This is a genomic window from Nocardia beijingensis NBRC 16342 (assembly GCF_001612785.1).
Taxonomy (GTDB): domain Bacteria; phylum Actinomycetota; class Actinomycetes; order Mycobacteriales; family Mycobacteriaceae; genus Nocardia; species Nocardia beijingensis.
The window spans coordinates 1-56988 of the sequence record NZ_BDBC01000001.1; the positions used below are offsets into that span (position 1 = coordinate 1).

Consider the following 56988-nt stretch of genomic DNA (forward strand, 5'->3'; position numbering starts at 1 on the left):
ACGCGGACGCTGCTCGGGATCAGCGATCACCAACACCGCCGTCCGCAACTCGACCGGAGCCGCCGCGACAGCCTCACGGACAGCACCGGTCGGTTGCATCTCCGAGCCGCGTACGGCGATCGACCGCAGCCACCAGAACGCCGACGCGCCGGTGCACATACCGCTGGCGAGCATGACCGTTCCCGCGACACTCATCAGAACCCCCCACCTTCCCGGCCACGCTCCAACTCGCAGAACAACCGGCACCCCTCCGGCACCGGAGAAGCCGGAACCATCTCGAACTCCGACCGACCCGGCGCGGAGTCCTCGCAGAACATCACGCACCCACGAGGAGCCACAGCCGGAGCCGGGCTGGCGGGCGCTACCGCCGAGGAAGACGCAGCGGCCGGGACAACCGAGGCCGGAGCATCCGAAGGCCGGTCCACCAGCACCCCGACACCGGCCAACACAGTGACCAGCGCGGACACGCCCGTGGCCACAGCAGGAACAAAAGCAGTCATCACAGACCCCCAACAGGAACAGCGATCGGCAGCATGGTTTGCTGCGGTCGCGAAGAACGAACAGGAATGTGGACCGGCGCATCAGGCACCGGGCGAAGCTCAGCCACCCGCACCGGGTCAGGCACCGGCACCACAGGCACGGGATCGGACTTTGGATCGGGGACCGACACCGGTTCCGCCTCACGCTCGGGCTCGGCCGGGACCTGCTCGACGGCAGGCTCGACCACGGGCGGAGCGGGTTCGGGTGCCGAATCTCGTTGTGCCGCACGGATCAACAGCGCCAACCCGTGCGTGTCGGCCAGCAGGGAAATCGGGGCGATCGCAGCCACCAGCGCCGACGCCCACCACGGCAACTCCCGCCCGGCCGCGACCGCGTGCAGCGAGTTACCCGCCACCGACACCACCGAGCCGATGACCAGAACGGTGACGAAGAACCGGCGCTCCGGAGCATTGGCGAGCACCAGCACTCCGAAGGTGGCGAGCAGGATGGTGCCGTCCACGATCAGCGGGAACAGCCACGCATCCGACGCCGGAATGTGCGCCAGGACCGCGAGATCCTTCAGCGTGGCGAACGACAACCGGAACGCCGCCGCCCCGACCGCGATGATGATGACCACGGCGGACCAGCGCGCAAGACGCATCCCCGCCGACCGATCCGCCGTATTCATCGTCAGGCCGCCTTGTCCGACGACGCCGCAGCCTCGACCGCATCGTGCTCGGCCAACACCACGGGCAACTGAGCCAGCAGCGACCGGGCATCGGCGATGCTCAAGCTCAAATACCCATTCGCATTCAACAACTCGATGAACACCGTCGCCGGGAGCACACCGCCGCTGTATGCGGCCTCACGCTCGGCGTGGTACTCGGCGGTGATCCCGTCATGACCGGAAACGGAGGTGTTGAAGAACGACATGATCACGCCGCCTTCGCAGCCGACTTGGCACCGGAGTTGTCGCCCTTGATCCCGGTCGCGCGGATCGTCCAGCCGATCGACTTGAACTCACCCTGACCAGCGATCTTCGGCTTGACCTGCAACCCCTCCAGCTCCACCGGACGCATACCCCGCGCGATCTCCGGAGCCACCGGAACCGGCTGCACATCCGCGACGAACACCACGTCGAAACTCGCCTGCTTCGCGTTCGCCGCGGCCGGGTCGGTGACCGTGCCCTTCCACAGCCGCTTGCCCGTGCCGTTGCCTTCCGCGTCCAAGTCCAGCCGCTGACGCTTCGGCGCGTTGCGGTCGGAGCTGAACTCCGTCACCGGCGCAATCTCCCCCAACAGGAACAAACCCATCGGGAACGCGTCCTCGAACGCCGGGGTGAACCAAACATCCTTCAGTGCCATTGCTCAATCTCCTTGCTGCTGCGTACTTCCCAGCTGACTCGACTCGCACAACCTTTGTGCATACACAACAGCGTATACACAGCTGCGTATACGCACAAGGGTTTTGTGTATACGCAGTTGCAAGGCAGGTTGACAACTCAAGTCGTCACAACGCGGACCGGTGCGTATACGCAGTTGCGTATCATCAGCACAGACCGCGACGAAGAGGAGTGAGCACATGAGTGAGCCCGCGTACGTTTCCATCGCAGGGGAGATCGCACGGGACATCCGCAGTGGCGCCCTGCCTGCCCGGACGCAGCTACCGAGCTACTCCGAACTGGCGAAACAACACAGCGTGTCCGAGATTGTCATCCGGAAGGTCATCGACCTGTTGTTGCGCCAGGGACTCGTCTACACCATCGAACGCCGAGGAACTTTCGTCGCGGCCCGCCCGACACTGGTGCGCGTTTCTCCGGAACGGCAGATGGAAGACCCCGAGGTCACCTTCGGCAACGAGGCAGCAGGAAGCGAGGAAGAGGTGCGGATCGAACGCGAATCATCGACGGCGCCCGCGGACGAAGAACTCGCCGCGCTGCTCGGGATCACCCCAGGCGACGATGTTGAGCACGTCATCACGATGGCGTCGGAGAAAGGACGGCCCATCTCGATCTCCGACAGCTACCAACGGCCGGGCACGGACGTAGCCGCCGCCGCCATCCTTGAGGAGACTCTTGCCGACCGGCCGCCGGTGCCGACACACGCCGTATGGCTCGAGGTGCCGTCAGGCGAACTCGTTAAGTCGGTCCATCAGCGCTTCCTTGCGGCCGATGGTGAAGTACTGATGATCTCGGAGGTTTCATACCCACGAGACCGCTACGACTCGTTCGTCTTCCGGATGGTGCTCGACACGCAGTCCTAACTCAACGCAATGCAAGCGTGGCCCGATCGCACCATCGATCGGGCCACACTTCGTTCCGAACCCAACTAACCGCGGCGGACCCAACCCTGCGCCACGTCAGCGAGGTTCCACCAGGAGACAAACTCTGTGTCCCACGAGTCCAACGTCCAGCGATCCGACAGCCGGTCGAAGAAGGCGTCGTCACCAGTCTTGCCGCCCTTCGGTTCGCCCACGTAGATCAGGCGGCTACCTCCGCGTGCCTCGAACAGTTCCAACGCTTCCGACGCCATCGGGTTACCCCAACCGGGCGGCCAGCACAGGAAGAGCACTGAATCACCATTCAGCTCAGTGCTGAATTCTTCGAGGCCGCCGACTGGATACCAGGCGTCGCGTTGACCTTCCGACGTCGGAAATGACGGATTCGACGCCTTGTCCGGCGGTTCGGAGTCGAAGGCACGTACGTCTACCTCACCATTGGCGAGCAGTCGTGCCCAGTAGCCACGGCCTGCCCCCAGCTCGACAACCGTATGCCCTACGCTGAAGGTCTTCACCCACTTGAGAGTCTCCGGTGACGGGATCGCATAGGCGTAGACGCTCTGCAAGATCGTCTGGACGAAGCCCAGTCGGACGCTTCCCTTCGCACTTCCACCGTTGACGACTCGCCGTTCCCCGTCCACTCCGACCGAAGGACCCACGATGTCCCAGTACGGGTTGCCCGAAGACTGCCCGCCGGTCATGTAGTGCACGAACCTCAGGTCGAACGCTGCATCAGCCTCCGCATCACCGGTTCCCGACAGCATCGGCGCAGTGTCCAAGTACTCAGCCACCCGTGGATACTCGGCCTTCAGCCGCGACTCGTTGCCGAGCAGTTCGGCCAGTTCCGTTCGACGCTCCGGCGTCAGCGCGAGACCAGTCATACGCTCGATTCTCCTGACGCGCCTTGGCTTTTGCGAGTCGTTGCCGAATTTCGCCATACAGCAACAAGAGCGCCCCGGCGGCGCTTCGCGCCGCCGCCGCGCTGCGACACGCAGCGCGGCTGATGGGGCGTCGCTCGCGGCGCGTCGAGCGCGTCGGCGCCACTCGGCCGCCGGGGCGCACCGGAGTTCCTGTCTGGTCACTTTCTGCATCAATCGAAGCAGTGCTGGGCACGCCGGGAGCCGTACCCGACTTACCTCCCGCAGCCGAGCACGAATCGGCCGGCACTCTGCCCGGTCCACCGGCTGTGGTCACCACCAGGAACTCGGCGGAGTCGAAATCGGTCGCGGACGGTCACCAGCAGAAGTGGCCGTGGCCGAAGTCGCCGTGGCTGAGTTGCCGCCGATGTCACGTCCGTAGATGGTCTGTGCCGCCGATCCAGTCTCGGCCGCCAGCGTCCTTCCGGGTCGAGGCGGTCTGGCTTATCCGAGGACTATCACTGCCCTGATGGGCATCAAGGGCGCCTACGGCGTCACTCCGTGATGGCTACCGCCACCCTTGACACCCACCAGGGCAGTGATCGAGGCGTCCTCAGCCAGACCACCACGACCCGGAAGGACTCACCCCATGGCTAAGAACTGGACCGGCGGCACACACCACTACTCCTGCGACATCTGCTTCGACGCGGCCACCGTTCTCGACTCCGACCACGGCCACTTCTGCCAGCGGTGCGCCGACAGCTACGACTTCAACTCCGCCGAGTTCCTGGAACTGCTCGACCGCATCGACAACTACTGCTGACCAGCCGGGGGCTTCGGCCCCCCTCTCCCAATTGCCGAACTACTGAGCGTCCTTCGGCCGCTTGGCCCTGCTGTGTGGTGGCCTGCATTGTGTTCACGCGCCCCTCCAGCGTCAAGAGCGCCTACGGCGTCACTACGTGATCGGCATCCGCCGACTCTTGACCCCGGAGCCTCTACGCGCGAAAGGCAGGCCGATAAGGGGCAGGCGCAGCCAGCCCGCCTCTGGGTGCAACCCACCACCCAACAGGGCCATAAGCCGCGACCGGCGCAAGATCGTCAGGCCAGGTGTACAGCTAGCCAGGCCGCAATATCATCCACTCCGAAGTGACAAACGACGAGAGCCTCTACGAAATCCGCGGCCTCGTTCTCCGGTATCTCTTGCAGCCGTGAATTGAACGCGTTCAGGTAGATGTTGCACGAGAGCCAAGCGGTCCGCTTGTTCGCATCTATGAACGCATGGGCCGCAGCCAAGCCTCCAAGCAGGGCAGCACCGCGTTGGAGAGCTGTGGGATAGAGCGGTTGCCCGAACCCAGTTGCGAGCGGCCGGGCCAGTGCGCTCTCCAGCTTGCCTCGGTCGATGACGTTGTAGGAAGTCCCGGTAAGTCGCCGATTGGTGGCGATGACACCATCAACCGGAAGGGCAAATGGTGTCACCGCTCAGCCAGCAGCCGAAGCGTTGCCTCCCATCGAGCGATCTCCGCGTCCACAGCCTTCTCATACTCCGGAGAGTCGAGGACCCCGGCGGGCTGGATGTTGGGTTGAGCAGGAATGTCCTTCTCCCCTCTGAGAACCTTCGCCGTGTACCAGCGCTTCATGTCACTCTCGGACAGCTCGTTGCTGCACTTTGCACCACTTGGAAGGTCCCCTCGGGCGCGCTGCCAAGGAAGCTCATGGCTCAGCTCCACCAAAGCGTCTTTCCCGAGGCGGGCGTAGTGCTCAAGCACGGCATCAACGATAACTCTCGTTGCGGGCGACAGAGCATCAGGATTGGCACCGGGCAGCACAGTGGAGCCCCAGTCGGAGCGCTCATACTTGTTCACCTGGTACACCGTCGGTTGCACAGGACCGTCCGGCCACGCCTGAAACTTGTCCTCAAACAGAGGCCGACCGTCCCAGGTCAAGTGCCATGCCTGTGCGAAGTAGATCAGCTTCTCCAGCTTCCAGGCGTCTACCCATCCCCGCTGCCGGTAGACGTATCCGGCAACGTCCAGAGCGGTAACCATCGAGCGCTCCCTTCCGCTACCTATCCCCAGGATACCAGGAGTTATCCACACTTATTTCACAACGTACTCAACATGGTATAAAATAGCCGGTTCGCTTCGTTACATGTGGTGATTCCAGTTACAAGGTGAGTCGCCCTCGCAGCAGTCCGTTATCAGAGCTTCCTCGACCACTACGCCCGAGCCGTCGTCGGGAGCACCGACCGCAGGAAGCGGAAAGGTAGCGGACGACCCGATCTCCGTCGGAACTGGACGAGACTTGACGGCATATCAGAGCAGCTCACTGACACTGTTCGATCGCCCCGAGGACATGGGAGCAACGTTCGGGACGAAGAGGTCGCCGACACCGCTGCTGACGACAAGGCTGACGACAACGACGACGACAGCCACGGCCTAGAACCACATCGTCAACAGAGGAACCCATCTGCGGCCCGCCTAGTCCCGGTGGCAGCCTGTGCCTCGTAATGAAAAGGTCGGGGGTTCGATTCCCCCAGGCGGCTCAAAGACCATCAGCCGTACCGGTCACACCGCGACCCTGACCGCTCGTCGCGGGCTCCATCGAACTGGGGCTCATGGACCTGCGTGCGCGTCGGAGAGCTCGGTAGCTAGGCGGCGATCAGCTCGGCGGGCATGGAGCGGTAGGCGTGCAGATTTCGCAGGGGATGGGGGGTCGGCGGGCCGTCCAGGCGAAGCTTCGGATAGCGCTCGAAGAGGATTCGCAGCCCGACGGCGCCCTCCAGCCGGGCCAGCCTGGCCCCTAGGCACCCGTGGATCCCGCTGCTGAACGCGAGATGTTCCGCGGCGTTTTCCCTGGTCACATCGAATCTTTGGGGATCGGGGAAGACCGTGGGGTCGTTGTTGGCGCCCGCCAACGACAGCAGGACCAGGGAACCCGATTTGATGTGCTGGCCATCGATGTCGACGTCACACCTCGCGACCCGGCCGGTCATCCGCACGGGACCGTCGTAGCGGAGGATTTCCTCCACCGCGTTCGGCCATAGCTCCGGCTGCGCGGCCAGCAGCTCCAACTGGTCCGGATGGCTTGTCAGGAGGACGATTCCGTTGCCGAGCATGTTCACTGTCGTCAAGAATCCGGCGTCCAGTAACAGGGCCGCGTTGGCCACCTGCTCGCGGCGGGTGAGCTCGCCACCTGTCACCAGCATGCTGAGTACGCGGTTGTCCGGTTCGGCGGTGAGCCGGTCGAAGTAGTGGTCGAAGTACTGTTCGACCTCGACCAGGTCTTCCATGGCGTGGCGGTAGGTGGTCCAGGCCAGGCCGCGCTCGAGCAGTGGCGCGCCGGTGTCTCCCCATCTCAGCAAGGTCGAATGCATGTCGGCGGGCAACCCGAGCATTTCGGCGATGATCGTTACGGGCAGTTGTGCGGAGAAGTCGTTGATCAGATCCGGGCGAGGCTTCGATTCCATGCGGTGGAGCAGGTCTTCGGTGACTTCGGTTACCCGCTCCTCCAGCACGGCGATGGCTTTCGGGCCGAATGCCTGCCGGACCGAGCGTCGGTACCGAGTGTGATCCGGCGGATCGGCCACCAGCATCGAGGGCGGTTCCGCGAGGTTGGGAAGTCCCAGATCCGTCTTTCCCATCATCCAGCGGATCGGCTTCGGCAGCGCTGGATGGATCGGCGTGACCACACCGAAGCGCCGGTCTCGGAGGATGAGTCGGCACAGTTCGTGGTCCGCCGTCACGTGTACGCCCGACATACCGGGAATGCGCCCCCGCCGCCGGATCTCCTCGATGTACGGCGAGGAGCCGAGCAACCGATCCTGACCGATGGCGATTTGCCCGAGAGGATCGCCCCGACGCGCCGCCCACTGGAGATAGGTTCGTAGCACGCCATGAGTGAGTAGCCACCGGATCCACGCGCGAGTCAACATCGACATCTCCTCACTCCCGACCCACTGCTCATAATAGGAGTAGCTGCGACATAGCGCTGCTGTTGGTTCTGTCGACTTTCGCCCCCATGATGCGGTGGTCTACCGGGACGGGAAGGTAGTACGCATGGTTGTCACGTTTGGTTGCTGGAGGTGACGGCACGACGGTTGGATCGGGCCGGAGGCCCAATGGACCGGCGTCGTTTCGTCAAGAGTGCCGCGACGATGCTGAGTCTGGCGGGTGTAGGTACGGCCGCGTCCGCGGCATGGGCGGACAACTACATCCCGAGCCCGAGAACGGCGATGTATCGCATGCTGGTGCCGGAGATCTTCGCCCCGCTGCCGGATCCGGCCGACCATGTTCCTGCCATCGTCGTCGGATCGGGCTTCGGGGCATCGGTCACCGCGCTGCGCCTGGCGCAGTCGGGGATCGAGGTCGCGGTGCTCGAGCGCGGGTCCCGATGGCCGAATGATCCATGGCGTGACATCTTCGCCACCGATACGATCCCGGATGGCCGCGGTTTCTGGTACCGCACCACCTTCACCGGGGTGAACCGGATCCCGCTGGCGATCGATCCGTTCGGCGGGGTCCTCGATGTCACGAGTTACCCGGGCATGGACGTGTGGCGCGGTGCGTGTGTGGGCGGTGGCTCGGTGGTGTTCACCGGGGTGATGATCGAGCCGGAGCAGCGGTTCTTCGAGCATGTTTTCCGCGGCGTGGTCGACTACCACGAGATGCACGACGTCTACTACCCCAAGGTACGGAATGTCCTGCGCCCCAGTGTTATTCCGGAGGACATCTACAGCTCTTTCGCGTTCGCGCACTCGCGGGCCTGGGACGAACAGGTTCGTGTGGCAGGCTACGCGCCGCAGCGTATCGACGGCACATGGAACTGGGACGTCATCCGCGATGAGCTGGCTTTGCGATCGAGGCCGTCGGCGACGGTCGGCAATTCGAACCTCGGCAATTCCAACGGCGCGAAGTTCGACCTCAACCAGAACTACCTCCGCTATGCCGAGCAGACCGGCCGCGCCCGGATCTATCCCGGCCATCGCGTGGACGCCATCGCGAAGGAACCGGGAGCGTCGGGCCGCTATACCGTCGACGTGACCAAACTCGCCCCGACCGGTGATGTGCTGCGCACTCGGACGTTGACCTGCGACATGCTGTTCCTGGGCGCGGGCTCCATCGGCACCTCCGAGTTGTTGGTGCGTGCGCGGGAGACCGGTGCGCTGCCGAACCTGAACGAGCACGTCGGCGAAGGCTGGGGCAGCAACGGCGATGTGGCCTTGGCCCGGCCGCTCAGCACGTTCCAGGTGGGCACGCAGGGCACGCCGTCCGCGAGCCGGATCCTCGACGAGGCGGGCGTACCCGTGGCGCTGGAGAGCTGGTATATCCCCGGCACGACGCCGTTCGACGTCACCCTTCTCGCGTCGTTGGGCATCGTGCTCGACGACACCCGTGGCCGGTTCGTCTGTGACCCGTCCGACGGGCGCGTGGTCCTGGACTGGCCGGACGGCGGCGCCGCGGGCTATCTCGAGCGAGCGCGGGAAGTGAACGACAACGCGGCCTGCAACTGTCGGCCCATCTCCAGGCCTGCCGTCGACGCGGATGCCTCGTTCACCTCCCATCCGCTGGGCGGCGCGGTGCTCGGGCTCGCGACCGACGGCTACGGCCGGGTGCGTGGTTACCGAAACCTCTACGTCATGGACGGGGCGGCAGTGCCAGGTAGCACCGGAACGGTGAACCCCTCACTGACGATCAGCGCGCTGGCCGAGCGCAATATCGAACAGATCATCCGAGAACTATGAACGGGAATCCGGCCACGAATCGTGGACGGTCGCTCGCCGAACGGCTGGCGATCCGGCTGATGTATCCGACGTTTCAGCCCACCGAGGAATCATTGCGCGCGGCTGTCGCAGGCAAGGTGGTGCTGGTGACCGGAGCCTCGCACGGTATCGGCAAGGCCAGTGCCAGAAAGCTGGCCGGGGCGGGGGCGGTGGTGGCGCTGGTCGCCCGTTCCCATCCTGAACTGGAACAGCTGGCCGCCGACATCGCCGCCGAGGGCGGCGCAGCCCACGCCTACCCGACCGACCTGACCGACATGGATGCCGTCGACCTGCTCGGCCGGACGCTGCTGGCCGAGTACGGGCACATCGATGTCGTGATCAGCAACGCGGGAAAGTCGATCCGGCGGCCCATTGCCGAGTCCTACGACCGCTTCCACGATTTCACCCGCACCATCGACGTCAATTATCTGGGCCCGGTGCGGTTGCTGCTCGATCTGTTACCCAATATGCGTGCGCGCAAGCAGGGACATATCGTCAACGTCTCCACCTGGGGCGTGCTCATGCCGCCGGGTCCGCGCTGGTCGGCTTACTTCGCCTCGAAAGCGGCCTTCGATGTCTGGCTGCGCAGCGTCGCCCTCGAGATCGCCTGCGACGATGTCACCACCACCTCCGTCTACATGCCACTGGTCCACACCAGAATGAGCGCCCCGACCGACTTCAGCCGCATCCCCGGTCTGACCGTCGACGAAGCCTCCGACCTCATCTCGCACGCGGTCACCGTCAAACCCCGTGACATCGCCCCATGGTGGGCGGTCCGGGTGCAAGCCTGGTCCTCCGTCCACCGCGACCGAGCCCGGCGAATCCTGGAGCGTAGGTACCGTCGTTGATCCTGGGCCGCGGAGCGATCAAGGGTGGGCGTTCGCGGGATCTTCTGCGAAGTTCGTGACTTCACCGTCGTCCTGTTCGACGACGTGGGCGCGGGCGCTCGGATCTCTCGGGATGTACCCCTCCCCGTATTCCGGGATGGACGGTTACGTCGAGGATGTGCTGGCGCTGCTGCTGGGGCCGGTGGTCTTCGTGGGCACTCGCTCAGCGCGACGATGGCCGTGCTCGCCGCCGTGCTGGGGTGTCGACGTCCTTTACGCGGCGACGCCCAGACCCAGCGCGATCGCGACCGGGATCAGGTACAGCATCGGAAACGCCACGGTCTTGTACGAGCGGGCCCGCAGCACGATGATCACCGCGCCCGCGAAGTACAGGATCAGGCCGATGGCCGCGGCGACTCCGATCGCGGGAACGAAGAGGCCGACGATCAGCCCGAGCGCTCCAGCGGCCTTGGCCAACCCCAGTGGAGTCCACCAGGATTGCGGCACACCGTATTCCACCAGTGGCTCCACGACGAACGCTGCCCGCCGCAGCAGCGAGAACGCCGAGAAGCCGACCCAGGCGGCAGCGGCGATGGTGACGACGACATATGCGGTGCTCATGGCGATTCCCGATTTCTCTGGTGATTCGGATGGGTTCGCCTCGATGACGACGCAGCACGTCGGGGTGTGACATCGAACGGTCGATGATCTCGGCTCAGATGGGCCGGAATCCGGCGCCTATGTCGTTGCGAGCGTCGATGTCGCTGAGGATGGCGTTGATGTCGGTTCCCACTTCGGGTCCGAGACAACCCATGCCCAAGTAGGCGTTGACCATCCCGACCAGGGTCGAACCGATCACCACCGGCGCGCCGGAGTCGCCTTTGAGCACACACATCTGGGTCCAGGTGTCCCGGCTGTCGCCCATCATGTCGCCCCAGGCGACACCGCAGGTCTGGCCGGTGGTCCGGCCCTTCTTGCAGACGATGTCGGGGAACTGCGCGGGAGCGCCGAGATTCTCGATGCGGAACCCACCGACGTCCCGGGCCGGAGCCACCCGTGTGGCGTCGAAGTCGATGACCGCGTAGTCCAGTTCGTGATCGGCGTAGACGAACCGCCCGAGCACCCCGTAGCTGGGATAGGTGACAGACGTGACGCGCGCTCCAGGTTCACCGCAATGGCCCGCGGTCAGACCTACCAATCGGCCTGCCGCGTCGTAGCCGATGGTGGTGAGTGTGCATTCGGCTTCGTCATCGATCGCGATTCCCGATCCACCGCCTATCGGCGGCGGCGGTAACTGCGGAACACCGGCCGCCGTGCCTGCACCCACCGAGAGCGGGCCGCAAGCCAGGGCCGCCGCGGCGACAACCTTCATCCACGCACCAGCCATCGTTCCTCCCATCGGGTCGAGCCCAGTTCCGGCGACACGACTCCAGCCGTACCGGACGAACTCGGCACCGCATTGTCATCGATCGCGAAACTCCGGCGGCAACAAGGGGTTCCGCGCGTCGCTTGTTCGGGCTACCCACGCCTACGAAAGGGAAACCGGGGGCCGATGAGAAAGCCGTCGGCAGCCGAACCGAAGGGGTCGTGCGGCGATATCACTGGGAGGGGAGGATTTTCGACGTCGCCGAGATCGCCGCGCCCAGCAACACTGTCGCCGCGGCGGCGGTTCCGGCGGAGCCGGTGAGGACGGTGATGCCAACGGAGAGGACCAAGCAGGTGAACAGGGCCAGGACTGCGGTACCCCACTCCGCCCCTGCGATTCGGGTTGGCCGGTTTCGCATCGCTGTCATAACTGACAGCTACCCGCCAGCATCCATCTGAAACCGGCGCGGGCCGTCACCGTGGCAGGTTGTTCCGGCCCGGTCGGATAAGTCGCAGCGGTTATCGCTCGAGTTGGGACAGGCTGAACGCGGTGAGGAATCCCGCCACCGTGATCAGTCCGACCCACAGATGGGCGTTTTCGAATGCTTCGGGGATCATGGTGTCGGCGATCATGGACAGGATCGCGCCGCCGGCCAGGGCGGTGATCGCGGCAAGCACGGCAGGCTGGGCGCCGCCGAGCAGTCCGTAACCCGACATCGCCGCCACTGCGCTGATGATCGCGATCCCACTCCAGAGCGTGAACACGTAGCGGCGGGAGCGGCCTCCTCGGCGCATTCCCGCCGCGCTGGACAGGCCTTCGGGGATATTGCTGATGAACACCGCGGCTACGGTCACCATGCTGACGGCTCCGCCGCCGAGCAGGCTGGTGCCGATGACGATGGACTCGGGGACGCCGTCGAGCAACGCGCCCAAGGCGATGGCCGTCCCGGAGCCGGATTGTTCGGATTCGCTGGGCTGCTGATCTCCGGAGCGTTTGCGGTGCCTGGCGCCGCGGTGCGCCAAAGCGAGGTTCGCCAGGGTGTAGCTCACCGCGCCGGTCACCGCGCCGAGTGCCGTAGGTGCCAGTCCGGCGCGTTCGTGAGCTTCGGCTATCAGTTCGAACGACACCGCCGACAACAGCACTCCGCTACCGAAACCCATGATGCTGGCGATGATCTTCGTCGGGATGCGCGCGAAATAGCCGACCAAAGCTCCTGCCAGCAAGGCGGATCCGGCCAGAAGCCCCCATCCACCCGCAGCCCACAACCCTGACACCGAAGATCCCTCTCCTCTGCCGCCCAACACCCAACCGATGCCGACGAGCGCGCTGTTACCTCTGTCGGAGCTACCCGCACCGGCGAGTCGGAAACGAGACGCCGATCCAGGCTCTGGTGTACACGGCGGCCCGATGAACGAGGACTCGGGGAGGATGGGCTGCGCTGGAGTTTGTCTCTCGAGGTGGGGTTCAATTCGTCGCGGCGAAGCCACTTCTCGGCGTCATGTGTCGAATCACGACTGGCAGCGCCGGGCCGGGACAGCCAGCGGATGCGCCGATCTGATGCGTTCCCCCCCTTGGACGAGCCGACAAGCGGTCTCATCCGCAGTGCGCCGGATGAGACGACACGAGTCTCAGGCAAATCGCTGGAGTGTGCGTCGGCCACTTCCAGCCGTCCGCTGTCGCGGGTGGGCGCATGCCTGTGGCCGGGCGTCTCAGTTCCGTCGGCAAACCTCGAGGCATGTCGGCGGGTGCCCGGTGTGACGCCGGGTAGGTAGCGGCTCTCGGTGCAACGGCCTCGGCATCTGTTGTCACCGGAGGCTCCGCGTCGATGGCGCTCGCCGGGCGGAGCTGCCCGGGGTGGGCGTTCGGGCGAATTTTCTGCGAAGGTGTCTGTGTGGACGTATTGAGCAGGAACCATGTGAGCGTGCGAGGCAAGATCGGCGCGCCTGTGGTCGTGCTCGCCCACGGATTCGGCTGTGACCAGCACATGTGGCGGCTGGTCGTGCCGGTACTGGAGCGTGACTTCACCGTCGTCCTGTTCGACCACGTGGGCGCGGGCCGCTCGGATCTCTCGGCGTGGAGCCCGTCCCGGTATTCCAGTATGGACGGTTACGTCGAGGATGTGCTGGCGCTGCTGCACGGGCTGGAGCTAGGGCCGGTGGTCTTCGTGGGGCACTCGGTCAGCGCGACGATGGCCGTGCTCGCCGCCGCACGCGAACCCGCGGCATTCGCCGGACTGGTCCTGGTCACGCCCTCGCCGTGCTTCATCGATGATCCGGTGACCGGGTACCGGGGCGGTTTCAGCGCCGCCGACATCGAGGAGCTCCTCGAAGCGCTCGACGCGAACTATCTGGGCTGGTCGGGTGCGATGGCGCCGGTCATCATGGGCAACCCGGACCGTCCCGAGCTGGGCGAGGAACTCACCAATAGTTTCTGTCGCACCGACCCGGAGATCGCGCGCGTGTTCGCCCGCGTCACGTTCCTGTCCGACAACCGGGACGATCTGGACGCGGTGGGCGTACCCACGCTGATCTTGCAATGCTCCGCCGACGCCATCGCCCCACCCGAAGTCGGGGCGTTCGTCCACGAACGGATCAGGGGCAGCAGGCTGGTCACGCTCACCGCGACCGGACACTGTCCCCAGCTCAGTTCTCCCGCCGAGACCGCCGCCGCCATCGCCGCCTTCGCCGCCGAGACCGGATGACGGACGAGGCGGGCGACCGAGAGGGCGGCAGTGCTCTCGGAGCGGGGACGGATGACGAGGCGGTGTTCGCCGCGTTACTGGAGGACAGCCCCGAGGACCTCTACGAAAACGCTCCCTGCGGATATCTCTCCACCTCGTTGGACGGCCGCATCGCCAAAGTGAACGCCACGCTGCTGGACTGGCTCGGCTGGCGGCGCGACGAACTGGTCGGCCGCAAATACTTCTCCGACCTGCTCACCGTGGGTGGTCGCCTCTATCACGAAACTCATTTCGCCCCCCTGCTCCGGATGCAGGGCGACATCAGTGGCATCGCCCTGGAGATGAAGACCGCCGACGGTCGCCGACTACCCGTACTGGTCAGCTCGCACGTCAAAACCGGCGGGGAGGGGCAACCGCTACTGATCCGCACCACCGTCTTCGACGCCCGCGAGCGCCGCGCCTATGAGACGGAGCTGCTGCGGGCACGGCACGAAGCCGAGCGGGAGCGCGAACGCCTCCAGCGTCTGAACGCCACTTTGCAGACCACTCTGCTGCCGCCCGAGCTGCCCGAGGTTCCCGGCCTCGAGGTCGCCGCGTACTACCACATCGCCTCAGCCGACGAGGTCGGCGGCGACTTCTACGATCTGTTCCCCATCGCTACCGACAGCTGGGGAATGTTCCTCGGCGACGTGTGCGGCAAGGGAGCTCCGGCCGCCGCACTCACTTCACTGGCCCGGTACACACTGCGTACGGCCACCGCCTACACCCACGACCCGGCCGCGATACTCGACATGCTCAACACCACGCTCACCGAGCGATACCACGGGCACAGACCCCGTTTCTGCACGATCATCTTCGGACTCATCCGGCCAACAGCCGATCGAGGAGGTTGTGACATCACCTTGGCCGGCGGCGGGCACCCGCCCGCACTGCTCCTGCGTGCCGACGGCGACGTGGAGGAGATGCACACGTGGGGTGGTCAGCTGATCGGGGCCATCCCGCACGCCAACATCGTCACCAGGAGTTTCCGGCTCGAAGCCGGGGACACGCTGCTCCTCTATAGCGACGGGCTCACCGAAGCTCGCGTCACGGAGAACGGCGGCCGTTACGGCGACCAGGCTCTCGCCGAATTCGCTCGTGCATTGGCGCCCGTCACGGCCTCCGGCGGCATCGAAGCCCTTCGGGAATTGCTCGACTCCTTCGGGCCGGGAGTGGAGGACGACACCGCCCTTCTGGCCCTGCACGCGCTACCTCCGCCCGGAGGCGCGACGCGCTGACCCGCGGCGAGCGAAGCGGCCGTGCCAGAATGACGGGCCAGTCATCACCGACCGAAGGAGTTTTCTCGGGTGGAGCTGCCCGTCGAACTCGTCGAGGCCCTCGACCGGGCCTGCGCGGGCGTTCCTCAACGGCAGCTCGCCGCCTCGGTCGAACGGCTGATCTCGCGCTACCGGGACCCGCGCCCGGCAGCGTCGCCGATTCTCGCTTCGACCGCCGACGTCACCGCCTACGCCGCTTATCGCATGCCCGCGACGTGGGCCGCTGTGCACAGCGCGCTAGAGCGGTTCGCCGACCGGGCGCCCGGCTTTCGACCCGGGACGATGCTCGACATCGGCGGTGGCACCGGCGCGGCGCTGTGGGCCGCGGCCGAACTGTTCCCCTCCTTGGCGGAGGTGACCATTTTCGATCAAGTAGAGGAAGCGTTGCGGCTCGGGCGCGAACTCGCGGCCGGCGCTACCGCCGCGGCGATGCGGTCCGCCGCGTGGCGGCGTACCTCGTTCGCCGCTCGGGAACCATTCGGCGCGGCGGATCTCGTCACCGTCTCTTACGTGCTGAGCGAACTTTCCGCGGCAGACCAAGCCGACCTGGTAGCCCGGTCGGCCGAGGGGGCGGAAGTGGTCGCGATCATCGAGCCGGGGACTCCGGACGGTCACCGCAGAATCCTGGCCGCCCGCGACGTCTTGATCGAGGCCGGTCTGACTGTCGTGGCCCCCTGTCCGCATCAGCACGTGTGCCCGCTGGCCGCGGGGACGGACTGGTGCCATTTCAGCACGCGAATCAACCGGACCTCCCTGCACCGGCGGTTGAAGGGCGGCGAACTCGGCCATGAGGACGAGAAGTTCTGCTACGTGATCGCGTCCCGGACCGCCCATGCCCCCGCGCCGGGCCGCATCCTGCGGCATCCGCTCAAACGCAAGGGCTTGGTCACGCTGCAGGTCTGCACGGCCGACGACGGCATGCGGCAAGCTCTCGTCTCCAAACGACAGGGCGAGGCGTATCGCGGGGCAAGGGACGTGGCATGGGGCGACGCCTGGAACTGGACCGGGCTGCCGCCAGAAGACCACAGGCCGCACTGATCCGGCGCCGGCCTCGGCGGCTGTCGAGGTCCCGACGCCCGATCGCCATGGCATTCAACGTGTTCCGCGTGGTGTCAACAGTGGGAAGACTGACGTCGGACTTTAATGAGCCGCCAGTTAGTGGCACAATTCACAACGATCCAATATCTATGTAAATCGGGCGTAACCATGGTCGGCTCAGGCCGTTGAGGAGCGATACCAGTGCGGATGTCGAGAGGCGATTGCGGCTCACGACGGCGCTGTGCTGGGGTTTCCGCGTCCCGGGCGCAGGGTTCGGCCCCATTGGTCGAGGTCGCGATGGGGCGAGGTGATGCCCGGCTGCGTTCGGCCGGGGGTGTCGCGCAGGTTCCGCGGCGGTCCGGCCTTCTTCTGAAATCGAGGTGATCCGTCAAGTGCTGGAAACACAAACCAAGGTCGTGCGAAGTCTGGTTCCCGCCCGGATGGACCGGCTTCCGTGGACCAAGTTCCACTGGCTCATCGTCGTCGGGCTGGGAGTCTCCTGGATCCTGGACGGAATCGAGATCCAGATCGTCAGCAGCATGGGCGGGCCGCTGCAAGACGTCGAGGCGCTGCATCTGACGTCCGGGCAGGTCGGTGCGATGGCGTCGTGGTATCTGGCCGGTCAGGTCGTCGGCGCACTGGTGTTCGGCAGGCTCACCGACCGGCTCGGTCGCAAGAAGCTGTTCATCCTGACCCTGGCGATCTACCTGATCGGCAGCGGATTGGCCGGTTTCTCGTGGAACGCGTGGTCGTTGTATCTGTTCCGCTTCATCGCGGGCACCGGAATCGGTGGCGAATACACGGCGATCAATTCGGCGATCGACGAGATCATGCCGTCCAGATATCGGGGCAGGGTGGATATCGCGATCAACGGCACCTACTGGGGCGGCGCGGCATTGGGGGCGGCGGCGAGCCTGATCTTGTTCAACGAGAATTTCGTCCCGACCGGCTGGGGATGGCGGATCGGATTCTTCATCGGGCCCGTCCTCGGCCTCATCATCATCTTCCTGCGCAGGCACATCCCGGAGAGCCCGCGCTGGCTGCTCACCCACGGGCGGGCCGAGGAAGCGGAGCGGACCGTCGATGAGATCGAAGCGCAGGTGCGCGGGCAAGGAATCGAACTTCCTCCGGTCGACGAGAGCAAAGCTCTGGACATCGTGGACGCGGATCGGCTGTCCTACCTGCAGATGGCCCGGATCTTCTTCGGCCGGTACCCATCGCGTTCGTTCCTCGGCTTCACGATGATGGCCACGCAAGCATTTCTCTACAACGCCATATTTTTCACCGTCGGCTTGGTGCTGATCAATTTCTATCACGTGCCGTCGGATCACACCGGATACTATTTCTTCCCGTTCGCCGTCGGTAATCTGATCGGTCCTTTGGTGCTCGGCCCGCTCTTCGACAGCATCGGCCGCCGTAAAATGATCTGCGCTACCTATCTCGGCTCGGGTCTCCTGCTTTTCGTTTCGGCATGGGCGTTCAACGCGGGCATTCTCAACGCCGCCACCCAGACGCTCTTCTGGTGTGTCATCTTCTTCTTCGCCTCCGCGGGGGCATCGTCTGCCTATCTCACGGTGAGCGAGATCTTCCCGCTGGAATTGCGTGGTCAAGCCATCTCGTTCTTCTTCGCCATCGCGCAGGGCGCGGGCGGGGTCGTCGCACCGTTCCTCTTCGGCCACCTGGTCGGCGGCGCCGACAATCCGAGTCCCGACCGGTTCCCGCTCACGGTGGGGTACCTCATCGGCGCCGGGTTCATGATCTTCGGTGGCCTGGTCGCCTGGTTCTTCGGAGTGAATGCCGAAGGTCAGTCCCTGGAAGACATCGCGGATCCGCTGTCGGTGGCGAAACCACCGGCGACGACTCCCGGCGTGGCCGTCGACGGCACCGCTTACCGGCCACCGGCCGCACCGCAGCCCGCCTCCGTAGGTAGCGAGCCGTTGTCTGACGGCACACCATGTACCGATCTGGTCAAGGGGGACTAGCGAGATGGTGCAGCCAACTCCTTGGCGAGCGAGTCGCGACCGGCAGCAACAGACAGCCTCGACGAGCCGCTCGCCGGGCGATACTCGAAAACGCCGGATCGAGGTCGCCGCACTCCGGGCGCGGCTGCCGAAATTGCGGGCCGGGATGCCGCGACTCCGCGCCAAGGCGCCGCACCTCCGGACGGTGCTGCGACCGCTGGCTCTACTGCTCCGGGACAACTGGGGTTATCTGGGGGCAGCGGTCGGGAGCGTCATCACGTTCACCCTCCTGTTCAAACCGTGGCTCGCCACCGGAGGGCCGGACGGCACCATCTGGAGCAATGCCTTCGGGCAAACCCATATCACCACGACGCTCGTCGGCCTCTGGTCGAAGAACCCACCTGCTCACTCCAATCTGAGCGGCAAGTGGGCCGTTCTCGCCACGATCGCGATCTTCTTGACCGTCCTGGCCGCGTTGGCCAATCTCTGGGCCCGCACCGAGGCGCTGGCTCGGTTGACGACCGGTTCGGCGGTGGCGGTGGCGCTCTTCGTCGCTTTCACGCTGATCTATCTCAACGGGGCCGGGCCGGAGTTGCGCTCCATGATCGGCTCCGGCCCGCCCACCGACCTGGGGACTCAGGTCGGCTACGTGATCCGATGGGCCTCGGGTAACGGGCAATACCCGCTGCCAGGTCTGCGAAAGGTCGAATTCTCGACCGCCAAACTCACCGGCACCGCGCTGCTGGCGGGAGCGACGGCGATGTTCTCGGCGGTCGCGGCCCTCGCGCAGTGGGTCCGGAGCATGAAAGCGCGCCGCACTGCGGGACCGGCAGCGTCAGGCGGCCCAGGGGCCGATGCCGCCGACCTGGTCGATCCGAATCCGAGTGCGTAACCAGGCGGGGCATTCACAGGCGCAGAGACTCAGAGTCGGCCCAGGTCTTGCCGAGTTTCGTGAGCACGTCGGTCGGACAGCGACGCGTACCCGGGGCGCGGACCGCGGTCTACGTCGCGACGAAGACTCCCTTTCCTGGAACGTGGGGGGAGTCGGTCGCGATCAGAACTTCCACGCGGCCCAGACCGGAGGGGATGGACACCGGCACCCACGCGCCCGCGACGTTCTCCTCCACCGGTGTGTTGTCATCGAGCCGGATCGGCGGCATGGTGCCGAACACCCCGGTGTCGGAATTCCGCCAGGAGACCGTGACCGTCACGCCGCAGGAGCCGCCGGGCCGGTCGGGCGCGAAGACGAATTCCGGGCGGATCCACAGCGTGGGGTCGCCGGAGTAGTTGCGGTCGGGGTCGTAGTAGGCGGCGATCATGCCGATGCCCGTGCCGCCACCGGCGCAGAGCGTTCGCGCCGGGGGGACCCCGAGGGGAAGCGCGGATGCCGCCGGGGCGGTCACACCGAGTGCTCCGATGGACAGAGCTAGGACCGCCATACCATGCCGGACATTCACCCGCTGCTCCCTTCGTCGGACCGAAACTGTCTGTCTGCTGTGTCGACAGAAGTTCGCCAAGTGTTAACGGGAGCCTATGGAGAGTTGCGGTGAGCGGCCCTGATCCGGCATCGGCGCGCCCGGAAACTCGAGGCGCGGTTTCGGTGACGGAGCGGGAAGGGGATCGCCGATCGCGCTCGAAAAACGCTGCTCCTGGCTGGTTGTCGCCCCAGGAGCAGCGTCTGTGGAATCAGCCTGCGGCGGCGTCGCGCAGGTGCGCGCTCTCGGCGATGGCGGCCAATTCCGCGTTGAAGCGATCGGCGGCTTCGATGTTGCCCAAGTGGCCGGTGGGCCAGACATGGTAGGCGGCCAGGTGACCGGTTTCCGCCAGCGCATCGGCGATGCGGCGCGACATGCGTTCGGGCAGCAAGCGGTCGTGGGCGCCGGCGATCACCGTGGTGGGCACGGTGAGGGAGGCGGCGGCTTCGGCGAGATCCATGTCGGCGAGTGCGGCGGCGTGCCTGCCGCGGGTGAGCGGCCTACACGAGCGCACGATGCCGAGGGCGAACTCCACCTGGTCCGCGGTCGCGTGCGGCGTCATCACCCGCGCTTTGAGCAGCGCGCTGGTCGGCCAGCCGCCCGGCAGCGGGACCGGGGCGGTGAGCAACGTCTCGGCGAAAATCATGGGCATCCGCACGCTGGCGCCGAAGAGGGTGAGCGGGCGGTCGGCCAACGTCAACGGCTTGTTGAGCAGCGGAAGCAGATCCGTGTCGTAGCGGATGTTGCCCGACGTGCTGTTCAGCAGGACGGCGGCCGCGGCCCGCTTGCGGACCTGCTCCGGATAGCGAGCGGCCCACGCCTGCACGGTGATACCGCCCATGCTGTGGCCCACCAGCACGGCCCGCTGTCCGGGACGCAGCGTCGCGTCCAGCACGGCCGAGAGGTCGTCGGCCAGCGACTCTTTGCTGGGCAGGGACTTGCCCGGCTCGCTCGCGCCGTGGCCGCGCTGGTCGTAGCAGACCACCCGGTACCGGTCGGCGAACGCGTTGATCTGCGGGTTCCAGTACTCGATGCTGCAGCTCCAGCCGTGGATCAGCACGATGACATCGCCATCGGCCGGACCGTACGCGTGCACCCGCAGGCGAGCGCCGTCTTTGGTGGTGACCGGAATGACCGCGTGGCGGGCGGTGGGTGCGTTCAACGACGCGGTCCGGAAGGTGCGGGACCGCAGTCCGGCACGGTAGTCGGCGGTGAGCGCACCGTTGTACGCGTCCGCCAGCGTCTTCATCGACTTCACCAGCATCAGGCACTCCTTTGTGTCCACCGTCACCGTACAGTGCAAGCAACGGTGCTTGCTAGTGTTAGCGCTGCACGCCGGTGTACGTGGTGTATATCGGGGAGTACCCCCGGATCCGTACGGCAAAAGATCATTTCGGCAGAAAAAGTCGTGCGTGCTTTTTCCGAGGTTGTCGGACCTCGATGCCAAGATCGCGGCATGGCCGCCATCGAGTTCGCCGCCCCCATACCCGTCCTGCGTATGTTCGATGTCGCGCGGACCTATGAGTTCTACCGGGACTACCTGGGCTTCACGGTGGACTGGGAGCACCGGTTCGGCTCCGAGTTCCCCCTCTACGCGCAGGTCTCTCGGGCCGAGGCGACGCTTCATCTCAGCGAGCACCACGGGGACGGCACTCCGGGCAGCGTCGTGTGGATCGCCGTCGGCGACGTGTTCGCCTGGCATGGCGAACTCGCCGCGAAGAGTTATCGCTACGCCGTACCCGGTCGTCCGGCGGACGGTCCGGCCGGGCCGGGATTCCAGCTCGCCGACCCCTCGGGCAATGTGCTCCGGTTCGCGCAGCCGGAGTCGGCGCCGTAGCGGCGCACGTCACCGCCCGGTTACCGTTGACTCGTGGACATCGCGCATTCCCCGGTGACGGACGAGGGCACCGAGCCGAAGACCGGGTGGCGCGGGGCGGCGCTCCCGCTGCTGGTCGCGGGGGTCGGCGTGGGCGTCGCCGTGCTGCTGCACGTGCGCGATCCGCACGTCGAAGGCTCCTACGGCACCTGTCCGGTCTACGCGCTCACCGGCTGGTATTGCCCCGGCTGCGGCGGCATGCGCGCGGTGCACAACCTCACCGACGGGCATGTCATCGATGCGCTGCACAGCAACCTGCTCGCGCTGCCGCTGGTTCTCGCGTTCACGGTCTGGGTGCTGGACTGGACGGCGCAAGCGTGGCGTGGCCGGAAGATGCGGCTGCCGTCGATCAGCCGGACCACCATGTGGACCTTCTTCGCATTACTGGCGATCTACACCGTCCTACGCAATACACCCTGGGGAACCCTGTTCACACCCGTGTAACACGCGCGGGCGCGGGCAGCCCCCAGATATGAACGATTCGCTGAAGACCCGGGTGCGGGAGAAGTTGCTGCGCCAGCTCATCGAGGATCCGCGGGACGGCGAGCGCGACGACCCACGCCAGATCGCCGTGGCGACCGACCTGGACGCACTGGCCAACGTGCCGGAGGACCATCCACTGGTCGAGGAACTCGCCGCGCGATATCTGGTGTTCTGATCAGGCCGTCGAAGCGCCGCCGTAGGGCGGCAGCTGCGGTAGTCGCTCGGCGAGCAGCCAGCTGTCCCAGAGTGGGCGCAGCGACACCAGGCTGTAGTGCCCGGCCAGGTCGGTGAATTCCTCCGTGGTCACCGACGAGTGACGGTAGCGAATGGTCCATTCCCGGAGCAGGTCGAAGAAGGTCGAGTCGCCGAATTCCAGGCGCAGCGCGTGCAGGGTGAGCGCACCCCGTTTGTAGACGCGATCGTCGAACATGCGTTGCGGTCCCGGATCGCCGATGACGATGTCCTGGGGCTCGCGTGCCAGGTTGTGCCGCGCGGCGCGGGCCAGCTGGTCGGCGGTCGGCCCGCCCGCCGCCTCCGACCAGATCCATTCCGCGTAGCAGGCGAAGCCTTCGTGCAGCCAGATGTCCCGCCACTGCCGGATGGTCAGGCTGTTGCCGAACCACTGGTGCGCGAGCTCGTGGGCGACCAGCCGTTCCGCGCCGCGTCGGCCGTCGCAGTGGTTGGCGCCGAAGATGGAGATGCCCTGGGCTTCGATCGGGATCTCCAGCTCGTCGTCGGTGACGACCACGGTGTAGTCGGCGAACGGGTAGGGACCGAATTTCTCGCTGAAGACTTCGAGCATCCTCGGCTGACGAGCGAAGTCGTGATCGAAGTCGGCGCGCAGCCGCGGCGGCAGGATCGCGTGCATCGGCACCGGGGAGTGCGAAGAACCGATGCGGTGCTTGCGATAGTGACCGATCTGGATGGTGGCCAGGTAGCTCGACATCGGCTCGACCTGCTCGTACACCCAGGTGGTCTGGCTGGACTTGGTCTGCTTGCGCAGCAGGATCCCGTTGGCCACCGCGTAGTACGGCGAATCGGTCGTGATCGAGATCCGGTAGCTGGCTTTGGAACTCGGGTGATCGTCACACGGGAACCAGGACGCGGCGCCGTTGGGCTGGCTGGCCACGATCGCGCCTTCGGTGAGCTCTTCCCAGCCCACCTCGCCCCAGGGCCCGCGCACCGGTCTCGGCGTGCCGCCGTACTGCACCACGAGCGCGAGCACGCCGCCGGCCGGAATCCGCTGTGCCGGCGTGACGACGAGCTTGCCGTGCTGGTGGGCGAACTTCGCGGCCTTGATCCCGTTGACCGACACTTTCGACACGCTCAGCGCCTGGCCGAGATCGAGCGCGAACCGGGTGCGCGCCTCGGTGGTCACGGCGGTGATCGCGGCGCGCCCGGTGAGCCGGTTGGCGGACACCCGGTAGGTCAGCTCCAGTTCGTACCGGGAAACCCGGTACCCCCGGTTGCCGTTCTGCGGGAGGTACTCGTCGATGGGGGCTTCGTAGAACTTGCCCGCCATCAGCGCGCCCCGGGATCGCCCGTGAACCAAGGCGCGATCGGGTTGCCCCACCAGCGCGTCGAGGCCGGCACCGCGTCACCGCGCATCACCAGGGAAGCCGGGCCGATGGTCGCGCCGTCGCCGAGCGTCGACGCGGGCAAGGCCACGCAGTGCGGACCGAGGGTGGCGCCCGCGCCGAGGGTGACGGTGTCCATGGCCATGATCCGGTCGTGGAACAGGTGGGTCTGCACCACACACCCGCGTTCCACGGTCGCGCCGTCGCCGAGAGTCACCAGATCCGCCTCCGGTAGCCAGTAGGACTCGCACCATACCCCGCTGCCGATCTCGGCGCCGAGCCCGCGAAGCCAGAGGTTCAGCACGGGCGTCCCGGTCGCCGCGCGTGCGAACCACGGCGCGGCAACCGTTTCCACGAAGGTGTCGGAGACCTCGTTGCGCCAGACGAACGAACTCCACAGCGGATGCTCCTCGGCGCGGATGCGGCCGACCAGCAACCATTTGGCGGCCACCGAACTCGCCCCCGCTACGGCGCCGGCCGCCAGCAGCACCAGCCCACTGAGCAGCGCGGCGGCCAGGTGGCCGAAGGTTTGCGCGAGCCAGGCGAGGACGCACAGCACACCGAGACCGATCGCGAAGGTCACCAGAACGGGGATCAAGCGGCAGGTCTCAACGACGCCGCGGGCGACGCGCAGGCGGGCGGGCGGATCGAAGGTGCGCGCCGTGTCGGCGTTCTCCGCGGCGCGGCGCAGCCGGACCGGCGGGCTGCCAAGCCAGGACGAACCCGGCTTCGCTTTGGACGGCGCCGCCGACAACACCGCGACCAACCCGTTCTTCGGCACCCGCCGCCCGGGGGCGGTCATACCGGAGTTGCCGAGGAAGGCGCGCTTGCCGACCTTCGCCGCACCGATGTGCAGCCAGCCGCCGCCGAGTTCGTAGCCGGCGATCATGGTGTCGTCGGCCAGGAACGCACCGTCGGCGACGGTGGTGAACTTCGGCAGCAGCAGCACCGTGGACGCCTCGACGCTCTTGCCGACCTTCGCGCCGAGCAAACGCAGCCACACCGGGGTGAGCAGGCTGGCGTACAGCGGGAACAGGAAGGTCCGCGCGGAATCCAGCAGGCGCTCGGTGGCCCATGCCTGCCAGCCGACCCGGCTGCGCACCGGATGGTAACCCTCGGTCAGGCCGATGCTCAGCAGCCGGACCGCGACGATGGTCGCCGCGGCGTAGACGCCGAGACTCAGCAGGGTCGCGAAGGGAAGTACGGCGAACCCCCGCGCGACGCCGTCCGCGAGCGTGCCGGTGTCGCGAACGCACCAGGCGAGGAACGCGCCACCGGCGCCGATACCGAGAATCGGCATGGCGGCCAGAGCCATCGACGTGATGCCGAATACGCCGACCCAGCGCCGGGCTCTCGCTGGCGTGTGCGCGGGCCAGCGGTGCTGGGCTTTGCCCACCTTCACCGCGGGCGAACCGGCCCACTCCTGCTCCGCTTTCACCTTGCCCGCCACCGCCGAGCCGGGCGCCACCTCGGCGTTCCTGCCGATCCTCGTGCCGGGCATGAGGATCGAGCGCGATCCGACCACCGCGCCGGGGCCGATGCTGATCGGGCCGACATGCACCACGTCGCCGTCGATCCAGTAGCCGGACAGATCGACCTCCGGCTCGACGCTGCACCCGTCGCCGAGTTCGAGCATGCCCGTGACCGGCGGGAGGCTGTGCAGGTCGACGCCCTTGCCGATCTTCGCGCCGAGCGCGCGGGCGAACGGCACCATCCACGGGGCGCCGGACAGGTTCTCCGCGCCGCTGGCCTCGGACAGGCGCACGGCCGCCCACAACCGCAGATGCACCGAGCCGCCGCGGGGGTAGCGCCCCGGACGGACGCCGCGCAGCAGCAACCGCGCGCCCGCCACGCAGATCGCCATGCGGCCGAGCGGCGAGATGAACAGCAGGAACGCGACCAGCGTCCACCACCAGGACAGCCGAGGCAGCCACGGCAGCGAGCCGGACCAAGCCGCGATATTGCCGACGATCGCCAGCCAGGTGAACCACTGCAGTCCGGTGAGCGTGGTGAGCGGGATGGTGGCGAGCACCTGCGCGGCTTGCGCGAGCCGCGGCGTCGGCCGCACCGTCCGGTCGGCGACGGCCACGGCGGGCGTGGTCTGCTCCAGCAGTTCGGCGAGCGCGCCGAGGCGGGGGTGATCGTAGACGTCGGCGACGGCGATCTGCGGATACCGTTCGCGCAGTGCGGTGACCAACTGCGCCGCCGCGAGCGAGCCACCGCCCAGGTCGAAGAAATCCGCGTCGAGATCGCCGACCTCGGCGCCGAGGATGGCATCCCAGAGCCCGGCGATCCACAGGGCCGTGCCGGTCAGCTCGTTGTCGTCGTCGTCATCGGCGGCGTTGGGCAGCGGCCATGGCAGCGCGTCGCGGTCGACTTTGCCGGAGGTGCGGGTGGGCAACTCACCGACCACGGCGAGCCGGGGCACCAGCGGCGCGGGAAGCCGACCGGCGAGGACGGCGCGCGCGGCCTTGGCGTCGAAATCCGGTCCAGGCCCGGTCAGATAGCCGACCAGAAGCTTGTTGCCCGCTTTGGTGGTCCGGATGGCCGCCGCGGCGCCGGTGACGCCGGGCAGGTGCTGCAGAGCGTTGTCGATCTCGCCGAGTTCGATGCGCCGCCCGCCCAGCTTGATCTGATCGTCGGCGCGGCCGAGGAAGACCAGACCGGCGCTGTCGTTGCGCACCAGGTCGCCGCTGCGGTACGCGCGCTCCCAGCCGACGGAGGCCAGCGGCGCGTACTTCTGCGCGTCCTTGACCGGATCGAGGTAGCGGGCGAGTCCGACGCCGCCGATCACCAATTCGCCGGATTCCCCCTCGGCCACCGGGTTACCCGCCGCGTCCACGACGACCAGGTCCCAGCCGTTGAGCGGCAATCCGATTCGGATCGGCCATCGACCGTCCAAGCGCGCGGCGCACGCGACGACGGTGGCTTCGGTGGGGCCGTAGGTGTTCCACACCTCACGCGTCGCATCGCTGTTTCCGGCGAGCCGCTCGGCGAGTTCCGGCGGAACGGCCTCACCGCCGAAGATGAGCAGGCGCACCGCCTCCAGCGCCTCGACCGGCCAGGTCGCCGCCAGCGTCGGGACGGTCGAGACCACGGTGATCCGCCGCCGCACCAGCCAGGGGCCGAGATCGGCGCCGGTGCGCACCAGCTCGCGCGGCGCCGGCACCAGGCAGGCTCCGTTGCGCCAGGCCAGCCACATCTCCTCGCAGGACGCGTCGAAGGCGACCGACAGACCGGCGAGCACCCGGTCGCCGGGACCGAGCGGGGCGTCCTGGCAGAACAGCTCGGCTTCCGCGTCGACGAAGGCGGCCGCGTTGCGGTGAGTGACGGCAACGCCTTTCGGCGTTCCGGTGGAGCCGGAGGTGAAGATGATCCAGGCGTCGTCGCCGGGAGTGGGCAGCGTCGACCAGCTTTCCGCACGCTCCCGCTCCGCCGCGCGGATGCCCGCGGCCGTGGTCTCGATGCCGTCCGCGGTCACGATCGCGGTGACCTGCGCCTCGCCGAAGACCAGTCGAGCGCGCTCGTCGGGATCGTCGGCGTCGACCGGAACGTAGGCTGCCCCGGAGTACAGGACGGCGAGAATGGTCACGTAGAGCCCGCGGGTGCCCGACGGGATGCGCACGCCGACCCGATCGCCCGGCCGCACACCCGCGGTGGCGAGACGGGCCATGGTCTTCTCGATCTCGACGACCAGCTCCAGGTAGGACAGCACCACGTGGCCGTCGTCGATGGCGGGAGCTTCGGGATGGGCGAGCGCCGTCGCGGTCAGGATGTCGACCAGCGTCCTGGCCTGCGGCGCGCGGTCGCCGCGTGACAGCGGGCGCGCCTGCGCGTCGACGTCTGTCTCGAGCATGGTGCTCCGCGCACCTCCCATCGACTTGCCCCACACTTTCGCGTTGTTTGTGTCATAGCTGGGTTACCAAAGGGCAAACGCCGCGATGGCCAATCGTCCACGGTACCCGGGCTTGTCGTCGTCCGTTGTTCACCTGACCCGACGACGGACCGACCGGCGCGGTGCGCGTTGTTGCAGGTGGGACGGATATTCGCCGTCGCGGCACGGCAATTGCTGGTCGGCGGGACGCCGTTCGGTTCGCCGGAAGATCGCTGTTTCGGGGATGTGATTCCGCTCATCGAAGCGGTGCGGATCCGCGATGGGCACGCCGGACCGAGGATCGCTCCGGTCCGCCATGGCCGCGGCAGGCCGACGCGGTTCGCGACGACGCTCGAGGCCGGACGGCAGGCCGGTGCGGGGGACATTCGGGAAGCGATATCCGCGTGAAAGCTGGTGCGGTACAGAATCGCCTTCGACTCCCTCCGGCCTGCCGGTAACCGCCGAGCGAACCGCGGAGGACCGGTCGCGTCGCGGGGCCGCGGCCGCGCGCGCCAGTTGCGGAGGGACCTGCGGAAACCCCGAGGTGGACGCGGCTCGCGTGTTGTCGTGGGGGTGCTTGTAATGGCTCGCGTGCGGTGGTTATCTCCACGCGGTGCTCGTGGGGACTCGGGGTCGAGCGTGGTTGACAGCGCCGGGGCGCTTCTGCCACCCTCGGGTCAGGTCATGAGTGCCAGCGCGAAGCCCCGGCTTGCTGGCCGGCAACCCTCCTCCGCGGTGGGGTGCTCCGGGTGACGACCCGGCCGCCGCCCATCCGGGCGCGGCAAGCGCGGACTCGACGAATCATTTCGATTGCGGGTCCCTGAGCCGACGGGATTCACGTGATGACTACGACTGTCGACAACACCTGTGCCGCTCTCGCCCGGGTCTCCGGCGACGAACTGCGTGTGCCGCTGGTGCAAGGCGGAACGGCCACCTACGCCAACTTCGACTACGCGGCGAGCGCTCCGGCATTGGCCCAGGTCACCGACCGGGTGCAGCAGTTGCTGCCGTACTACGCGAGCGTGCACCGAGGTGCGGGCTACGCCTCGCGGATCTCCACCGAGTGCTACGAGGCCGCCCGCGGTTCGGTCGCCCGGTTCCTCGACGCCGCCGACGACCAGGTGGTGGTGTTCACCCGCAACACCACCGACTCGCTGAACCTGCTCGCGTCCTGCGTCCCGGGTGACACCGTGGTGCTCGACATCGAGCACCACGCCAACTTCCTGCCGTGGACCAGGCGGGGCAGGCGCGTCGTGCGGGCCGCCGGCACGGTCGAGGAGACCATCGGCAGGCTGGTCGCCGAACTGTGCAGCAGGCCGGCGGCATTGCTCGCGGTGACCGGCGCGTCGAACGTGACCGGGGAGGTGCTGCCGCTGGAGCGGCTGGCCACCGTCGCGCATCAGTGCGGTGCCCGGATCCTGGTAGATGCGGCCCAGCTGGCTCCGCACCGGCGAATCAGCTTGCGGGCGTGCGGTATCGACTACCTGGCGTTCTCCGGGCACAAGCTCTACGCGCCGTTCGGCGCTGGTGTGCTCGTCGGCAGGCGGGATTGGCTCGACGCGGCCGGGCCCTACCTCGCCGGCGGCGGCGCGGTGCGTGAAGTGAGCACCGACGCGGCCGAGTGGGCGCCCGCTCCGCAGCGGCACGAAGCCGGGTCGCCGAACGTGCTCGGCGCCGCCGCGCTGGCCGCCGCCTGTGACGCGCTCTGTGCCATCGACGCCGAAACCCTTGCCGCGCACGAACACCGGCTCGCCGACCGTCTCCGCGACGGCTTGGCCGCGATTCCCGGCGTCCGGCTGGTGCGCATCTGGACCGACAGTCCCGACGCCGTCGGCATCGTCGCCTTCACCCTGGACGATTTCGCCCCCGGCCAGGTCGCCTCCTATCTCTCCGCCGAACACGGCATCGGCGTGCGCGACGGACGCTTCTGCGCCCACCCGCTGCTCACCCGGCTCGGCTTGGACGGCGCACTGCGCGCCAGCATCGGCCTCGGCACCACTTCCACCGATGTGGACCGCCTGATCGACGCGATCGCCGCCCTGGTCGAAACCGGCCCTGCCTGGAACTACACCGCCGAGAACGGCGTGTGGAACCCCACCCCCGAAACCCGCCCCTTCACCTCGACCGCCCCCACCGGCGCGGCCCCCTGCCTCGTCGGCTGAAGCCGCGTTTGCCCCTCGGATTCATCGAAGAGGGCACTTCAGCTGCCACGCGTTATAGCATTCATGCTATGGGCTGGGGTATTGTGGAGTTGGAACCGGAGGTACGCGATTGGGTGGAAAGGCTCCCCGCGGTCGCATTCGCCCGGGTGGCTTTCTACATCGATTTGCTCGAGGACAAGGGACCGTTGCTCGGCGAGCCGTATACCCGGCAGCTAGACGGTAAGCTGCGGGAACTGCGGTTCTTTTGGACAGTTTCGCGGTTCGGCTCACCTACTGGATTGCGCCTGGGCGTCGGATCGTGATGCTGACCGTATTCGTCAAGACGAGGATGCGGGAGCATGCCGAGGTCGAGCGAGCGCGACGAGCGCTCGACCGCTGCATCGCGGAGCGGCATACGGCCGAGGAGGATGAGATCAATGGCTGAGCGTGGTGATTGGGCGGAAATCAGGAACCGCCGCATGAAGGAGCCCGGCGCCGCGGAAGCATACGAGGCGGCTCGGTTGGCTTATGAACTGGGGCGGACGATCCGGCGGCTGCGCGAGGAACGAGGCTGGAGTCAGACCGGACTGGCCGACGCCGCGGGTATGACCCAGTCCGCGGTCGCCAGGTTCGAGGCGGGTGGGACGGTGCCCAGCCTTCCTGTGCTGGAGCGGCTGGCTCGTGCGCTCGACGCCGAGTTGGTGGTGCAGGTGCGGCCGAGAGTGGCGTAGCGGAACTCCGGGTCAGTCGCCGAGCGGGGTCGGTCGGTAGTAGCGCCCGTTGTAGTACAGCAGTGGTGCGGCCGACGGCTTCTCGTCGGTGTCGTCGTGGACTCGGGTGACCAGCCCGACGACGAAGGTGTGGTCGCCGATGGGGATCAGTTGGTGCACCGTGGCGCGCAGCCAGATGGGGGTGCCGTGCAGGACCGGTTCGCCGGTCTCGAGGGTGGTCCACAGGGATCGGTCGCTGAAGCGCTCCTGCGCGGTGCGGGAGAACCGGTGGGCCAGGTGCTGCTGGTGTTCGCCGAGGAAGTGGATGACGACGGACTCGGCGTCCAGCATGCCGGCCAGGCTGGAGGAGGTGTGCGCGATGTTGAACGACACCAGCGGCGGGTCCAGCGACAGCGAGGCGAAGGAGGTCGCGGTGAAGCCAACCGGCCCCTGCGGCGATCGCAGCGTGACGACGGTGACGCCGGCCGGATAGTGGCGCATGGACGCGCGATATTGCTCCGCGGTGATGCCGCTCAGATCATCCGGGACTCGTAGGTCCGTTTCCGGCCGTGGTGCGTCGGTCACCACACGAAACTACGCCCAGTTTCCCCGCCCACGACGGTGGCGTGCGTCGCACCCGGCCGGTGACCTGGGCGCCCCGGCGGCGTGACGTGCGCTTTTCGAGACGCTCGCACCGGTCAATCGACGTCGATCGGCAGCCCCGCGGTGATCCGCAGCAGTTCCGGGAACGACGTGCGGAAGACGGTGTTCGGATGCCCGCCCGCGGCCCACAGCTCGCGATGGCGAGCCAGCGCGTTGTCCACCCAGGTGGGCAGGTTGGTCGGGTGGCCGACCGGTGCGACGCCGCCGATGGGCTGGCCGGTCACCTCGCGCACCATGGTCGCGGGGGCGCGGGTCAGCGTTCCTTCCAGGCGCGCGCCGGTCTTCGCCAGATCGACCTGGTGCGCCCCCGAGACCAGCAGGAGCACCGGGTCGTCGTCGAGCAGGAACACCAGCGACTTCGTGATCGCGCCCACGTCGACGCCCAGTGCCCGCGCGGCGTCGGCGGCGGTGTGGGTCGGCTCCGGCTGGGCGACGATGAGACCGTGATGGCCGCGGGAGATGAGGGTGTCGGCGACCCGGCAGGCGACCGGTGGCAATGACGACCTGCGCATCCCATCAGGGTAGAGCGATAGCGGACCAGACGCCGGGCAAGTCGCGCTGTCGGTTCAGTATTCCGGGTAGCCCTCGGCCGGACCGAGCATCCCGTCGATCCGCGCGCGGGTGATCCGCGCCAGCTCGGTCACGTCGTGCGCCGAGACCGGCTCGTGCGCAACTCCTTCGAAGGCGCGCTCCACATCCTGCTGCGAGAGCGCGAGCAGTTCGAGATCGGCCTTGCTCAGCAACGCGTTCCGGTCGGGATAGGGACGGGCGTCGGCCAGTGTCGCCGCCCACGTGACGTTGCAGCAGCACTCGTACAGCGCGTGCACCGCGCGGCCGCGGGGCAGTTCGTTGAAGCGGTCGAGACCGATCCCGCGATGCATCAGCATGAGATCCTCCGAAGCCGGTGAACGAGGTTTGCTGACTTGCTCATGATCCGCTGTTCTTGGCACCGGCACCCAGTACACCATCGCGAATTAGCACAGGCTTTACACGCGGCGGTTCCGCTTTCCGAGTCGCGTGGCACCGGGTCGGGACACGGGCGTCGATTTGTCTCGATACGCTGTACAAATGACAGATTGGCAGGCTTTCACCGTCGAAACCAAGGATCACGTCGCGCAGGTGACGTTGATCGGCCCCGGCAAGGGGAACGCGATGGGTCCCGACTTCTGGCGCGAGCTGCCGGAAGTGTTCCAGGCGCTGGACGCCGATCCGGACGTGCGCGCGATCGTGCTGACCGGCTCCGGCAAACACTTCTCCTACGGTCTGGACCTGCCCGCCATGAGCGGCACGTTCGGACCGTTGCTGGCCGATCGCGCGCTGGCCGCGCCGCGCACCGACTTCCTCGTCGACGTGCGCAGGCTGCAGGCCGCGATCACGGCCGTGGCGGATTGCCGCAAGCCGGTGATCGCGGCGGTGTCCGGTTGGTGCATCGGCGGCGGGCTGGATCTCATCGCGGCGGCCGACATCCGCTATGCCAGCGCGGAGGCCAAGTTCAGCCTGCGGGAGGCCAAGGTCGCGATCGTCGCCGACGTGGGCTCGCTGCAGCGGCTGCCCGGCATCATCGGTGAGGGCCACCTGCGCGAACTCGCCTACACCGCAAAGGACATCGACGCCGCGCGCGCGGAGAAGATCGGCCTGGTGAACGACGTCTTCCCGGACCAGGAGGCGGTCCTGGACGCGGCGCACGCCACCGCCCGCGAGATCGCCGCGAACCCGCCGCTGGTGGTGCAGGGCGTCAAAGACGTGCTCGAGCAGCGGCGCAAGGACGAAATCGCCGCCGGCCTGCGTTACGTCTCCGCGTGGAACGCCGCGTTCCTGCCCTCGGAGGACCTCACCGAGGCGGTCAAGGCCGTCTTCGAGAAGCGCGCGCCCGAATTCCGCGGCCAGTGAGGCCTGCGGCGCGCTCGCACCGCGGGCGGGCGCGCCGTTGCCGGACCCCAAGGGTGGGTATCAAGGGTGGGCAAGGTGATTCGCCTCAGGGTTGCGTTGCCCTCACCCTAGGGGTGGCTGTGCGAGGTGCCGATCGCCCATATCGTTTGAGGCGTCGAAAATTTCATCTCGCATTCAGGAGCAACAACAATGCGTATCAAGTCCTTCTTCGCCGCTGGTCTGCTGGCCACCGCCGCCGTCGCCGGGGTGTCGACGGCCGCTTCGGCCTCGGCCGCACCGGTTTACCAGGAGGTCGCCTACGGCGGCACCTACGTCGGCACGTACGCCACGCTGAGCGCGTGCCGGGCCGACGGCGAGTCGCCGAGCACCGGCGGCTACTACTGGGAGTGCATCGAGACCTGGGACGGCTACGACCTGTACATCTACTACTGAGCCACCTGTCACAGAGAAGGGGCATCCGGAATCCGGATGTCCCTTTTCGCTTTTCGTGACGACGGACACGAAAGCGGGGAGCCCGTCACCGGACTCCCCGCTTTCGTTGTGCCCGAGGGCTCAGTGGCCGCCCTGGTCCTTCAGCCGCTGGATGGACGCCTGCACCTCGGCCTCGGCCTCGGCCCGTCCGACCCACTCCGAGCCCTTGACGAACTTGCCCGGCTCCAGATCCTTGTAGCGCTCGAAAAAGTGCTTGATCGCGGACAGTTCGAACTCGGGGACGTCCTTCAGATCCTGGATGTGGTCCCAGCGCGGATCGCCCGCGGGCACGCACAGGATCTTGTCGTCGCCGCCTGCCTCGTCGGTCATCTTGTACATCGCGACCGGCCTGGCCTCGACGATCACGCCGGGGAACACCGAATCGGGGAGCAGGACCAGCGCGTCCAGCGGGTCACCGTCCTCGCCGAGGGTGTTCTCGATGTAGCCGTAGTCGGCGGGATAGACCATGGACGTGTACAGGAACCGGTCGAGCCGGACCCGGCCGGTCTCGTGATCGACCTCGTACTTGTTCCGGGAACCCTTGGGGATCTCAATGGTGACGTCGAACTCCACGCCATCTCCTTCGTGCATCGGTGCCGAGCACGGACGACTCGGCTTCTTTTCGGCGACTGCCGACTCGGCCGCTGCGGAGTGCGCCGACTCGCCAGGTTGTTCAGGGGAACGGTTGCGCAACGAGGATAGTGTGGTCGTCGGGGACATGGGTGCGGCAGGCGGCTGCTGCGGGAATCGGTCAGGAGAGCGGCGGCGACGTGTTTGGTGGGAACGAGAACATCGGTGGGCTGGCCGCCCGGCGGCGCCGCAACAGATGGCTGTTGATCTCGGCCGTGCTGGTCGTGCTCGTCGTGGCCGCCGCGGTGGCACTGCTCGCGGTGCGGCCGTGGACCGACGAGTTCCGGCACGGTGGCCTGACCATCGCCGCCCCGCCCGCGCCGGTCGAGCCGTCTCCCCAGGTCGGCCCGGCCCGGCCCACCGGATCCGCGCCGAGTCCCGCAGGGGTCGCCGCCGCGCTGGCCCCGGTGATCGCCAATCCGGACCTCGGCGCGTTCGCGGGCCAGGTGACCGACGCCGACAGCGGGACGGTGCTGTGGAGCGGCGACGCGAACCGGCCGATGATCCCGTCGTCCACCGCGAAGATCCTCACCACCGCGGCCGCGCTGCTCACGCTGCCCGCCGAGCACCGGGTGATCACGAAGGTGGTCGCCGGTGCGTCGCCGAACGAATTGGTGCTGGTCGGCGGCGGCGATCCGACGCTCACCGCGCAGCAGGACGGCAAGGGGTACTACCCGAACGGGCCGCGTCTGTCCGAGCTGGTCACCCAGATCAAGGCGGCGGGCCGCGCGGTGGACACGATCGTCGTCGACCTCTCCGCCTACACCGGCCCGACGATGGCCCAGGGCTGGGACCCGATCGACATTCCCGAGGGTTCCATCGCCCCGATCGAGCCGGTGATGATCGACGGCGGCCGGTTGCAGCCGCTGGTCGAGTACTCGCCGCGCACCACGACGCCCGCTCTGGACGCGGGACGGCGGCTGGCCACCGAACTCGGCCTCGACCCCGCGCGGGTGCGGGCCGGCGTCGCGCCCGCGGGCGCGACCGAGGTCGCCTCCGTGCGTTCGGCGCCGCTGCGCGACCGGCTGCGCGACATGATGGTCTACTCCGACAACGTGCTCGCCGAGGCGATCGGACGGGAGATCGCGACGGCCACCGGCGGCGAGGCCTCGTTCACCGGCGGGGTCACCGCGGTGCGCACGGCGCTGAGCAAGGCCGGTTTCGATCTGTCCGGCCTGGATATGCACGACAGCAGCGGGCTTTCGGTGGACGACCGGATTCCCGCGCGATTGCTCGACCGGGTCGTGGCGACCGCGGCCGAACCCACGGCCGCCACGGCGGTGCAGCCCGCGGGCGCCAAAGCCAAATCCGAGAACGGGCGGGTGGCGGCCACCTTGGCGCCGATGCTGGACGACCTGCCGGTCGCGGGCGCGACGGGCTCACTGACCAGCCGCTACGTCACCCGGGATCGTCAGGCCGCCGGCTGGGTGCGAGCCAAGACCGGAACTCTGTCGGTCTCCAGCGCGTTGGTCGGGTATGTGCTCGACGCCGATGGGCGGGTGCTGACCTTCGCGCTGATGTCGAACGATCGACCGCCGGAGGTGAGCAGGCCCGCGTTGGACGCGATCGCAGGCACGCTGCGAAACTGTGGATGCTCGTGACGGGTGGTTGATCATGACCCAGCAAGGTTCCGAGACAGCCGGACTCGGCTCCGCCGGTACGGTCGAGCGGCGCAAGCTCCGCTCGGGCCTGTCGGGCGTGGTCGATTGGCGCCTGGCCGCGCGGACCGGCTCCGCCCTGGTGCCCGCCGGTCCGCGCACGTCGCGCTATTCGGCCGAGCAGGTGGTCGCCGAACTCGCCGATTCCTCCGTGCGGGCCGAGGCGCCGGTGCGCGAGGTCAGCGGATTGCTGGACGACCGGCCGGTCCCGGCGGCCAGGATCGTCGACCGGCCGGGGTGGATCACGGCCGCCGCCGACTCGATGGCCCAGCTCACCGGGGCGGGTGAGGCGCAGGCCGACCGCAAGTTCCTCGCGGGCAAACCCGCGGGGGTCCAGGCAGGAGCCATGCTCGCCTTCCTGTCCACCGCGATCCTCGGTCAATACGACCCGTTCACGGGCGCGGATGGCACCTTGCTGCTGGTCGCGCCGAACATCGTCGCGGTCGAGCGGGCGCTCGGGGTGTCGCCGAGCGATTTCCGGCTGTGGGTGTGCCTGCACGAGGTGACCCACCGTGTGCAGTTCTCCTCCGCGCCCTGGCTCGGCGAATACATGCGCGCGAACGTCGAGGTGCTCGGCGAGGTCGGTGACGAGCCGATGAGCGAGATGCTGTCCCGGCTGGTGGAAGAGGTGCGCGACCGTCGGCGCGGCGGCGCTCCCGATGATCCGGCCGCGCGCGGTGTGGTCAGCCTGCTGCGCGCTACGCAGGCTCCGCCGCAGCGTGCGGCGCTGGACCGCCTGCTCATGCTCGGCACCCTGCTGGAAGGGCACGCCGATCACGTCATGGACGCGGTCGGCCCCGCGGTGGTGCCGTCGGTCGAGCAGATCCGCACCGCGTTCGACCAGCGGCGCAGGCGTCCGGCCAACCCGGTGCAGCGCCTCCTGCGCGCCCTGCTCGGCGTGGACGCGAAGGTCGCCCAGTACGTGCGCGGCAAGAAGTTCGTCGACGAGGTGGTCGGCAGCGTCGGGATGGCCCGGTTCAACACGGTGTGGACCGAAGCCGACACGCTGCCGCGCACCGATGAGATCGAGCATCCGCAGCGCTGGATCGACCGAGTGCTGGCCTGAGCGAGCACGCCGGTTCCCGGCCCGGCCGCGGCTCACCGAGTGCGGCGGGCCGGTAGGCTGCGCCCATGGGGCGTGCGCCAGGAACGACACCCGGGCGCTTCGGGTCGGAGAGCGGGTCATCCGGTGCGGGGCGGCCGCCGGGAAGCGTCCGGCGATTGCCCGAGACCGCCGCCGTGCTCGCCGTCCGCAGGGCGGTCCGCGATTGGCTGAGCAGGTTCGGGCCGCGCGAGTCCGAGGAGCGTGCGGTCGCGGTGGCGTTGTCCGGCGGCGCGGATTCGCTGGCCCTCACCGCGGCGGCGGTGGTCGAGACGGACGCGGTCGACGCATTGGTGGTGGATCATCGTCTGCAACCGGGCTCCGGCGCCGTCGCGGCCGAGGCCGCGGCACAGGCGCTCGCCCTCGGCTGCCGGTCCGCGCGCGTGCTCGCGGTCGAGGTCGGCGCCGAGGGCGGTGTGGAAGCCGCCGCGCGGCGGGCGCGCTACGCCGCGCTGGACTCCGCGCGTCACGGCCTCGCGGTGCTGCTCGGGCACACCCTCGACGACCAAGCCGAAACGGTGCTGCTCGGCCTCGCGCGCGGCTCGGGCGGGCGCTCGATCCAAGGGATGTCCGCCTGCGCCGAACCGTGGGGGCGGCCGTTGCTCGGCGTGCGCAGGGAAACCACCCGGCGCGTGTGCGCCGATCTCGGCGTGACACCGCACGACGACCCGCACAACGCGGCGCCGGAGTTCACCAGGGTCCGGCTGCGCACCGAGGCGTTGCCGCTGTTGGAGCAGATCCTCGGCGGCGGGGTGGCCCCGGCGCTGGCGCGCACCGCCGAGCAGCTGCGGGAGGACGGCGCGGTCCTGGACGCGCTCGCCGCCGAACTGCGGCACACCGCGAGTGATGGCCGGACGCTGATGATCGAGACCCTTGCCACTGCGCCCGCCGCCCTGCGCAAACGGGCAATTCGGGCATGGCTGCTCGACAACGGGGCGAAAGCCCTGACCACCAAGCATTTACAGGCAGTCGACGAACTGGTGACGACTTGGCGCGGGCAGGGCGGCGTCGCGGTCGGCGGCGGTACCGCGGGTAGCAGGTTGGTCGCCGGGCGCGAACATGGCAGGCTGACACTGCGGCTGGACGAGGACGGCATCGGACCGATGACGCAGACCGAACCGGCCGGACGGGCTCACCACCACGGAAGGGAATCCAGCTGACGTGTACGGGGATGACATCGCGTCGGTGCTGATCACCGCCGACCAGATCGCCGCCAAGACCCAGGAGCTGGCCGATCTCATCGCCAAGCGGTATCCGCCGGACGCACCCGAGGGCGATCTGCTGCTGGTGGGCGTGCTCAAGGGCGCGATCTTCTTCATGACCGACCTCGCCAAGGCCCTGCCGATCCCGACCCAGATGGAGTTCATGGCGGTCTCGTCCTACGGGTCGTCGACCTCGTCCTCCGGCGTGGTGCGCATCATGAAGGACCTGGACAAGGACATCGCGGGCCGCAACGTGCTGATCGTGGAGGACATCATCGACTCCGGGCTCACGCTGTCGTGGCTCAAGCGCAACCTGTCCACCCGTAACCCGGCTTCGCTCGAGGTGGTCACCCTGCTGCGCAAGCCCGACGCGCTCCGCACGCCCGTCGAGGTCGCGCACGTCGGCTTCGACATCCCGAACGAATTCGTCGTCGGCTACGGTCTCGACTACGCGGAGCGCTACCGCGACCTGCCCTACATCGGCACCCTCAACCCGAAGGTATACGGCGGCTGAGCCGTCAGCCGGGCAGGATGCCGAAAATCGTTGCGGGCCCGCCGGAACCGCCACGGTAGAGCGGTCCGCCCACCAGCACCCACGCCCCGGTGGCGGGTAGCGCCACCAGGTTCGCCAGGCATTCCAAGCTGATCCGGTGCTCGCCGTAGAGCAGCTTGGACACCGCGTAGGTCTCGTCGGCGCCCACGTCAGGGCCGAACGTGTCGATGCCGAGCGCGCCACGGCGGCCGAGCCTGCCGCTGCGCAGCAGCCATTCCACCGTGGGCGCCGCGAAACCCGGTTGCCTGCCCGCTGATCCGCCCGTGCCGATGAACTCCGGCGTGCCCCATTTGGCGTCCCATCCGGTCCAGGCGATCACCGCGGCGCCGTCCGGGATCCGGCCGTGCTCGGCTTCCCATCGCTCCAGATCCTCGATTGTGATCGCGTAGTCGCGATCGCTCGCGCAGCGGCTCCGGAGGTCGATCTTCACGGCGGGCAGCAGCAGGTCGTCGAGGTCCAGTTCGTCGGCGGCCAATCCGTCCGCGCGGAAGTGAATCGGCGCGCCCCAATGGGTTCCGGTGTGCTCGCCCTGCTGGATGTAGCGCAGGAGGTAGCCGTCGTCCGCGATCGTGGCCACGATATCGGTGCGGAATTCCGGATCGTCCGGATACAGCGGCGTGGTGAGCGGGTCGTGGACGTGCGACAGGTTCACCATCCGCCCGAGCGGGCGCGGTGTGGTCATCGCGTCCGCTGGGGGATCGCCCTGGCCAGAGCGAGCAGATCGGCTTCAAGGAGCCGGAACAGTCGATAGGTCAGCACGAACGCCAGGATGCCACCCACGCTCAGCACGCGCACCGGAACGATCACCAGCTCCAGGTCGGTGGCCTCGACGAAGGTCGCGCTGGCCACGCCGAGCAGCGGAACCGACGCCGCCACACCCAGATAGAAACTGCCGCGCTTGGCCAGCGCGCGCAGCTGGCGTTCGTCGTCGGGGCCGATGCCGCCGCGCACCAGAAGCTGTGGATAGATCGCTCGCACCGAGTAGACCATGATCGGAAAGAACGGGTAGGCCAGCGCGATCGCCGCGCACACCACCTGCGCGGCGAAGAAGTGCACGAAGGTGCCGCGCGGCAGGTCGACGCCGGAAAAGGCCAGCCCAAGCGGCCAGATGATGCCCGCGACCAGCCAGAAGCCGAAGGGTATCCACACCGCCCAGTCACCCATCAGCAAGGTGTCGCGGCGGGCTTGGGCGAGGGTGTGCGCGGAGTACCCGTCGCCACGGCCGAGGCGATGGGAGATGGTGAGTGGACGCCGGGTCATGAACACCAGCAGCAGCGCGGCGACCGGGAACGCGATCAGGTTGTTGATCAAACCGACCGCCGCGAACTTCTCCTGGTCGGCGACCGACATCCGGTCGATGATCAGGCTCTGGTTCAGCTGGATGTTGTAGAAGCTGGCCAGCAGGTTCGGCACGCCGACGCACAGAGCCGCGACCGGCAGCAGCCACCCGCGGGCACGGTGGGCGAGGCTGCGGGGCGGGGGATCGACCAGGTCGCGCGCGCGGGCATCCAGGCACAGGTCGAGTTGTCCCGCGAGTTCGGCGCCGCCGCGCCAGCGCCGCTCCGGATCCTCGTGCAGGCAGTCCAGCAGTACGCGGCGCAGCGCGGCCGGGGTGCCCTCCGGCACGCGCGCGAGCGCTGCGGCCGGGACGCCGCCGCGGCGCACCGCGAGCATCCGCGCGTACGTCTCGGCGTCGGGGCCGTTCTCGTCCAGTGGCGGATCGTCGAACGGGGTTGCGCCCGTGAGCATTTCCCAGAGCAGCACACCGAGGGAGTAGACATCGCTCGCGTCGCCGGGGGCGGGTGCGTCGGGAACGAGATAGCGGGTCAGCTGCTCCGGGGAACGGTAGACCAGCGCGTCGGTCGCGCCGACGCCGTGGGGCGTGGTGCGACCCGACGTCTCACCGAGGGCGAAGTCGGCGAGTTTGGGGATGCCCTCCGCGGTGAACAGCACGTTCGCCGGTTTGATGTCGTGGTGCAGCACGCCGTGGTGCGCGGCGTAGTCCAGCGCGTCGGCCAGCCGCCTGCCCACCCAGGCCACGGTCTCCGGCCAGTCCAGCCGCGCGATCTCGGCGCGGACGCTGGAATCCGCCGGGCGGATCTCGCCTTTGGCCTCCATAGCGGTGTCCACCGCGCGCAGCAGCAACGCGCCGCCGTCGGTGACGGGGCCGCGACGGCGTTGCTCGAGTAGGCCGACCGCCGTGCCGCCCGGGAGATACTGCATGTAGACCAGGCGTGGGAGGACTGCCGTCCCGCGTTGGGGTGCGATGGGCGGTGGGGTGGCAGCGGACGCGGTGTCCTCCGGTGCGGCGGCGACGGTCGCGTCCGGATCGGTCGCTCGCTCGGTCGCCGCGTCCGGGTACGCCAGCACCGTGGCGCTGTCACGGGATTCGGCCGAGCGTCCGGGATCGGCGAACAGAGCGCGGCGTGGGTGGACCGGAGCAGGCGTGTGTGGCTCGCCGCCGACGGTTTCGTCGTCCTCGGATTCCGGTGTGTCCCCCGCATCGGTGAAAGGATCGGTGACGCGCGGAGAGCGCCTTCTGCCGCCGGGCGTGCGCGGTTCGTCGTCGCCTGGGTGGCTCACCGTTTGGGGTGGGTGTGCTGCGATGGTTTCGTCGTCGGTGGTGCGGTTCACCGTCCGGGGTGGGTGCGCTGTGATGGTTTCGTCGTCGGTGGTGCGGCTCACTGCCTGGGGTGGGTGTGCCGCGATGGTTTCCTCGTCGCCGGGGCGGCTCGTCCGGGTGGGTGGAGCGGCCGCGAGGGTGGCGTCGAGTTCGAACGGGTCGGCGATCGTGGTGTCCGGCTGTGGCGCGGCGATCGTGGCCTTCGCCGCGGTGGCGCCGCCGTTCGCGGGAGAACCGGCGACCGTCAGGGTCTGAGCGGCGTCGGCGCTGAGCACTCGCTGGTCGAAGACCCGCACGATGTGGGCATGATCGAGCTGGGCCATCGTGTGCGCCGCGCCCGCCCGGCCCGCCGAGAACCTGACGGCGACCAGCCGTTGCATGGAATGCTGCCTGGCCAGGAAGACGCGGCCGAGCAGCCCGGCGCCCAGGTCCGTGAGCAGGTCGAAGTCATCGATCCGCTGGCCGGGGGCGAGGTCGGCCAGCGCGGCGACGACTTCGTTCGACTCGGCGTCCGGTTGGTCGTCGTCGGCGAAATCGGCGAGGTGCTCCCGGACCGCGCCGGCCAGTTCCGGGTACTCGGTCAGGAAATCGTCCAGCGCCAGCGGTCCGCGGCCGCGGCGCGCCAGAAATTCCTCGCACACTAGATCGACCAACTCCGGGCTGGTCTCCACTTCGGGAAATTCCTCGCGATAGTCGGCGACCCGTCTACCGGGGCCGCCGTACTCCCACCGCCGGCGCAGATCCACCCGGATCAGCTCGACGAGGACCGCCAAGCGAACCTGCGTGCCGTCGGGCACGTAGTCGCGGATCTGCGGCGGCAATCGATCACCATGGAGACTGCGCTGCCAGTCGGCGGAGAACCGGGCGACGGCATCGGTGCGGGACAAGCTCACGTGCTGGTCTCCGCGGCGGTCGTGGTCGCTCGGGCCGCCCGGCCTTCGGCGCCGCCCGTCTCGGCGGATTCCGGATCGACCACCCGCTCCAGCGCCCGCAGATCCGCTTCCAGCGCACGGAACAGCAGATAGGTGCCCACGAACGCGATTATGCCGCCGACGCACAACAGCCGGACCGCGACGATGACCGACGGGATGTCGGACGGGGGCAGGAAGGTCACTCCGGCGACCGCCAGCAGCGGCACCGAGGCCGCCACCGCGAGGTAGCCGTTGCAGCGCCGGTCCAAGCCGCGCAGCCACACCGCGTCCTCGGGACTGATGTCGCCGTGCCGGAGGAACAGCGGATAGACGCACCGCACCATGTAGAAGGTCAGCAGGAAGAAGGGATAGGCCACCGCGATCGCGCCGCACACCACCAGCGAGGAGAAGAAGTGCACGACCGAGCGCGTCGATATCTCTCCGGTGGACACCTGCAGCGCGATCAGGAAGCACGGCGCGGCCAGCACCCACAGCGAGAAGGCCACCGCCACGGCCCGGTCGCCCATCAGCAGCGCGTCGCGTCTGGCACGTCGTAGCGTTCCGGAGTCGTATCGTCGCCCTTTGCGCAGGCCGCGCGGCACGATCAGCACATATCTCGCCAGATACAGCACGAGCGCGATGCCGACCGGGAAGAAGATCGCGTTCACGATGCCGGTGATGATGAGGAAGGTCTGCTGGGCGTCCGCGGTCATCCGGTCGATGATCAGATGCTGGTTGTGCTGGATGTTGTACAGCGAGGCCAGCACGTTCGGCAGCGCCATCGCCACCAGCGCCACCGGCACGATGTACGGGCGCAACCGCCGCCGCCAGCTGTTCGGCGCCGGGTCGACCAGCTCCCGCGCCCGCGCGTCCAGGCACATCTCCAGCTGCCTGGCCAGGATCGCGCCGCTGGACCAGCGATCGGCTCGCTCGGGAGCCAGACAGGTCAGCAGGATGCGGCACAGCGCGGCGGGACAGTCGGCCGGGACCCGCGACAGCGCGATGTCGTCCACGCCCGAGCTGCGCCGCTCCAGCATGGCCTCCAGCGTGGTGTCGTCGCTTCGGTCACCCGCCCCCGCGGTCCGGTCGTCGAACGGTTTCGCGCCGGTGAGCAACTCCCACAGCACGACACCGAGTGAATAGATGTCGGCACGGGTGTCCAGATCGGCGGCGCTGCGGCCGAAGCCGGGGTGGCAGGCCTCCAGCTGTTCCGGCGACATGTAGGCCAGTGAGCCGCCGAAGTAGGCCACCGGGCTGGTGCCCTCCACGTTACGGCTGAAGCTGATGTTGAAATCGGCGAGTTTCGGTACCCCCTCGGCGGTGAGCAGGACGTTGGCCGGTTTGACGTCGCGGTGCAGCACGCCGTGCGATGAGGCGTAGTCCAGCGCCTCGGCCAGCCTGCGGCCCAGCCAGGCCACCGTCTCCGGCCAGCTCAGCGCCGCGATCTCGGCTCGAACGCTGGAATCGGTCGGCCGGATCTCGCCCTTCTCCTCCATGGCCGCGTCGACGGCGTCCAGCAGGAGCCTGCCGCTGCGTTCGGCAGGCGGGGTCGCGCGTGCCCAGCGCAGCACGCCCAGCAGCGTGCCGCCGGGCAGGAACTGCATGTAGAGCAGCCGTAGCCGGCGCGCTGCGCCCTCGGTGTCGTCCAGCAGCCGCTGGTCGAAGACCCGCACGATGTAGTCGTGGTCGAGTTGGGCCAGCGTCTGCGGCTCGGTGCCGTGGTCGGAGGAGATCTTGACCGCGACCAGCCGTTGCAGCGAGCGCTGCCGGGCGAGGAAGACCCGGGCGAACGCGCCGCTGCCGAGACCGGTCAGCAGATCGAAGTCATCGATCCGCTGACCGATCTCGATCCGGTCGAGCGGGTCGGAGCGGCCCGGCCCGGTGCCGATCGTCGTGGGCGCGGCGGTGGCCGTACCCGTCAGGTCGGCGGCGGTCGTTCTGGTCACCTCGGAACCACGAGCAGACTCAGCGGTTCGGTTCAATGCGGTGTCGGCGAAAATCCCGTCGCCGTCCGCGACGACGGTCCGGGTGGACTCCTCCGGGGTCGCACGGCGGGTGCTCTGGTCGATCTCGTCGGCGTTCAACAACTCGCGCAGTTCTTCCGCCTGCCGCGGGTATTCGCGCAGGCATTCGCGCGGATCGACCCGCTCGCCGCTCTGGCGGCGGATGACGAACTCCTCGTACACCAGACCGGCCGGAATATCGTCGGAGGCGAGTTCGGAGAATTCGGCGCAGTAATCGGTCAGGCGCATGCGCGCGGCCGGATCCGGCGCGGTCCCCGTGTGCCTGCCGCGGCGAAGCAGCCAGCGGTGACGCAGGTCGACGCGGATCAGCTCCAGCAATGCCTCACGGCGCAAGGTGCTGGCATCGGGCAGATATTCGGCGATCGGGGGTGGGCGGCGGGTGGATTCCCACGCCGCGGCGAACGCCGCCACCGCCTCGGATTCGGCATGCGACAGGTCGCCACTCCTCGGCCGGGTGGAAACACCCGTGTCGGGGTCGGAACTTCTCTCAGAGTTCGCACTCATGCTCGGACCTAGTGGCTCGGCGGACACCGCGGAATCCGCACCGGTTGTTGTCCGATGTGCCGAAAATTTCCGCCACACCCAACACCATCATCCCCCGCGCCGTATTCGAAATGATAACTTGCGGCTCGACAGTGGATCACCCGATTTCGACAACGACCGGACGGGGGATGACCAGCACATGTCCGACGAGGCCGCAATCATGGCGGACGGCTCGATCTCGGCGGGAAATTCCGCCCCGCCCCTGACATTCTCGAATGCGAAGACCGGCGTAGCCCGACCGCTGGGAGCCGCCGACGTGCGACCAGCCGAAGCCGGGGCCGCACTCGAACGCGGACCGGCCGCGACGATCGCCGCGTGCGTGCGTGACGGCCTGCTGCATCCGGGCCAAGTGGCGGCGGATGCCGGGACGCGGATCGCGGCGGCGGACCGCAAACTCGACGCCTTCAGCGTTCTGCGCGACGAACAGGTGACGGTCGAATCGGTCGGCCTGATGGAACGCGACGACCTCGACGTGCTGCCCATGGCCGGTGTCCCGGTCGTGGTCGAGCACGGCGTTCCCCTCGCGGGCGAGCCGGTGCCGTGGGGGCCGGTGGCCGCCGCGGATCATCCGGTGGTGGCCAGGCTGCGCGCGGCAGGCGCGGTGGTCATGGGCCTGGTCGCGGCCCCCGAGCTGAGTCGATGGGTGACCGGCGCCGGCGCCGAGCGGGTCATCCGCAATCCGTGGAATCCCGCGCGCAACGCGGGAAGCGCGGCCGGCGCCGCGATCGCGGCCGGGCTGGTTCCGGTGGCGCACGGCTGCGACGGTTTGGGCGCGGTGCGGGTGGCGGCCGCGTGCTGTGGAGTGTTCGGGATCAAGCCGGGGCAGTACACGGTCCCCGGGACGGGCCCGTGGTCGAATCTGGTCGAGAACGGTGTTCTGGCGACGAGCGTGGACGATGCCGCGCTGGCGCTGTCGGTCCTGGCGGCGCGACCGGACCTAGCCGAGGTGGATCCACCGGGCCGACTACGCGTCGGACTGGCGGTGGATCCACCTTCTCGCCTGCTGCGCGTCGACCGGCACTGGACGGCCGCGGCCCGCACAGCGGCCTCGGTGGCCGCGGCGGCGGGCCATTCGGTGCAACCGACCGCGCTACCGTATGGAAACGCCCTGCTCGCGGCCTCGCTACGCTGGCTGGCCCTCGGCGCCCGCGACGCTCGGGCACTGCCTGATCCCGGCCGACTATCGCGGACAGCTCGGCGCCACCTGGCCTTGGGCCGGACGGTGCAGCGGTTACGACTCGCGCGTCCCGCCCAGATCGACCGGGTGGAGGCGCGACTACTGGAGTTCTTCGAGCACTACGACGTGGTGATCACACCCACGCTCGCCGCCCCGCCGCCGACGGCGCGGGCCTGGCACTTCCGCGACCGCCCCGCCACGCTGCTCACCAGCGCGCGATTCGCCCCCTTCACTCCGCTGTGGAATCTGGTCGGCTGGCCCGCCGTCTCCGTCCCCATGGGCATGCATCCCGGGTCGGGTACGCCGGTGGCGGCTCAACTCGCGGGACCACCCGGCAGCGAATCCACTCTGCTGCGGCTGTCGGCGCAGTTGGAGGCCCTCCGTCCGTGGCAGCGCACCGCTCCCGAGGCCCCGCCGCGCCGGTTCAGACGCTGACCGGCGACTGCTGCGCGGCGAACCCGCCTTCGACGGCGCGTCCGGCGAACTCCAGGATGGTCGGCCGGTTGTCGTCGGCCCGCCAGGCCACGGCGAGTTCGCACGGCGCCAGCCCCGACACCGGGCGCGCGGTCAACCCGGGCCAGCGGTACATCGGCACGTTGTTCTCCGCGAGCAGGCATACGCCGAGTCCGAGGCTCACCGCTTCCAGCTTGTCCTCGGCGGTGGCGGCTTCGGCGCCGATCTTCGGCGGACGGCCGCCGCGTCCGTCGTTGCCGAGCCAGAAGTCGCGCACGGCGCCGGCTTCGGTGGGCAGCGCGACGAACGGCTCGTCGAGCAGATCGGTGAACTCGATGGTCTCCGACACGGCCAGCGGGTGGTTCTCCGGGAGCAGCACCCAGCGCGGTTCGGTGCGCAGCACCTGCCACCGGTAGCGGCTCTGGTCCGGCAGCGGAAGCCAGACCAGCGCCAGATCGGCCTGACGGCCCGCGAGCCCGCTGGACGGATCGGTCCAGGACGCCGCGTGCAGCGCGAGGCGATGTCCGCTCGCGCTCTCCAGATCGCTGAGCAGACCGCGGCCGAGCGTGGATTGGATGCCGACGCGCAGCACCTCGCCCGCCTCCTGCAGCGAGACGTTGGTGACCTCCCACAGCTCCAGGATCTTGCGGGCGCCTTCGAGCAGCTCCTTGCCCGCGACGGTCAGCGCGACGCTGCGCTGGTTGCGGTCGAACAGGACCACGTCGAGCTGGCGTTCCAGCTGACGGATCTGACGCGACAGGGTGGGTTGAGCGATGTGCAGCCGCTGAGCGGCGTTGGTGAAATGCAGTTCCTCAGCGACGGCGACGAAATACCGCAGGTCGCGCAAATGCGGGTCCATAGCCCCTTGCTATCAGAATCAGTCCGGAATTTCCAGCCTTATCAGGCCGGAAAGTTCGGATACGGGTGCCGAAACAGTCGGCAGGTTTGTTAGGAACAGCATATTGCCTGTGATGGTGCTGCGCATCAGGCGGTTGGCGAATTCTTGGCATGCTCTGCGCATTTACCGTCGAGGTGTCCGATTTGGGCGCTTGACCAGCACGAACGAGACTTCCCCTGAAGTCTCCATGGCGGATTGTGGACGCCTTCGCGGGCGCCGAGTGCGGGCTGGGAATTTGCCGCTGACCGGCTATGCGATGTAACCGACAGCTCGCGTGATTTTCATCACAAGGCCTTTCGCGTGTGTCGCCCCCATGTGCCCCGAATGCGGCGAGGCGCCGCGGCCGAGACGAATCCCGGCCGCGGCGCCCCGGCTCCGCGCCGCGCTCACACGCCGCGAGCGCGCTCCTCATAGGCCTTGCGCTTGTCGGCGTCGACGTCGTCGAGGAACGCGCGGCCGGACCCGAGGGCGCGGCCGATACCGTCCCCGAGCGCTTCCGGCAGCAGGCCGACGAACTGGGAGATGAACCCCGCCACCGCGGTCACCCTGACCTTCGACTTCGGCGCGACGATCAGCTTCGCGACGGCGGCGGCGATCTCCTCCGGCTCGGCGGCCCGCAGCAGCTTGGGCGCGGTGACGCCCGACCCGAGTTCGGTGTTGGTCAGCGTCGGCAGCACCGAGGAGAAGCGCACGCCGGTGCCGCGGTACTCCTCCCGCAGCGTGTCGGTGAAGCCGAGCACCGCGTGCTTGCTGGCGTTGTAGGTGGCCAGGCCGGGGATGTGGGTCTCGCCGGCCAGCGAGGCGATATTGATGATGTGCCCGCCGCCGCGCGGCAGCATCCGCCGCAGCGCCAGCTTGGACCCGAGGATCACGCCGTAGACGTTGATGTCCAGGATCCGGCGGGTCAGCGGGTCCGGCTCGTCCACCACCCTGCCGGTCGGCATGATGCCCGCGTTGTTGATCAGCACATCGATCGGGCCGAGGGTGCGCTCCACCTCGTCGAGAAAGCCGTCGAACGAATCGTGATCGGTCACGTCGAGCTTGCCGTAGAACTCGAAACCGCGCGCCGTGCCCGACTCCTTGACCGTGGTCTCGTCGATGTCGCCGATCGCGATCTGCGCGCCGAGGGCCTGCAGCGTGGTCGCGGTGGCGAGCCCGATGCCGCGGGCGCCGCCGGTGATCACCACGACCTTGCCGCGGATCTGCTTCGCTTCGGTCACTTGTCGTTCCCCTTCAGCTTCAGCAGGGCGGGCAGGTCGAGGCGGCGCAGGCCGCGAGCGCCAGCGGCGCGCATGGCGCCGAGCGCGAACAACAGCTTCGGCATCGAGTACGGGTACCAGAACAATTCCTTCTGCTGCGTCGGCAGGATCGGCGTGGTGATCGCCTGCTGCCGGCAGTATTTGCGCACGCCGTTCGCGCCGCCCCAGCGCGCGCCGACGCCGGAGAGCCCCCAGCCGCCCATGGGCAGCGCGTAGCTGAACAGGTTGGCGAAGACGTCGTTGATGTTGACCGCGCCCGCGTTCAACTGCCGGGCGATCCGTTCGCCCCGCTCCTTGTCGCCGGTCCACACCGAGGCCGACAGGCCGTACACCGAGTCGTTGGCCAGCCGGATCGCCTCGGACTCGTCGGCCACTTTCATCACCGGCAGCGTCGGACCGAAGGTCTCCTCGGTGATGCAGGACATGGTGTGGTCGACGTCAACCAGGACGGTCGGCTCGAATGCGGTGCCGAATCCGGCCCGCTTGCCGCCGGTGAGCACCTTCGCGCCCGCCGCGACGGCCTCGTCGACATGGCGCTGCACGATGGCCGCCTGGTTCTCGTTGGCCAGCGCGCCCACGTCGTGCTTCGACTCGCGCCCGTCGAGACCCTGGCGCAGCGCCTTGACATTGGCGGTGAGCTTGGCGACGAATTCGTCGTAGACCGGCGCTTCGACGTACACCCGCTCCACCGAGATGCAGACCTGGCCGGAGTTGAACATGCCGCCGAAGGCGATGCCGTGCGCGGCGCGATCGAGGTCGGCGTCGGCCAAGACGATGGCCGGGTCCTTGCCGCCGAGTTCCAGACTGTAGGGCACCATCCGCTCCACACAGGCGGCGGCGATCTTGCGGCCGGTCGCGGTGGAGCCGGTGAACTGGATGTAGTCCGCGTTGCCGACCACGGCCGCTCCGGTCGCGCCCGCACCGGTGACCACCGCGAAGACCGGCGGCGCGCCGATCTCGGCCCAGCCCTTGGCCAGCTCGATCGCCGAGAGCGGGGTGACCTCGGACGGCTTGAGAATCACGGCCGCACCGGCGGCGAGCGCGGGGAATACGTCCATCACCGGCATGGCCAGCGGGAAATTCCACGGCGTGATGACGCCGACCACCGGATAGGGCCGATAAACCGTGGTCAGTCGCTTGACCCTGGCCAGCGGGCTGTGCGGCGACGGGTGGTCGTCGGCGAGGAACTTGGCCGCGCGGCGTGCGTAGTAGCCGATCAGATCGGTCGCGAAACCGGGATCGATCAGGGCGTCGACCCTGGGCTTCGCGGTCTCCGACTGCAGCACCGTGGCCAGGCGATCGGTGTTGTCGATCAGCCAGTCCTGGAACTTCAGCAGCCAGACCTTGCGTCCTTCGGGGCCGATCGCCTCCCACTCCGGCTGGTACAGCCGCAGTTCGCGGACCTTGGCCGCGACCACGTCCGCGGTCTCGTCCGGCACCGTGCCGACGACCTCGCCCGTGCCGGGATTGCGCACCTCGATGACGGCGGGGCCGTCGCTCTTCGCGGTCGTTTCGCGTGCCCGCGCCTGCTCGGCCGCTGGCGCTGGTTCGGTGTTGGTCACTGATGTTCTCCCACTGACGTTGTGTTGAACCGCGGTCTGCGACTGCTGTGAGGCAGGCCACTGAACTATGATCGTGACACAATCCGAACAGAGTTTCTTGGCCCGAATTGTCAAGGAAAACGTGCGATTTTGTTTCGTTGAGACAAAATCGCCGATCCGAAGGAGCAGGCGATGACGATGGGGCCCTCGCCGGGCGCGCCGGTCCGGCCGAACCCGCCTCCCGACGAAGTGCGCGACTGGCTCGCCGAGTACGTCTACGAGACGACGCGCGCGGAGGGGCTGGAGCGCATCGTCACCCGGCTGGACGACGTGATCATCGCGCGCATCCCCGAACTCGCCGATCGCGATATGCGGCGCGACCTCGCGGCCAGTACCAGGGCGCACGCCAGGATCGTGCTCAGCAGACTGGCCACCGACACCTTCGAGTACTCGCTCCCGGAGGAAGCGCACGCGTTCGCGCGCAGCGTGGCACGGCGCGGGTTCGAGCTGCGATTGCTGCTGCGGGTCTATCACGTGGGCATGGAAGCGGTGCTGGACTACATGACCGAGGTTGTCGAGCAGCGGCGGACCACGCCGGAACTCGAGCGCGTGTTGCTGCTGCGGTTGTTCGAGCGGGCCACCAAGTGGATCAGCACCTCGGTCGAATTGCTCACCGACACCTACATGGAGGAGCGCGAGCAGGTGCTGCGCGCCGCCATCAACCGGCGCGCCGAGACCGTCCGCGCCCTGCTCGACGGCGACGACGTGGACGTCGACCAGGCATCGGTGCGCCTCGGCTACCGGCTCTCCCAGCGACACCTGGCCTTCGTGTTGTGGACCGACGAGCCGACCGGGGAGCCCGCCGGCGCGGAGGCGGACGCGACCGGACTGCTGGACCGGGTGGCGGTGCGACTGGCCGCGGCGCTCGGCAGCACCCGGGTGCTCACCGTTCCCTCCGGCGCCAGCGCGATGTGGGCGTGGGCCGGTTCGGACGACGGGGAACACGGCGCGGAACTCGCGGCGCCCGGCGAAGTGGAACGGCTGGCCGCCGCGCAGGTCGAGGCGCCGGTGCGGGTGGCGTTCGGTGTGCCCGCCTGGGGGATCGCCGGATTTCGCCGCAGCCATCGTGAGGCGGTCGCCGCACGGCAGGTCGCCGAGCGCGCACCCGCGGGCGGGCGGCGGGTCACCGGGTATCGGACGGTGGAGATCGCCTATCTGGCCGGTGCGGACGAAGCGGCCATGCGGGGACTGGTCGAACGGGAACTGGGCGCGCTGGCCGGGCGGGACGCGAACGCCGCACGGCTGCGCGAGACGCTGCACGCCTATCTGCGCAGCCAGCGCAGCCCGGAGGCCACGGCGAAGGTGCTCGGGGTACACAAGAACACGGTCCGCTACCGCGTGCAGCGGATCGAACAGCTATTGGGACATCCGATCGAAGAGCGCGGGCTGCCGCTGGAGATCGCGCTGGTGTGCGTCGCCGTCTACGGCGCCGACGCCCTGCCTTGAACCGGTCGCGCCTATTCTCCCGCCGCGGCCTCCCGCGCGGCGATGCGGCGCAGCGGCGGTTCGGTGGTCGGCGCCACCCTGCGGTCGGGTAATTCGGCGAGCAAGGTGGTGGTCGCGTTCGCGATGGCCGCGACGGCCTTGTCGACGGCCGGTTTGGTGGTCGAGCTCAGGCCGGACACGCCACCGACCTTGCGCACGTACTGCAGTGCGGCGGCATAGATTTCCTGCTCGGTTGCGGCAGGCTCCAGACCACGCAGGACGGTGATGTTTCTACACATGCGAGCACACTAGCCCCACATCACGACATGCGTCAGGGCAAGAAGCAACCGAGGCCGAAATCGATTCGCCCGACGGACGCGTCCGCGGGGACGAATGTGCGCCCATCCGTGAATCCCGCGCGTGCGCCGCGCGGCATGGGGAACAATCGGGGCATGTCTTCGCGCGGCGTACCCACCTTGACGACTTTTCCGTACGCGGAGCTGGACGAGCGGGAGGAAGACCATTGGTCCGGCGCCGCGGTATCCGACGACGAGTTGCGGGCGCTGGCGCTCGGCGCCTTCTATTCGGCGCGCTGGGACGCGTTCCACGACGCGCTGCTGCTCGGCCCCGAACGCGCGCATCCGCTCGGTGACCGGCGTGAACTGGCCATCGACACGCTCACCGGCGCGTGGGGCATCACCGACGGCACCGAGGCGCAGGCATCGATGGAGCAATTGCTCGACGGCATGCACGCCCCGCTGTACGCGCTGGTGCACCCACTGGTGACGGCGTCGGTCAACGCCAGCGAACGCGATCGTTTCGGTGAGCGCGCCGATCGGCACCGGGCGTTCCTGCGGCAGGTCGGCGCGTTCCGGGGGATGGACAATCCGGAGGCGCTGGTCCGCGATTACGACATCTGGTCGCAGGCGATCAAGATCGGATTCACCGATCACCTGGCCCGGCCGCTGCCGAGCGACATCCACGCCTGGGATCTGGCCAGGGTGGTCGCGGTGGCCAGGATGGCCTACACGGCCGGTTACCTCGACGCCGACGTGGCCTGGAGTTATATGGCGCGCGCCCTGCCGCTGGCGCAGAGCAAGTACCGCAACTGGCGCCAGTTCGGCGACGCCTACCTCACCGGCTGGACCTACTGGCAGGCCTGCGAGGACCTGGCCGAGCTGAAGAACGGCGGCGTCGACCGCCGCAAGGAGTTGCTGCGGCTGTGGCTGCGTCCGACCAGCCCGTGGCGGCGGATCGCGCTGAACTCAGCTCCCGTCGGGGAGTGAACGCAGGATCCCGCGACCGTAGCGCTGGAACTGCGCGTCGTCGACCATGCCCAGGGAGTGCCGCTCGACCAGCAGCTCCCATTCCGAGTACAGCTGCGCCACGCCGGGGTCGGCCGACCCGGCGGCGCCGTCGGCGGATTCCCGGCGCACCGCGAAGTTCACCGCGCAGCTGACCCGTTCGGTGTCGGCGCGGTCGGCGCCGGAGAAATGCAGCGTCCGGCTCCCGTCGTGCACCTCCATGCCGGTGGCGCCGCGTCCGGGACCGATCTCACCGCGCCCCGCGGTGGGGGTGTCGGTGACGCGCGCCCACAAGACCACCGGAATCGGGAGTTCGTGCGCGTACCGGCCGTCGCCGATGGCGATGAACAGCAGCCGGGTCGTGGTCGCGGCCAGCAGGCCGGAGCCGTTGCCCGCGGGCGGGTGCGCGACCGCGACGGCGGTCTCCAGGACGTACTCGTCCGGCGTCACGTAACGATGCAGAGCCGCTATCGCCTGCTTCGCCTCCCGGCGCGGTGACATCCTGCGCGTCGCCCGTTCCACGTCCGCCCGGGTGGGACCGCCGCGACCCCAGACGGGGGCGGGCGGGCGCAGGTCCGGCGCCGCCACGTCGATGCGCTGGGTGGCCAGGATGTGCGCGTTGATGCGGTCCACGATCTCGGTGGCCGCGGGCACGTCGTGCTCGGCGATGATGACCGGAAGGGGGGTGCGGTCCGCGGGGACGCCGGTGAGCACGGGCGTGGGGTAGCGCAGATAGATCTCGATGACGACGGCGTCGTCCGCGCGCCGGTTCAGCCGGACTTTCAGCAGGTCGGAGACCGGGACATCGAGCACGCGCTCGCCGTCGGATCCGGGTCGCAAGACGATCAACCTGCCGCGGCCGTGACGCAGTATCGCTGTTGGTGTCCGTAACTCGACTATGTCCATACCCCCTGCGCTCGTGTCTGGTCTGCGGCGCTCCCGGGGCCCTTCGTGGTGTGCGAGCTACCGCCTGGGTGGCCCGTCGCTCGCGCCGCGATGTTGTGTCGTCGCTCACGATAGGCCGAACATGCCATGATTGTTGCCACTTGGAGGAAGCCGAACCGGAGACGTCGGGAACCACCGTCGGTCTCCGGCCGTTTACCTCTTTAACTGCACCTGCAGCCGAACTGTGCGATGTATCGAGTAGACCGTACGCGGTAACGTGGCTTGTCCGCATCCGAACCCCCCGCGGAACCGGACGCGCCAGACGCATCGCTAGGCAAGAACCGGAGACACCGGAAAGGACTGGCCGCCCCGGCCGACGCTCTATGAACCGCAAGACTGTGTTTCGCACCCTGGCCATAGTCTCGGGCATCTTGCTCGTGATCTATGCGTTCAGCTACTTCGGCAACGACACGCGGGGCTGGAAGAGCGTCGATACCTCGGTTGCCCTCAGCCAGCTCGAGAACAAGAGCAACGTCCATAACGTCCAGATCGATGACCGCGAGCAGCAGCTGCGCATCGAGTTGAAGGACGGCAACGACGCCACCGGCGGACAGACCAAGATCATCGCGAAGTATCCGGGCGGCAGCGAGACCTCCGCGCAGATCTTCTCGGCTGTGAAGAACTCCGGTGCGCCCTACAACACCGTGGTCAAGCAGGAGAGCTGGTTCACCCAGATCCTGCTGTTCGTGCTGCCGATGGTGATCCTGCTGGGTCTGTTCATCTTCGTGATGGCCCGCATGCAGGGCGGCGGCCGCGGCGGCATGATGGGCTTCGGCAAGTCGAAGGCCAAGCAGCTGTCCAAGGACATGCCCAAGACCACGTTCGCCGACGTGGCCGGAGCCGACGAGGCGGTCGAGGAACTCTACGAGATCAAGGACTTCCTGCAGAATCCGGTCCGCTACCAGGCCCTCGGCGCCAAGATCCCCAAGGGTGTCCTGCTCTACGGCCCGCCCGGCACCGGTAAGACCCTGCTGGCCCGCGCCGTCGCAGGCGAGGCCGGTGTGCCGTTCTTCACCATCTCCGGTTCGGACTTCGTGGAGATGTTCGTCGGCGTCGGCGCCTCCCGCGTGCGCGACCTGTTCGAGCAGGCCAAGCAGAACAGCCCCTGCATCATCTTCGTAGACGAGATCGACGCGGTCGGCCGCCAGCGCGGCGCCGGCCTCGGCGGCGGTCACGACGAGCGCGAGCAGACCCTCAACCAGCTGCTGGTGGAGATGGACGGCTTCGGCGACCGCACCGGCATCATCCTGATCGCCGCGACCAACCGCCCCGACATCCTCGACCCGGCGCTGCTGCGTCCCGGCCGGTTCGACCGGCAGATCCCGGTCGGCAACCCCGACCTCGCCGGTCGCCGCGCCATCCTGCGCGTGCATTCGCAGGGCAAGCCGATCTCGCCCGACGCCGACCTGGACGGCCTGGCCAAGCGCACCGTCGGCATGTCCGGCGCCGACCTGGCCAACGTGATCAACGAGGCCGCGCTGCTCACCGCCAGGGAGAACGGCGCGGTGATCACCGGCGAATCGCTGGAGGAGTCGGTCGATCGGGTGATCGGCGGCCCGCGCCGCAAGAGCCGGATCATCAGCGAGCACGAGAAGAAGATCACCGCCTATCACGAGGGCGGCCACACCCTGGCCGCCTGGGCGATGCCGGACATCGAGCCGGTCTACAAGGTCACCATCCTGGCGCGCGGCCGCACCGGCGGCCACGCCATGACGGTGCCCGAGGACGACAAGGGCCTGATGACCCGCTCGGAGATGATCGCCCGCCTGGTCATGGCGATGGGCGGCCGCGCGGCCGAGGAACTGGTGTTCCACGAGCCGACCACCGGCGCGTCCTCCGATATCGACCAGGCCACCAAGATCGCGCGCGCGATGGTCACCGAATACGGCATGAGCGCGCGGCTCGGCGCGGTCCGTTACGGCCAGGAGCAGGGCGACCCGTTCCTCGGCCGCTCGATGGGCATGGGTTCGGACTATTCGCACGAGGTGGCGGGCGCGATCGATGAGGAGGTGCGCAACCTGATCGAGGCCGCGCACACCGAGGCGTGGGCGATCCTGAACGAGTACCGCGACGTGCTCGACGACCTGGCCACCGCGCTGCTCGAGCGCGAGACGCTGCACCGCAAGGATCTGGAACAGATCCTCGCCTCGGTGCAGAAGCGCCCGCGGATCACCGCGTTCAACGATTTCGGTGAGCGCGTCCCCTCGGACAAGCCGCCGGTGAAGACGCCGGGCGAGCTGGCCGCCGAGCGCGGCGAGTCGTGGCCGCCGGAGCCGGTGGTGAAGCCGGTGGCGGCCTCCGCCCAGCGCGAGCCGCAGCCCGCCAACGGGTATCCGCCGCACGGCAGCGGTTACGGCGCTCCGCCGCAGTACCCCCGCCCGTCCGCGCCCGGATACCCGCTGCCGGAGGCTCCGTCCTATCCGCGGCAGGGCACGCATGGGTCGCGACCGGACTACGGCGCTCCGGCGGGTTGGTCGGCTCCGGGATGGCCGCCCCGCGACGAGCCGCAGCAGGGTCAGCCCGGCTGGGGCGAGCCGCAGCAGCCGCGGCACGGCTACCAGCAGTGGGGTCCGCAGGATTCGGCGGAAGGCGGCTACGACCGGGACGGTTACGGCGACCGCGGCGGCTATGACGAGCCGCGCCGGACGAATCCGAACGGCGAGGGCGACGGCGATTGGGATGGACCGAACGGTCGTCACTGATCAGTGACGATTAGGCTCGACCATCTGGGGTGCCGAGAGATTGCGGGCGCCCGGGGAGTTTGGAGGTGTCCTCGATTGTCGGCCAACGAGCATGGCGGTGGTCACACCCTCGCCGAAGCGGAACACGACGGTGTCGACATCGGCGTGCCGGAGCCGGGCCTTGTGGCACTGGAAACGGGCAGATCGTTCGATCAGGCGCGAGCCGAAGCGGCGGTGCGGGAATTGCTGATCGCCGTCGGCGAGGACCCGGACCGGCCA

54 protein-coding genes and 1 riboswitch (1 of these 55 only partly in view) are annotated in these 56988 nt (G+C 68.3%); of the genes, 27 read left to right on the plus strand and 27 right to left on the minus strand.

The window, feature by feature from the left end; all coding sequences use genetic code 11:
• The 4 genes from NB3_RS00005 to NB3_RS00020 all read right to left on the minus strand — a co-directional run.
• Window positions 1-195, minus strand: a 195-nt coding sequence (locus tag NB3_RS00005; protein ID WP_157111376.1) for a hypothetical protein, incomplete at its 3' end; no start/stop codon positions are given.
• 304 nt (window positions 196-499) lie between these two features.
• On the minus strand, window positions 500-1168 hold the full coding sequence (locus tag NB3_RS00010) for a DUF2637 domain-containing protein (protein WP_067794503.1): 669 nt from the start codon (window positions 1166-1168) through the stop codon (window positions 500-502).
• Between the two features lie 2 nt (window positions 1169-1170).
• Window positions 1171-1413, minus strand: coding sequence for a hypothetical protein (locus tag NB3_RS00015; protein ID WP_157111378.1), 243 nt, complete (start codon window positions 1411-1413; stop codon window positions 1171-1173).
• A gap of 2 nt (window positions 1414-1415) precedes the next feature.
• A complete protein-coding gene (locus NB3_RS00020; RefSeq protein WP_067794509.1) occupies window positions 1416-1844 on the minus strand; it encodes a hypothetical protein in 429 nt (142 codons plus the stop codon).
• Between the two features lie 217 nt (window positions 1845-2061).
• Between NB3_RS00020 and NB3_RS00025 the strand changes: the two genes are divergently transcribed.
• On the plus strand, window positions 2062-2742 hold the full coding sequence (locus NB3_RS00025; RefSeq protein WP_067794511.1) for a GntR family transcriptional regulator: 681 nt from the start codon (window positions 2062-2064) through the stop codon (window positions 2740-2742).
• Window positions 2743-2807: 65 nt separating this feature from the next.
• Here NB3_RS00025 and NB3_RS00030 read toward each other — a convergent pair whose 3' ends face one another.
• The gene (locus NB3_RS00030) at window positions 2808-3638 is read right to left on the minus strand and encodes a hypothetical protein (RefSeq protein WP_067794514.1); all 831 of its coding nucleotides are present in this window, start codon (window positions 3636-3638) and stop codon (window positions 2808-2810) included.
• Window positions 3639-4263: 625 nt separating this feature from the next.
• Between NB3_RS00030 and NB3_RS34705 the strand changes: the two genes are divergently transcribed.
• Entirely contained in the window at window positions 4264-4437 is a 174-nt protein-coding gene (locus tag NB3_RS34705; RefSeq protein ID WP_157111380.1) for a hypothetical protein, read from the plus strand.
• A 275-nt stretch (window positions 4438-4712) separates the two neighbouring features.
• Here NB3_RS34705 and NB3_RS33835 read toward each other — a convergent pair whose 3' ends face one another.
• From NB3_RS33835 to NB3_RS00040, 3 genes are all read right to left on the minus strand, one after another.
• On the minus strand, window positions 4713-5090 hold the full coding sequence (locus NB3_RS33835) for a type II toxin-antitoxin system death-on-curing family toxin (protein ID WP_084485482.1): 378 nt from the start codon (window positions 5088-5090) through the stop codon (window positions 4713-4715).
• Complete coding sequence (locus NB3_RS00035) at window positions 5087-5659, minus strand: Panacea domain-containing protein (protein ID WP_067794516.1); 573 nt, start codon at window positions 5657-5659, stop codon at window positions 5087-5089. Before NB3_RS00035 ends, NB3_RS33835 begins: the two co-directional genes overlap by 4 nt.
• A gap of 602 nt (window positions 5660-6261) precedes the next feature.
• The gene (locus NB3_RS00040) at window positions 6262-7545 is read right to left on the minus strand and encodes a cytochrome P450 (RefSeq protein WP_067794821.1); all 1284 of its coding nucleotides are present in this window, start codon (window positions 7543-7545) and stop codon (window positions 6262-6264) included.
• A 186-nt stretch (window positions 7546-7731) separates the two neighbouring features.
• On the opposite strand from NB3_RS00040, the gene NB3_RS00045 reads away from it, so the two are divergent.
• Window positions 7732-9354 (plus strand): GMC oxidoreductase, encoded by a 1623-nt coding sequence (locus NB3_RS00045; RefSeq protein ID WP_067794520.1) that lies wholly within the window; start codon window positions 7732-7734, stop codon window positions 9352-9354.
• Window positions 9351-10220 (plus strand): SDR family NAD(P)-dependent oxidoreductase, encoded by an 870-nt coding sequence (locus tag NB3_RS00050; RefSeq protein WP_067794523.1) that lies wholly within the window; start codon window positions 9351-9353, stop codon window positions 10218-10220. Before NB3_RS00045 ends, NB3_RS00050 begins: the two co-directional genes overlap by 4 nt.
• 252 nt (window positions 10221-10472) lie before the next feature.
• Here the strand turns inward: NB3_RS00050 and NB3_RS00055 are convergent, their stop codons facing one another.
• The 3 genes from NB3_RS00055 to NB3_RS00070 form a co-directional block, all read right to left on the minus strand.
• Entirely contained in the window at window positions 10473-10820 is a 348-nt protein-coding gene (locus NB3_RS00055; protein ID WP_067794526.1) for a DoxX family protein, read from the minus strand.
• 94 nt (window positions 10821-10914) lie between these two features.
• Window positions 10915-11586 carry a chymotrypsin family serine protease gene (locus NB3_RS00060; RefSeq protein ID WP_067794529.1) on the minus strand — a complete coding sequence of 224 codons (672 nt, stop codon included), beginning with the start codon at window positions 11584-11586 and terminating at the stop codon, window positions 10915-10917.
• 497 nt (window positions 11587-12083) lie between these two features.
• A complete protein-coding gene (locus tag NB3_RS00070; RefSeq protein WP_244891712.1) occupies window positions 12084-12788 on the minus strand; it encodes a ZIP family metal transporter in 705 nt (234 codons plus the stop codon).
• Between the two features lie 668 nt (window positions 12789-13456).
• Between NB3_RS00070 and NB3_RS00075 the strand changes: the two genes are divergently transcribed.
• The 5 genes from NB3_RS00075 to NB3_RS00095 all read left to right on the plus strand — a co-directional run bounded on the left by NB3_RS00075 (window position 13457) and on the right by NB3_RS00095 (window position 19452).
• Window positions 13457-14266 carry an alpha/beta fold hydrolase gene (locus NB3_RS00075; RefSeq protein ID WP_067794539.1) on the plus strand — a complete coding sequence of 270 codons (810 nt, stop codon included), beginning with the start codon at window positions 13457-13459 and terminating at the stop codon, window positions 14264-14266.
• Entirely contained in the window at window positions 14263-15522 is a 1260-nt protein-coding gene (locus NB3_RS00080; protein ID WP_067794544.1) for a PP2C family protein-serine/threonine phosphatase, read from the plus strand. The genes NB3_RS00075 and NB3_RS00080 overlap by 4 nt, the downstream gene beginning before the upstream one ends.
• A 69-nt stretch (window positions 15523-15591) precedes the next feature.
• Window positions 15592-16599 (plus strand): small ribosomal subunit Rsm22 family protein, encoded by a 1008-nt coding sequence (locus tag NB3_RS00085; RefSeq protein ID WP_067794548.1) that lies wholly within the window; start codon window positions 15592-15594, stop codon window positions 16597-16599.
• 392 nt (window positions 16600-16991) lie between these two features.
• The gene (locus NB3_RS00090; RefSeq protein WP_244891713.1) at window positions 16992-18581 is read left to right on the plus strand and encodes an MFS transporter; all 1590 of its coding nucleotides are present in this window, start codon (window positions 16992-16994) and stop codon (window positions 18579-18581) included.
• Window positions 18582-18726: 145 nt separating this feature from the next.
• A complete protein-coding gene (locus NB3_RS00095) occupies window positions 18727-19452 on the plus strand; it encodes a hypothetical protein (RefSeq protein ID WP_067794551.1) in 726 nt (241 codons plus the stop codon).
• Between the two features lie 109 nt (window positions 19453-19561).
• Here the strand turns inward: NB3_RS00095 and NB3_RS00100 are convergent, their stop codons facing one another.
• Both NB3_RS00100 and NB3_RS00105 read right to left on the minus strand, forming a co-directional pair.
• A complete protein-coding gene (locus NB3_RS00100; RefSeq protein WP_157111395.1) occupies window positions 19562-20017 on the minus strand; it encodes a hypothetical protein in 456 nt (151 codons plus the stop codon).
• 229 nt (window positions 20018-20246) lie between these two features.
• Window positions 20247-21299: an alpha/beta fold hydrolase gene (locus NB3_RS00105; RefSeq protein WP_067794822.1), complete on the minus strand. Its 1053-nt coding sequence runs from the start codon at window positions 21297-21299 to the stop codon at window positions 20247-20249.
• A gap of 192 nt (window positions 21300-21491) precedes the next feature.
• Here NB3_RS00105 and NB3_RS00110 point away from each other — a divergent pair, with 192 nt between their 5' ends.
• From NB3_RS00110 to NB3_RS00120, 3 genes are read left to right on the plus strand one after another with little or no spacing between them, the layout of a single operon-like run.
• On the plus strand, window positions 21492-21872 hold the full coding sequence (locus NB3_RS00110; RefSeq protein ID WP_067794555.1) for a glyoxalase superfamily protein: 381 nt from the start codon (window positions 21492-21494) through the stop codon (window positions 21870-21872).
• 33 nt (window positions 21873-21905) lie between these two features.
• Window positions 21906-22355 (plus strand): DUF2752 domain-containing protein, encoded by a 450-nt coding sequence (locus tag NB3_RS00115; RefSeq protein WP_084485484.1) that lies wholly within the window; start codon window positions 21906-21908, stop codon window positions 22353-22355.
• 28 nt (window positions 22356-22383) lie between these two features.
• Window positions 22384-22569 (plus strand): hypothetical protein, encoded by a 186-nt coding sequence (locus NB3_RS00120; protein WP_067794558.1) that lies wholly within the window; start codon window positions 22384-22386, stop codon window positions 22567-22569.
• On the opposite strand, the gene NB3_RS00125 is transcribed toward NB3_RS00120, so the two are convergent.
• Window positions 22570-23916, minus strand: coding sequence for a M1 family metallopeptidase (locus tag NB3_RS00125; RefSeq protein ID WP_084485530.1), 1347 nt, complete (start codon window positions 23914-23916; stop codon window positions 22570-22572).
• The gene (locus tag NB3_RS00130) at window positions 23916-27827 is read right to left on the minus strand and encodes a Pls/PosA family non-ribosomal peptide synthetase (protein ID WP_067794563.1); all 3912 of its coding nucleotides are present in this window, start codon (window positions 27825-27827) and stop codon (window positions 23916-23918) included. The genes NB3_RS00125 and NB3_RS00130 overlap by 1 nt, the downstream gene beginning before the upstream one ends.
• A gap of 698 nt (window positions 27828-28525) precedes the next feature.
• Window positions 28526-28639, plus strand: a riboswitch (SAM riboswitch).
• 48 nt (window positions 28640-28687) lie between these two features.
• Here NB3_RS00130 and NB3_RS00140 point away from each other — a divergent pair.
• The 4 genes from NB3_RS00140 to NB3_RS00150 all read left to right on the plus strand — a co-directional run bounded on the left by NB3_RS00140 (window position 28688) and on the right by NB3_RS00150 (window position 30717).
• Window positions 28688-30007 carry an aminotransferase class V-fold PLP-dependent enzyme gene (locus NB3_RS00140; protein ID WP_067794570.1) on the plus strand — a complete coding sequence of 440 codons (1320 nt, stop codon included), beginning with the start codon at window positions 28688-28690 and terminating at the stop codon, window positions 30005-30007.
• Window positions 30008-30075: 68 nt separating this feature from the next.
• The gene (locus NB3_RS36735) at window positions 30076-30309 is read left to right on the plus strand and encodes a type II toxin-antitoxin system RelE/ParE family toxin (RefSeq protein WP_218020511.1); all 234 of its coding nucleotides are present in this window, start codon (window positions 30076-30078) and stop codon (window positions 30307-30309) included.
• A complete protein-coding gene (locus tag NB3_RS36495) occupies window positions 30309-30431 on the plus strand; it encodes a hypothetical protein (protein WP_280516544.1) in 123 nt (40 codons plus the stop codon). Before NB3_RS36735 ends, NB3_RS36495 begins: the two co-directional genes overlap by 1 nt.
• A gap of 34 nt (window positions 30432-30465) precedes the next feature.
• Window positions 30466-30717, plus strand: coding sequence for a helix-turn-helix domain-containing protein (locus NB3_RS00150; RefSeq protein ID WP_244891714.1), 252 nt, complete (start codon window positions 30466-30468; stop codon window positions 30715-30717).
• A gap of 12 nt (window positions 30718-30729) precedes the next feature.
• On the opposite strand, the gene NB3_RS00155 is transcribed toward NB3_RS00150, so the two are convergent.
• The 3 genes from NB3_RS00155 to NB3_RS00165 all read right to left on the minus strand — a co-directional run bounded on the left by NB3_RS00155 (window position 30730) and on the right by NB3_RS00165 (window position 32246).
• Complete coding sequence (locus NB3_RS00155; protein WP_067794832.1) at window positions 30730-31281, minus strand: flavin reductase family protein; 552 nt, start codon at window positions 31279-31281, stop codon at window positions 30730-30732.
• 113 nt (window positions 31282-31394) lie between these two features.
• Window positions 31395-31871 carry a YbaK/EbsC family protein gene (locus NB3_RS00160; protein WP_067794576.1) on the minus strand — a complete coding sequence of 159 codons (477 nt, stop codon included), beginning with the start codon at window positions 31869-31871 and terminating at the stop codon, window positions 31395-31397.
• A gap of 54 nt (window positions 31872-31925) precedes the next feature.
• Window positions 31926-32246 (minus strand): 2-oxo-4-hydroxy-4-carboxy-5-ureidoimidazoline decarboxylase, encoded by a 321-nt coding sequence (locus tag NB3_RS00165; protein ID WP_067794580.1) that lies wholly within the window; start codon window positions 32244-32246, stop codon window positions 31926-31928.
• Window positions 32247-32427: 181 nt separating this feature from the next.
• Between NB3_RS00165 and NB3_RS00170 the strand changes: the two genes are divergently transcribed.
• Together NB3_RS00170 and NB3_RS00175 are read left to right on the plus strand one after the other, a co-directional pair.
• Window positions 32428-33249, plus strand: coding sequence for a crotonase/enoyl-CoA hydratase family protein (locus NB3_RS00170; RefSeq protein WP_067794583.1), 822 nt, complete (start codon window positions 32428-32430; stop codon window positions 33247-33249).
• A gap of 189 nt (window positions 33250-33438) precedes the next feature.
• A complete protein-coding gene (locus tag NB3_RS00175; protein WP_067794586.1) occupies window positions 33439-33681 on the plus strand; it encodes a hypothetical protein in 243 nt (80 codons plus the stop codon).
• Between the two features lie 120 nt (window positions 33682-33801).
• Here the strand turns inward: NB3_RS00175 and NB3_RS00180 are convergent, their stop codons facing one another.
• Complete coding sequence (locus NB3_RS00180) at window positions 33802-34293, minus strand: inorganic diphosphatase (RefSeq protein ID WP_067794590.1); 492 nt, start codon at window positions 34291-34293, stop codon at window positions 33802-33804.
• Window positions 34294-34511: 218 nt separating this feature from the next.
• On the opposite strand from NB3_RS00180, the gene dacB reads away from it, so the two are divergent.
• The 4 genes from dacB (at window position 34512) to hpt (ending at window position 38826) form a co-directional block, all read left to right on the plus strand.
• Entirely contained in the window at window positions 34512-35951 is a 1440-nt protein-coding gene (gene dacB / locus NB3_RS00185; protein ID WP_067794835.1) for a D-alanyl-D-alanine carboxypeptidase/D-alanyl-D-alanine endopeptidase, read from the plus strand.
• A gap of 13 nt (window positions 35952-35964) precedes the next feature.
• Window positions 35965-37074 carry an Rv3626c family coenzyme F420 biosynthesis-associated protein gene (locus NB3_RS00190; RefSeq protein ID WP_084485536.1) on the plus strand — a complete coding sequence of 370 codons (1110 nt, stop codon included), beginning with the start codon at window positions 35965-35967 and terminating at the stop codon, window positions 37072-37074.
• A 155-nt stretch (window positions 37075-37229) separates the two neighbouring features.
• Complete coding sequence (tilS, locus tag NB3_RS00195) at window positions 37230-38270, plus strand: tRNA lysidine(34) synthetase TilS (RefSeq protein WP_244891715.1); 1041 nt, start codon at window positions 37230-37232, stop codon at window positions 38268-38270.
• 1 nt (window position 38271) lies between these two features.
• Entirely contained in the window at window positions 38272-38826 is a 555-nt protein-coding gene (hpt, locus tag NB3_RS00200; RefSeq protein ID WP_067794593.1) for a hypoxanthine phosphoribosyltransferase, read from the plus strand.
• Window positions 38827-38830: 4 nt separating this feature from the next.
• Here hpt and NB3_RS00205 read toward each other — a convergent pair whose 3' ends face one another.
• The 3 genes from NB3_RS00205 to NB3_RS00215 are packed head-to-tail and all read right to left on the minus strand — an operon-like array spanning window position 38831 to window position 44927.
• A complete protein-coding gene (locus NB3_RS00205; protein WP_067794596.1) occupies window positions 38831-39547 on the minus strand; it encodes a cyclase family protein in 717 nt (238 codons plus the stop codon).
• The gene (locus NB3_RS00210; protein ID WP_084485489.1) at window positions 39544-42381 is read right to left on the minus strand and encodes a protein kinase domain-containing protein; all 2838 of its coding nucleotides are present in this window, start codon (window positions 42379-42381) and stop codon (window positions 39544-39546) included. Before NB3_RS00210 ends, NB3_RS00205 begins: the two co-directional genes overlap by 4 nt.
• Window positions 42378-44927 carry a serine/threonine-protein kinase gene (locus NB3_RS00215; RefSeq protein ID WP_084485492.1) on the minus strand — a complete coding sequence of 850 codons (2550 nt, stop codon included), beginning with the start codon at window positions 44925-44927 and terminating at the stop codon, window positions 42378-42380. Before NB3_RS00215 ends, NB3_RS00210 begins: the two co-directional genes overlap by 4 nt.
• Before the next feature lie 295 nt (window positions 44928-45222).
• Between NB3_RS00215 and NB3_RS00220 the strand changes: the two genes are divergently transcribed.
• The gene (locus NB3_RS00220) at window positions 45223-46578 is read left to right on the plus strand and encodes an amidase family protein (protein WP_067794844.1); all 1356 of its coding nucleotides are present in this window, start codon (window positions 45223-45225) and stop codon (window positions 46576-46578) included.
• Here the strand turns inward: NB3_RS00220 and NB3_RS00225 are convergent.
• The 3 genes from NB3_RS00225 to NB3_RS00235 all read right to left on the minus strand — a co-directional run bounded on the left by NB3_RS00225 (window position 46568) and on the right by NB3_RS00235 (window position 50315).
• Window positions 46568-47455 (minus strand): LysR family transcriptional regulator, encoded by an 888-nt coding sequence (locus tag NB3_RS00225; RefSeq protein WP_067794599.1) that lies wholly within the window; start codon window positions 47453-47455, stop codon window positions 46568-46570. The genes NB3_RS00220 and NB3_RS00225 overlap by 11 nt on opposite strands.
• A gap of 425 nt (window positions 47456-47880) precedes the next feature.
• On the minus strand, window positions 47881-48714 hold the full coding sequence (locus NB3_RS00230; protein WP_067794602.1) for an SDR family oxidoreductase: 834 nt from the start codon (window positions 48712-48714) through the stop codon (window positions 47881-47883).
• Window positions 48711-50315 (minus strand): aldehyde dehydrogenase family protein, encoded by a 1605-nt coding sequence (locus NB3_RS00235; RefSeq protein WP_067794604.1) that lies wholly within the window; start codon window positions 50313-50315, stop codon window positions 48711-48713. Before NB3_RS00235 ends, NB3_RS00230 begins: the two co-directional genes overlap by 4 nt.
• Window positions 50316-50486: 171 nt before the next feature.
• On the opposite strand from NB3_RS00235, the gene NB3_RS00240 reads away from it, so the two are divergent.
• Entirely contained in the window at window positions 50487-51800 is a 1314-nt protein-coding gene (locus tag NB3_RS00240) for a PucR family transcriptional regulator (protein WP_084485497.1), read from the plus strand.
• Window positions 51801-51811: 11 nt separating this feature from the next.
• Here the strand turns inward: NB3_RS00240 and NB3_RS00245 are convergent, their stop codons facing one another.
• The gene (locus NB3_RS00245) at window positions 51812-52078 is read right to left on the minus strand and encodes a DUF2277 domain-containing protein (protein WP_067794607.1); all 267 of its coding nucleotides are present in this window, start codon (window positions 52076-52078) and stop codon (window positions 51812-51814) included.
• 153 nt (window positions 52079-52231) lie between these two features.
• Here NB3_RS00245 and NB3_RS00250 point away from each other — a divergent pair, with 153 nt between their 5' ends.
• Window positions 52232-53065, plus strand: coding sequence for a DUF1266 domain-containing protein (locus NB3_RS00250; protein WP_067794610.1), 834 nt, complete (start codon window positions 52232-52234; stop codon window positions 53063-53065).
• Here the strand turns inward: NB3_RS00250 and NB3_RS00255 are convergent.
• Window positions 53045-53923 carry a hypothetical protein gene (locus tag NB3_RS00255; RefSeq protein WP_244891716.1) on the minus strand — a complete coding sequence of 293 codons (879 nt, stop codon included), beginning with the start codon at window positions 53921-53923 and terminating at the stop codon, window positions 53045-53047. The two genes, NB3_RS00250 and NB3_RS00255, sit on opposite strands and share 21 nt — an antisense overlap.
• Window positions 53924-54351: 428 nt before the next feature.
• On the opposite strand from NB3_RS00255, the gene ftsH reads away from it, so the two are divergent.
• Window positions 54352-56730: an ATP-dependent zinc metalloprotease FtsH gene (ftsH, locus tag NB3_RS00260; protein ID WP_067794616.1), complete on the plus strand. Its 2379-nt coding sequence runs from the start codon at window positions 54352-54354 to the stop codon at window positions 56728-56730.
• Window positions 56731-56868: 138 nt separating this feature from the next.
• On the plus strand, window positions 56869-56988 hold the beginning of the coding sequence (gene folE, locus NB3_RS00265) for a GTP cyclohydrolase I FolE (RefSeq protein ID WP_244891720.1). It continues 492 nt past the right edge of the window; only the first 120 of its 612 coding nucleotides appear in the window; its start codon is at window positions 56869-56871; its stop codon lies beyond the right edge, outside the window.

Excerpts from the sequence above, each read along its gene's own strand:
- NB3_RS00010 (WP_067794503.1), bottom strand. The coding sequence starts at position 1,168 with ATGAATACGGCGGATCGGTCGGCGGGGATGCGTCTTGCGCGCTGGTCC.
- NB3_RS00015 (WP_157111378.1), bottom strand. The coding sequence starts at position 1,413 with ATGTCGTTCTTCAACACCTCCGTTTCCGGTCATGACGGGATCACCGCC.
- NB3_RS00020 (WP_067794509.1), bottom strand. The coding sequence starts at position 1,844 with ATGGCACTGAAGGATGTTTGGTTCACCCCGGCGTTCGAGGACGCGTTC.
- NB3_RS00025 (WP_067794511.1), top strand. The coding sequence starts at position 2,062 with ATGAGTGAGCCCGCGTACGTTTCCATCGCAGGGGAGATCGCACGGGAC.
- NB3_RS00030 (WP_067794514.1), bottom strand. The coding sequence starts at position 3,638 with ATGACTGGTCTCGCGCTGACGCCGGAGCGTCGAACGGAACTGGCCGAA.
- NB3_RS34705 (WP_157111380.1), top strand. The coding sequence starts at position 4,264 with ATGGCTAAGAACTGGACCGGCGGCACACACCACTACTCCTGCGACATC.
- NB3_RS00035 (WP_067794516.1), bottom strand. The coding sequence starts at position 5,659 with ATGGTTACCGCTCTGGACGTTGCCGGATACGTCTACCGGCAGCGGGGA.
- NB3_RS00040 (WP_067794821.1), bottom strand. The coding sequence starts at position 7,545 with ATGTTGACTCGCGCGTGGATCCGGTGGCTACTCACTCATGGCGTGCTA.
- NB3_RS00045 (WP_067794520.1), top strand. The coding sequence starts at position 7,732 with ATGGACCGGCGTCGTTTCGTCAAGAGTGCCGCGACGATGCTGAGTCTG.
- NB3_RS00050 (WP_067794523.1), top strand. The coding sequence starts at position 9,351 with ATGAACGGGAATCCGGCCACGAATCGTGGACGGTCGCTCGCCGAACGG.
- NB3_RS00055 (WP_067794526.1), bottom strand. The coding sequence starts at position 10,820 with ATGAGCACCGCATATGTCGTCGTCACCATCGCCGCTGCCGCCTGGGTC.
- NB3_RS00060 (WP_067794529.1), bottom strand. The coding sequence starts at position 11,586 with ATGGCTGGTGCGTGGATGAAGGTTGTCGCCGCGGCGGCCCTGGCTTGC.
- NB3_RS00080 (WP_067794544.1), top strand. The coding sequence starts at position 14,263 with ATGACGGACGAGGCGGGCGACCGAGAGGGCGGCAGTGCTCTCGGAGCG.
- NB3_RS00095 (WP_067794551.1), top strand. The coding sequence starts at position 18,727 with ATGCCGCGACTCCGCGCCAAGGCGCCGCACCTCCGGACGGTGCTGCGA.
- NB3_RS00105 (WP_067794822.1), bottom strand. The coding sequence starts at position 21,299 with ATGCTGGTGAAGTCGATGAAGACGCTGGCGGACGCGTACAACGGTGCG.
- NB3_RS00110 (WP_067794555.1), top strand. The coding sequence starts at position 21,492 with ATGGCCGCCATCGAGTTCGCCGCCCCCATACCCGTCCTGCGTATGTTC.
- NB3_RS00120 (WP_067794558.1), top strand. The coding sequence starts at position 22,384 with ATGAACGATTCGCTGAAGACCCGGGTGCGGGAGAAGTTGCTGCGCCAG.
- NB3_RS00125 (WP_084485530.1), bottom strand. The coding sequence starts at position 23,916 with ATGGCGGGCAAGTTCTACGAAGCCCCCATCGACGAGTACCTCCCGCAG.
- NB3_RS00130 (WP_067794563.1), bottom strand. The coding sequence starts at position 27,827 with ATGCTCGAGACAGACGTCGACGCGCAGGCGCGCCCGCTGTCACGCGGC.
- NB3_RS00140 (WP_067794570.1), top strand. The coding sequence starts at position 28,688 with ATGACTACGACTGTCGACAACACCTGTGCCGCTCTCGCCCGGGTCTCC.
- NB3_RS36735 (WP_218020511.1), top strand. The coding sequence starts at position 30,076 with ATGGGCTGGGGTATTGTGGAGTTGGAACCGGAGGTACGCGATTGGGTG.
- NB3_RS36495 (WP_280516544.1), top strand. The coding sequence starts at position 30,309 with ATGCTGACCGTATTCGTCAAGACGAGGATGCGGGAGCATGCCGAGGTC.
- NB3_RS00150 (WP_244891714.1), top strand. The coding sequence starts at position 30,466 with ATGAAGGAGCCCGGCGCCGCGGAAGCATACGAGGCGGCTCGGTTGGCT.
- NB3_RS00160 (WP_067794576.1), bottom strand. The coding sequence starts at position 31,871 with ATGCGCAGGTCGTCATTGCCACCGGTCGCCTGCCGGGTCGCCGACACC.
- NB3_RS00165 (WP_067794580.1), bottom strand. The coding sequence starts at position 32,246 with ATGCTGATGCATCGCGGGATCGGTCTCGACCGCTTCAACGAACTGCCC.
- NB3_RS00170 (WP_067794583.1), top strand. The coding sequence starts at position 32,428 with ATGACAGATTGGCAGGCTTTCACCGTCGAAACCAAGGATCACGTCGCG.
- NB3_RS00175 (WP_067794586.1), top strand. The coding sequence starts at position 33,439 with ATGCGTATCAAGTCCTTCTTCGCCGCTGGTCTGCTGGCCACCGCCGCC.
- NB3_RS00190 (WP_084485536.1), top strand. The coding sequence starts at position 35,965 with ATGACCCAGCAAGGTTCCGAGACAGCCGGACTCGGCTCCGCCGGTACG.
- NB3_RS00205 (WP_067794596.1), bottom strand. The coding sequence starts at position 39,547 with ATGACCACACCGCGCCCGCTCGGGCGGATGGTGAACCTGTCGCACGTC.
- NB3_RS00215 (WP_084485492.1), bottom strand. The coding sequence starts at position 44,927 with ATGAGTGCGAACTCTGAGAGAAGTTCCGACCCCGACACGGGTGTTTCC.
- NB3_RS00225 (WP_067794599.1), bottom strand. The coding sequence starts at position 47,455 with ATGGACCCGCATTTGCGCGACCTGCGGTATTTCGTCGCCGTCGCTGAG.
- NB3_RS00240 (WP_084485497.1), top strand. The coding sequence starts at position 50,487 with ATGACGATGGGGCCCTCGCCGGGCGCGCCGGTCCGGCCGAACCCGCCT.
- NB3_RS00245 (WP_067794607.1), bottom strand. The coding sequence starts at position 52,078 with ATGTGTAGAAACATCACCGTCCTGCGTGGTCTGGAGCCTGCCGCAACC.
- NB3_RS00250 (WP_067794610.1), top strand. The coding sequence starts at position 52,232 with ATGTCTTCGCGCGGCGTACCCACCTTGACGACTTTTCCGTACGCGGAG.
- ftsH (WP_067794616.1), top strand. The coding sequence starts at position 54,352 with ATGAACCGCAAGACTGTGTTTCGCACCCTGGCCATAGTCTCGGGCATC.